51 protein-coding genes (2 of these 51 running past the window's edge) are annotated in these 57,671 nt (G+C 41.4%); 17 read left to right on the forward strand and 34 right to left on the reverse strand.

Annotated elements, in window-relative coordinates:
• Positions 1-216 carry the start of a monovalent cation:proton antiporter-2 (CPA2) family protein gene (locus tag ABZP26_RS11055; protein ID WP_368484944.1) on the reverse strand. The gene continues 1,758 nt to the left of window position 1, outside the view, so the window shows 216 of its 1,974 coding nt (coding positions 1-216); the start codon lies at positions 214-216; the stop codon falls past the left edge of the window.
• A 127-nt stretch (positions 217-343) separates the two neighbouring features.
• Here ABZP26_RS11055 and ABZP26_RS11060 point away from each other — a divergent pair, with 127 nt between their 5' ends.
• Positions 344-1,240: a GGDEF domain-containing protein gene (locus ABZP26_RS11060; protein ID WP_008467488.1), complete on the forward strand. Its 897-nt coding sequence runs from the start codon at positions 344-346 to the stop codon at positions 1,238-1,240.
• Between the two features lie 55 nt (positions 1,241-1,295).
• Here the strand turns inward: ABZP26_RS11060 and ABZP26_RS11065 are convergent, their stop codons facing one another.
• The 6 genes from ABZP26_RS11065 to lpxB form a co-directional block, all read right to left on the reverse strand.
• Positions 1,296-1,637 carry a hypothetical protein gene (locus tag ABZP26_RS11065; protein ID WP_008467489.1) on the reverse strand — a complete coding sequence of 114 codons (342 nt, stop codon included), beginning with the start codon at positions 1,635-1,637 and terminating at the stop codon, positions 1,296-1,298.
• Entirely contained in the window at positions 1,634-2,944 is a 1,311-nt protein-coding gene (tilS, locus tag ABZP26_RS11070; protein ID WP_368484945.1) for a tRNA lysidine(34) synthetase TilS, read from the reverse strand. Before tilS ends, ABZP26_RS11065 begins: the two co-directional genes overlap by 4 nt.
• A gap of 122 nt (positions 2,945-3,066) precedes the next feature.
• Positions 3,067-4,023, reverse strand: a complete 957-nt coding sequence (gene accA, locus ABZP26_RS11075) for an acetyl-CoA carboxylase carboxyl transferase subunit alpha (RefSeq protein ID WP_008467493.1) — start codon at positions 4,021-4,023, stop codon at positions 3,067-3,069.
• A 16-nt stretch (positions 4,024-4,039) separates the two neighbouring features.
• A complete protein-coding gene (gene dnaE / locus ABZP26_RS11080; protein ID WP_368484946.1) occupies positions 4,040-7,531 on the reverse strand; it encodes a DNA polymerase III subunit alpha in 3,492 nt (1,163 codons plus the stop codon).
• 2 nt (positions 7,532-7,533) lie between these two features.
• Positions 7,534-8,133, reverse strand: coding sequence for a ribonuclease HII (rnhB, locus tag ABZP26_RS11085; protein ID WP_335674625.1), 600 nt, complete (start codon positions 8,131-8,133; stop codon positions 7,534-7,536).
• Positions 8,123-9,280: a lipid-A-disaccharide synthase gene (gene lpxB / locus ABZP26_RS11090; RefSeq protein ID WP_138560609.1), complete on the reverse strand. Its 1,158-nt coding sequence runs from the start codon at positions 9,278-9,280 to the stop codon at positions 8,123-8,125. Before lpxB ends, rnhB begins: the two co-directional genes overlap by 11 nt.
• Positions 9,281-9,572: 292 nt before the next feature.
• On the opposite strand from lpxB, the gene ABZP26_RS11095 reads away from it, so the two are divergent.
• From ABZP26_RS11095 to cydC, 5 genes are read left to right on the forward strand one after another with little or no spacing between them, the layout of a single operon-like run.
• Positions 9,573-11,156, forward strand: a complete 1,584-nt coding sequence (locus tag ABZP26_RS11095) for a cytochrome ubiquinol oxidase subunit I (RefSeq protein ID WP_013465416.1) — start codon at positions 9,573-9,575, stop codon at positions 11,154-11,156.
• Positions 11,153-12,292: a cytochrome d ubiquinol oxidase subunit II gene (cydB, locus tag ABZP26_RS11100; RefSeq protein ID WP_368484947.1), complete on the forward strand. Its 1,140-nt coding sequence runs from the start codon at positions 11,153-11,155 to the stop codon at positions 12,290-12,292. The genes ABZP26_RS11095 and cydB overlap by 4 nt, the downstream gene beginning before the upstream one ends.
• Positions 12,293-12,304: 12 nt before the next feature.
• Positions 12,305-12,469: a cytochrome bd-I oxidase subunit CydX gene (gene cydX / locus ABZP26_RS11105; RefSeq protein WP_013465418.1), complete on the forward strand. Its 165-nt coding sequence runs from the start codon at positions 12,305-12,307 to the stop codon at positions 12,467-12,469.
• Positions 12,459-14,234 carry a thiol reductant ABC exporter subunit CydD gene (gene cydD, locus ABZP26_RS11110; protein ID WP_016899288.1) on the forward strand — a complete coding sequence of 592 codons (1,776 nt, stop codon included), beginning with the start codon at positions 12,459-12,461 and terminating at the stop codon, positions 14,232-14,234. The genes cydX and cydD overlap by 11 nt, the downstream gene beginning before the upstream one ends.
• Complete coding sequence (gene cydC / locus ABZP26_RS11115) at positions 14,227-15,963, forward strand: thiol reductant ABC exporter subunit CydC (RefSeq protein WP_016899287.1); 1,737 nt, start codon at positions 14,227-14,229, stop codon at positions 15,961-15,963. Before cydD ends, cydC begins: the two co-directional genes overlap by 8 nt.
• Here the strand turns inward: cydC and ABZP26_RS11120 are convergent.
• The 14 genes from ABZP26_RS11120 to rpsB form a co-directional block, all read right to left on the reverse strand.
• Complete coding sequence (locus ABZP26_RS11120; protein WP_013465421.1) at positions 15,960-16,367, reverse strand: septal ring lytic transglycosylase RlpA family protein; 408 nt, start codon at positions 16,365-16,367, stop codon at positions 15,960-15,962. The two genes, cydC and ABZP26_RS11120, sit on opposite strands and share 4 nt — an antisense overlap.
• Positions 16,368-16,545: 178 nt before the next feature.
• Positions 16,546-17,316, reverse strand: a complete 771-nt coding sequence (lpxA, locus tag ABZP26_RS11125; protein ID WP_013465422.1) for an acyl-ACP--UDP-N-acetylglucosamine O-acyltransferase — start codon at positions 17,314-17,316, stop codon at positions 16,546-16,548.
• A 2-nt stretch (positions 17,317-17,318) separates the two neighbouring features.
• Positions 17,319-17,771 carry a 3-hydroxyacyl-ACP dehydratase FabZ gene (fabZ, locus tag ABZP26_RS11130; RefSeq protein WP_008110974.1) on the reverse strand — a complete coding sequence of 151 codons (453 nt, stop codon included), beginning with the start codon at positions 17,769-17,771 and terminating at the stop codon, positions 17,319-17,321.
• A gap of 27 nt (positions 17,772-17,798) precedes the next feature.
• The gene (gene lpxD, locus ABZP26_RS11135; RefSeq protein ID WP_016899285.1) at positions 17,799-18,821 is read right to left on the reverse strand and encodes a UDP-3-O-(3-hydroxymyristoyl)glucosamine N-acyltransferase; all 1,023 of its coding nucleotides are present in this window, start codon (positions 18,819-18,821) and stop codon (positions 17,799-17,801) included.
• A gap of 7 nt (positions 18,822-18,828) precedes the next feature.
• Positions 18,829-19,347: an OmpH family outer membrane protein gene (locus ABZP26_RS11140; protein ID WP_008467513.1), complete on the reverse strand. Its 519-nt coding sequence runs from the start codon at positions 19,345-19,347 to the stop codon at positions 18,829-18,831.
• An 11-nt stretch (positions 19,348-19,358) separates the two neighbouring features.
• Positions 19,359-21,830, reverse strand: coding sequence for an outer membrane protein assembly factor BamA (bamA, locus tag ABZP26_RS11145; protein WP_013465425.1), 2,472 nt, complete (start codon positions 21,828-21,830; stop codon positions 19,359-19,361).
• A gap of 106 nt (positions 21,831-21,936) precedes the next feature.
• Positions 21,937-23,289 (reverse strand): sigma E protease regulator RseP, encoded by a 1,353-nt coding sequence (gene rseP, locus ABZP26_RS11150; RefSeq protein ID WP_016899283.1) that lies wholly within the window; start codon positions 23,287-23,289, stop codon positions 21,937-21,939.
• 1 nt (position 23,290) lies between these two features.
• Complete coding sequence (ispC, locus tag ABZP26_RS11155; protein ID WP_016899282.1) at positions 23,291-24,493, reverse strand: 1-deoxy-D-xylulose-5-phosphate reductoisomerase; 1,203 nt, start codon at positions 24,491-24,493, stop codon at positions 23,291-23,293.
• Positions 24,490-25,356, reverse strand: coding sequence for a phosphatidate cytidylyltransferase (locus tag ABZP26_RS11160; RefSeq protein ID WP_008110985.1), 867 nt, complete (start codon positions 25,354-25,356; stop codon positions 24,490-24,492). Before ABZP26_RS11160 ends, ispC begins: the two co-directional genes overlap by 4 nt.
• Before the next feature lie 21 nt (positions 25,357-25,377).
• A complete protein-coding gene (locus ABZP26_RS11165) occupies positions 25,378-26,157 on the reverse strand; it encodes an isoprenyl transferase (RefSeq protein WP_008110986.1) in 780 nt (259 codons plus the stop codon).
• 256 nt (positions 26,158-26,413) lie between these two features.
• Positions 26,414-26,971, reverse strand: coding sequence for a ribosome recycling factor (gene frr, locus ABZP26_RS11170; RefSeq protein WP_008467521.1), 558 nt, complete (start codon positions 26,969-26,971; stop codon positions 26,414-26,416).
• A gap of 14 nt (positions 26,972-26,985) precedes the next feature.
• Entirely contained in the window at positions 26,986-27,735 is a 750-nt protein-coding gene (gene pyrH / locus ABZP26_RS11175) for a UMP kinase (RefSeq protein WP_016899281.1), read from the reverse strand.
• 158 nt (positions 27,736-27,893) lie between these two features.
• Positions 27,894-28,745: a translation elongation factor Ts gene (gene tsf / locus ABZP26_RS11180; protein ID WP_013465429.1), complete on the reverse strand. Its 852-nt coding sequence runs from the start codon at positions 28,743-28,745 to the stop codon at positions 27,894-27,896.
• Positions 28,746-28,849: 104 nt separating this feature from the next.
• Complete coding sequence (gene rpsB, locus ABZP26_RS11185) at positions 28,850-29,578, reverse strand: 30S ribosomal protein S2 (protein ID WP_013465430.1); 729 nt, start codon at positions 29,576-29,578, stop codon at positions 28,850-28,852.
• Between the two features lie 272 nt (positions 29,579-29,850).
• On the opposite strand from rpsB, the gene map reads away from it, so the two are divergent.
• From map to ABZP26_RS11210, 5 genes are all read left to right on the forward strand, one after another.
• A complete protein-coding gene (gene map, locus ABZP26_RS11190) occupies positions 29,851-30,636 on the forward strand; it encodes a type I methionyl aminopeptidase (RefSeq protein WP_008467527.1) in 786 nt (261 codons plus the stop codon).
• A 167-nt stretch (positions 30,637-30,803) separates the two neighbouring features.
• Positions 30,804-33,422, forward strand: coding sequence for a [protein-PII] uridylyltransferase (glnD, locus tag ABZP26_RS11195; RefSeq protein WP_368484948.1), 2,619 nt, complete (start codon positions 30,804-30,806; stop codon positions 33,420-33,422).
• 9 nt (positions 33,423-33,431) lie between these two features.
• Entirely contained in the window at positions 33,432-34,259 is an 828-nt protein-coding gene (gene dapD, locus ABZP26_RS11200) for a 2,3,4,5-tetrahydropyridine-2,6-dicarboxylate N-succinyltransferase (RefSeq protein ID WP_008467531.1), read from the forward strand.
• A gap of 275 nt (positions 34,260-34,534) precedes the next feature.
• Positions 34,535-35,551, forward strand: coding sequence for a tetratricopeptide repeat protein (locus ABZP26_RS11205; RefSeq protein WP_368484949.1), 1,017 nt, complete (start codon positions 34,535-34,537; stop codon positions 35,549-35,551).
• Positions 35,552-35,781: 230 nt separating this feature from the next.
• A complete protein-coding gene (locus ABZP26_RS11210) occupies positions 35,782-37,812 on the forward strand; it encodes a BCCT family transporter (protein WP_368484950.1) in 2,031 nt (676 codons plus the stop codon).
• Positions 37,813-37,893: 81 nt separating this feature from the next.
• Here ABZP26_RS11210 and ABZP26_RS11215 read toward each other — a convergent pair whose 3' ends face one another.
• The 8 genes from ABZP26_RS11215 to pspA all read right to left on the reverse strand — a co-directional run bounded on the left by ABZP26_RS11215 (position 37,894) and on the right by pspA (position 44,491).
• Positions 37,894-38,238, reverse strand: coding sequence for a 4a-hydroxytetrahydrobiopterin dehydratase (locus ABZP26_RS11215; RefSeq protein WP_013465435.1), 345 nt, complete (start codon positions 38,236-38,238; stop codon positions 37,894-37,896).
• Between the two features lie 38 nt (positions 38,239-38,276).
• Entirely contained in the window at positions 38,277-39,074 is a 798-nt protein-coding gene (phhA, locus tag ABZP26_RS11220) for a phenylalanine 4-monooxygenase (protein ID WP_013465436.1), read from the reverse strand.
• Positions 39,075-39,312: 238 nt separating this feature from the next.
• Complete coding sequence (gene megL, locus ABZP26_RS11225) at positions 39,313-40,494, reverse strand: methionine gamma-lyase (protein WP_024601802.1); 1,182 nt, start codon at positions 40,492-40,494, stop codon at positions 39,313-39,315.
• A gap of 135 nt (positions 40,495-40,629) precedes the next feature.
• Positions 40,630-41,658, reverse strand: coding sequence for a TIGR01620 family protein (locus tag ABZP26_RS11230; RefSeq protein WP_024601801.1), 1,029 nt, complete (start codon positions 41,656-41,658; stop codon positions 40,630-40,632).
• Positions 41,655-43,073 (reverse strand): YcjX family protein, encoded by a 1,419-nt coding sequence (locus ABZP26_RS11235; RefSeq protein WP_024601800.1) that lies wholly within the window; start codon positions 43,071-43,073, stop codon positions 41,655-41,657. The genes ABZP26_RS11230 and ABZP26_RS11235 overlap by 4 nt, the downstream gene beginning before the upstream one ends.
• A gap of 63 nt (positions 43,074-43,136) precedes the next feature.
• Positions 43,137-43,535 carry an envelope stress response membrane protein PspC gene (pspC, locus tag ABZP26_RS11240; protein WP_013465440.1) on the reverse strand — a complete coding sequence of 133 codons (399 nt, stop codon included), beginning with the start codon at positions 43,533-43,535 and terminating at the stop codon, positions 43,137-43,139.
• Positions 43,532-43,765, reverse strand: a complete 234-nt coding sequence (gene pspB / locus ABZP26_RS11245) for an envelope stress response membrane protein PspB (protein ID WP_008111014.1) — start codon at positions 43,763-43,765, stop codon at positions 43,532-43,534. Before pspB ends, pspC begins: the two co-directional genes overlap by 4 nt.
• 66 nt (positions 43,766-43,831) lie before the next feature.
• Entirely contained in the window at positions 43,832-44,491 is a 660-nt protein-coding gene (pspA, locus tag ABZP26_RS11250) for a phage shock protein PspA (protein ID WP_016899278.1), read from the reverse strand.
• Positions 44,492-44,677: 186 nt separating this feature from the next.
• On the opposite strand from pspA, the gene pspF reads away from it, so the two are divergent.
• The 6 genes from pspF to ABZP26_RS11280 are packed head-to-tail and all read left to right on the forward strand — an operon-like array spanning position 44,678 to position 51,029.
• Positions 44,678-45,739, forward strand: a complete 1,062-nt coding sequence (pspF, locus tag ABZP26_RS11255; RefSeq protein WP_350644221.1) for a phage shock protein operon transcriptional activator — start codon at positions 44,678-44,680, stop codon at positions 45,737-45,739.
• 14 nt (positions 45,740-45,753) lie between these two features.
• A complete protein-coding gene (locus ABZP26_RS11260; RefSeq protein ID WP_013465443.1) occupies positions 45,754-47,361 on the forward strand; it encodes an ABC transporter substrate-binding protein in 1,608 nt (535 codons plus the stop codon).
• Positions 47,361-48,395 (forward strand): ABC transporter permease subunit, encoded by a 1,035-nt coding sequence (locus ABZP26_RS11265; RefSeq protein WP_008111022.1) that lies wholly within the window; start codon positions 47,361-47,363, stop codon positions 48,393-48,395. Before ABZP26_RS11260 ends, ABZP26_RS11265 begins: the two co-directional genes overlap by 1 nt.
• Positions 48,382-49,275 carry an ABC transporter permease subunit gene (locus tag ABZP26_RS11270; RefSeq protein ID WP_013465445.1) on the forward strand — a complete coding sequence of 298 codons (894 nt, stop codon included), beginning with the start codon at positions 48,382-48,384 and terminating at the stop codon, positions 49,273-49,275. Before ABZP26_RS11265 ends, ABZP26_RS11270 begins: the two co-directional genes overlap by 14 nt.
• Positions 49,276-50,268 carry an oligopeptide/dipeptide ABC transporter ATP-binding protein gene (locus ABZP26_RS11275; protein WP_008111028.1) on the forward strand — a complete coding sequence of 331 codons (993 nt, stop codon included), beginning with the start codon at positions 49,276-49,278 and terminating at the stop codon, positions 50,266-50,268. It abuts the gene before it with no gap.
• Complete coding sequence (locus ABZP26_RS11280) at positions 50,268-51,029, forward strand: ATP-binding cassette domain-containing protein (protein WP_013465446.1); 762 nt, start codon at positions 50,268-50,270, stop codon at positions 51,027-51,029. The genes ABZP26_RS11275 and ABZP26_RS11280 overlap by 1 nt, the downstream gene beginning before the upstream one ends.
• Positions 51,030-51,080: 51 nt before the next feature.
• Here ABZP26_RS11280 and ppiD read toward each other — a convergent pair whose 3' ends face one another.
• The 5 genes from ppiD to clpP form a co-directional block, all read right to left on the reverse strand.
• Entirely contained in the window at positions 51,081-52,982 is a 1,902-nt protein-coding gene (gene ppiD / locus ABZP26_RS11285; protein ID WP_028834040.1) for a peptidylprolyl isomerase, read from the reverse strand.
• A gap of 174 nt (positions 52,983-53,156) precedes the next feature.
• Complete coding sequence (locus ABZP26_RS11290; protein ID WP_255314649.1) at positions 53,157-53,513, reverse strand: HU family DNA-binding protein; 357 nt, start codon at positions 53,511-53,513, stop codon at positions 53,157-53,159.
• A gap of 126 nt (positions 53,514-53,639) precedes the next feature.
• Entirely contained in the window at positions 53,640-56,000 is a 2,361-nt protein-coding gene (gene lon, locus ABZP26_RS11295) for an endopeptidase La (RefSeq protein WP_013465448.1), read from the reverse strand.
• Between the two features lie 147 nt (positions 56,001-56,147).
• Positions 56,148-57,431, reverse strand: coding sequence for an ATP-dependent protease ATP-binding subunit ClpX (gene clpX, locus ABZP26_RS11300; RefSeq protein WP_016899275.1), 1,284 nt, complete (start codon positions 57,429-57,431; stop codon positions 56,148-56,150).
• Between the two features lie 131 nt (positions 57,432-57,562).
• Positions 57,563-57,671, reverse strand: partial view of an ATP-dependent Clp endopeptidase proteolytic subunit ClpP gene (gene clpP / locus ABZP26_RS11305; protein ID WP_013465450.1) — the final stretch only. The gene runs 509 nt beyond the window's last position; only the last 109 of its 618 coding nucleotides appear in the window; its start codon lies off the right edge, out of view; it ends in the stop codon at positions 57,563-57,565.

Here is a 57,671-nt window from a genome sequence, read left to right on the forward strand (position 1 = left end):
CTCCAGCCCTAAACTAAATAACAAAAACACAATACCCAGCTCAGCAATAAAGTCCATTTCATGGCTTTGTGCCATCCAACCAACGCCATGGCCACCAGCTAGTAAACCTACCGCTAAATAAGCTAATACAGGGGGAAGCCCTATTCGCTTAAATAGCCATACAAATAGAACCGCAGCAACTAAAAGTCCAAAAACCTGAGCATTAATATTTTGCAATGCAATCCTTATAAGCAATCAATGGAATGTAACTTAACTATAGCAACCGTATAAGTTTCAGCCAGAATGTAAATATGGCATATAACCTGCTTAGTTATAAAAAGTAATACTATAGGGGGAAGAAATAGTGGAAAACGTTCATATTTTGACACAACGTATCTCTGGTCGCGGCGAATTTTTGCCGTTCTCAGCAGAGCAATATAATAGCAATACACCGACAGCACTGCATGAGCTGGCAGCTAAACTGCAAACGAGCTTAGTTTTAGAAGATATTTTAGGAACGTTTGCAAATTTTGCAAAACAACTGCTTAATTTTTCTGGTGTGCATTTTAAAGCAACAAGTATTGATGTAAAAACACCCAATAGTGATGTTGAAAATCCAGCGTACTCGTTTGATTTAAAAGTTGAAAATGAGTACTTAGGCACATTAACTTATTATACAAAGTATCCGCTTAGTGCGGCTATTGAGAAAAAGCTACAACACTTTCATAGTGTACTAATTTATCCATTGCGCAATGCGCTTATGTATAACCGTGTATTAAGGTTAGCCACAAAAGATTCATTAACCGGATTAAACAACCGTAGTCAATTTAATGACATGTTGCTACAAAAGCTTGAAAATCATCGACGTAACGGTCATTCGTTTAGTTTAATGCTGCTTGATTTAGATAATTTTAAGCAAGTAAATGACAACTATGGTCATAAAATTGGCGATGACGTTTTAATCGAGTTTGCTGCGGTTTTATCTAGTAGTATTAGGGGGACTGATTCGGTATTTCGCTTTGGTGGCGATGAGTTTTCAATATTAATCGAAGACCCGGCTTTTACCACCAATAAAGTGGTGGCTGAACGTATTATGCGTTTAGTCAGAAACTCACCGATTATGTCTAAATACAACGTCACAGCCAGTATTGGTTTTACGCTGACTAATAGCGACGATTGCCAGAACGAGATATTTTCTCGCGCAGATAAAGGCTTATATAAAGCAAAAGCATCTGGGCGAAACTGCGCAAAAGCCTATTAAGTAATAAAAACATTATTTTTAAAAAGCCTAGCCTCCCCCGCTGGGCTTTTTTACGCTACTTTTTTAATATCACGTGCTTATAAATGAGCAACATGGCGCAAAAGCCAAAAAAGAAGCCACTGAGTAAATTAAGCAATGCGGCAATTGTCGCAAGCGGTGTAAAAAGCACTAACAGTAAGGGCATACTCACCCCTAAAATGAAAAATACGCCCCCTTTACCTAACCAATAGGCAAGTAAAATGGCGGCACATACCATACCGCCCAACACAGCGTAGCCTAATGTAATTATATTAAGGGTTAAAAATACATTCGCTAAAACCGCAATCAATAGCGTAATTAATATGCCAGTAGGTGCCTTATTTATAAGCGACAGCCCAACATGAGGTTGTTGACTCATGATTTATACTCCCAAATAACTCCATTCTCATCTTTATGGTTATCACTAACAAAATAACCAACCACTTGAACTAGCTCATCATTGTAAAAAATTAATGGAATATGAGCACGCAGCCAAGGGGCTACTTTTGCATCTTTAAACCAATGCTTAAGGGTATTACTGCCGGGCTTTTTGAGTGGTTTAATACGCGCACTATTACAGTTAAAACGAACACTGACTTGTTCATCAGGTTTAGGGGCGCGTATACCTATTCCCTGCAGGCATTGTAGTATTTGTCCGTCATTCAGCACTAGTTCGCGACTTGTTACGCGTTCAATATTAACGGCTAAAGGCGTCGGCTGCACAAAATAAAGATAACCTTGATGGCGGCGTATTTGTCCATCGCTTAGCTCAATTTTTATTTGCGCATCAGCTTGTGCATGAATAGCCTGACTCATTATTTGCATTAACTGTTTTTGCGAAGGCATGGTATGGGTAAATAAAGCCAGCCATGCACGCAGAAGATTCGCAATGCGAATAGCGCTGTAATGAGCCATGTTTTGTATATTAAGCGCCTGATATTGGTTAATACACTGTGCGAGATCTTGCTGGGTATATTCATCAAGCAGTGCTTGTTGCTGTTGTAATAATTCTATACTACGGGCTGTACACTGCTCAAACCCAGTAAAACGCTCTGCCAACTTGGGCACGATTTGTTGACGCAAAAAATTACGATCAAAGCATTCATTGGAGTTTGATTCATCAGTAATATGGCTAATATTAAATTGCTGCGCAAACGCTTCTATGTCGCTGCGTTTTACTCCAAGTAATGGCCTATAGCACTCACGGCCACTTTCAAGCACGCGAGTTTGCTGCATAGCGCCGAGCCCTTTTAAGCCTGAGCCGCGCTTTAAACGAAGTAAAAATGTCTCTACTTGGTCGTTTAAATGCTGGCCTAACAAAATGACACTATCACTTGGGCTGTGTTCATCAAGCGCTTGATAACGCGCTTCGCGAGCCTGCGCTTCAATACTGGTGCGCGATTTCGGCTCAATAATGACGTTTGCCGCCTTAAAATCAATTGAAAGCTGCTCACAGCGTGCTTGGCAAAATTGCTGCCAGTGATGGGCGTTATCACTTAAGCCATGATTGACATAAATTGCACTTAAATCTAATTGCGGGTACTGCTGTTTTAACCCATGCATAATATGCAATAGCACGACCGAGTCTACCCCACCAGATAAGGCTACTGTAAATGTGAATTGCCCATTTTCTAAGTAGTGATTAAGGGCTTTTTTTACCTGCAGATAAATAGGTGTTTTGTGCATTAATATACCCAATGAGTAAATTGCTAATAACCCGAACAATAAAGGCTCTACGTTACGGTATTTTAAAACAAAAAAAGCCGCATAGGCGGCTTTTTTCTATATTTAGCTACATTTAGCTATTTTTAACAATAACCAAACGACATTAAACGCTTGTAACGTTGATCAAGCATCTCTTCAAGCGATAACGCTTGTAAGTCTGCTAAATCGCGCTTAAGGCGTACTTTTAAGTTACGTGCCATCGCATCGTAATTACGGTGCGCGCCGCCTAGAGGCTCTTCAACTAAATTATTAATTAAATCTAGCTCTTTAACACGCTCTGCTGTTACACCCATTGCCTCTGCAGCCAATGGTGCTTTGTCAGCACTTTTCCATAAAATAGAGGCACAACCCTCTGGTGAAATAACCGAGTAAGTGCTGTATTGCAACATGTTTACTCTGTCGCCCACACCAATGGCTAATGCACCACCTGAACCACCTTCACCAATAACAGTACAAATTGTTGGTACTTTAAGTGCGGCCATTACTTTTAGGTTACGTGCAATTGCTTCAGACTGACCACGCTCTTCAGCGCCAACACCAGGGTATGCACCTGGGGTGTCGATAAAGGTCATGATTGGCATTTTAAAACGCTCTGCCATTTCCATTAAGCGCAATGCTTTACGGTAACCTTCAGGTTTTGGCATGCCAAAATTACGTTTGATTTTTTCAGCAGTACCACGGCCTTTTTGCTGACCGATCACCATTACTGGCTCACCATCTAAGCGGGCTACGCCGCCTAAAATGGCAGGGTCGTTAGCAAACGTGCGATCACCCGCAAATTCGTCAAATTCCGTAAAAATACGCTCGATGTAATCTCGAGTATAAGGACGCAACGGATGACGTGCTAACTGTGATACTTGCCAAGCGCCTAGTTCAGAGAAAATTTTCTCCTTCATTTGTGCGCTCTTTTCTTTAAGTTTGCTGACTTCCTCTTCTAATCCAAGGTCTAATTCGCCAGCGCGGCTTACATTTTGTAATTCTTCAATTTTTGCTTCTAATTCTGCAATTGGAAGCTCAAAATCAAGATAATTGAGGCTCATGCTCTAAACTACCTAATTAGTTAAATTCTAGTTCTACATTTTGCGCTGCCATCAGCGATAACTTATGAATTAAGTCGTCACTTGGCGTAACACACCATTCGATCCCTAGGGTTAATTGCACCAACGCATCGGGGCGTTGATAATATACCTTGATCGGACACGTTCCCATTTTGTATGGTTCGAGTACTTTTTGTAATTTATCGAAGAAACCAGCCTCGATCTGCACCATATTCAGCGTCATCTTAATCGCTTTTATACGCTTTTCACGCGCCTGAGCAATGGTGTTTATTTCTCTGGCGGTCATTGTAATACCACCAGAGAAGTTATCAAAGCTGACCTGTCCGGATATCACCAAAATATTGTTGATTTGCAACATATCTTGGTACATTTCAAACTGTTCTGGAAACAAGCGTACATCAATTCGGGCGCTTTTGTCATCTAAAGTTATCAGCCCCCAACGATTTCCTTTTTTATTAATTAAGGTTCTCGCTGCAATCACTAAACCTGCTCCGGTTGAGAGCACATCACGATTAGTTGGTTGTAAGTCGATGAGTCGGCCACTGGTATAATGCCCAAGCTCTCGTCGATACTGGTTTATAGGATGTCCGGTTAAATAAAGGCCTAGGGTGTCTTTTTCGCCATCAAGCCACTGATTATCCGTAAGCGGTGTTGCTTTTATAAACGCTTGCTCTACTTCATCAGGCTCTGTAGCAAGTAAACCAAATAAATCACTTTGCCCTAATAATTCAGCTTTGTTGTGCTGATCGGCTGCGCGCATCGCATCTTTTAAGCTGGCTAATAGTGTTGCTCGCCCAGGTTGATTTTTTTCAGGCCCTAGTTGGTCTAATGCGCCTGCATAAATTAATTTCTCGGTAACGCGTTTATTTAAGCGTTTTAAATCAACACGCGCACAAAAATCAAATAGGTCTTTAAATGGGCCGCCTTTTGCTCGCGCCTCTAATATGGCATCAACCGGCGCTTCACCCACACCTTTAATTGCCCCTATGCCGTAAACAATCTCACCTTGAAGGTTAACAGTAAACTTGTATTCACCGGCGTTTACATCGGGCGGTAACAAGGTGAGTTTCATGTTTTCACATTCATCCACCAGCGTGACTATTTTGTCGGTGTTATCCATATCAGCCGACATTACCGCAGCCATAAACTCGGCCGGATAATGCGTTTTCATCCACAGCGTTTGATACGATACTAGTGCATAAGCTGCTGAGTGAGATTTGTTAAAACCGTAACCCGCAAACTTTTCAACCAAGTCGAATATTTTTATCGCCAGCTCGCCATCGATGCCATTATTACGTGCGCCCTCTTCAAAGGTTGAACGCTGCTTTGCCATTTCTTCGGGCTTTTTCTTACCCATAGCACGACGTAACATATCGGCGCCGCCCAGTGTATAACCGGCCAGCACCTGCGCTATTTGCATAACTTGTTCTTGATACAAAATAATGCCGTATGTCGGCTCAAGAATCGGCTTTAAACTTTCGTGTTGGTATTGCGCATCGGGATATGAAATTTCTTCTCTACCGAGCTTTCGGTCGATGAAGTTATCTACCATGCCTGATTGCAGTGGACCTGGGCGGAACAAGGCCACTAAGGCTATCATATCTTCAAAGCAATCGGGCTTTAATCGGCGAACTAGGTCTTTCATGCCGCGTGATTCTAGCTGGAATACCGCGGTGGTTTCAGCGCGCAGCAGTAGCTCAATACTTTTTTTATCATCCAATGGAATGGTGTTGATATCGACCGGCTGTTTGCCTTCACGCTTTAAGCGCTCATTGGTCATATCCAGCGCCCACTGTAATATGGTGAGCGTACGTAAGCCTAAAAAGTCAAACTTAACTAAACCGGCGGTTTCTACATCATTTTTATCAAACTGGGTAACTGGAAACTTACCTTCGTCATCGCAATAGAGCGCCGCAAAATCGGTGATTGTGGTCGGCGATATTACAACCCCCCCGGCATGTTTACCGGCATTACGCGTACAGCCCTCAAGAATACGACACATGTCGATTAAATCTTTAACTTCTTCATCGCCGTCGTAGGCTTCTTGCAAACGGGGTTCTACGTCAAATGCTTTAGCCAGTGTCATCCCAGGGTCGCCCGGAATAAGCTTAGAAATACGATCGACAAACCCATACGGATGACCAAGTACACGGCCTACATCGCGTATTACCGCTTTTGCTGCCATAGTACCAAAGGTAATAATTTGCGATACCGCGTCACGGCCATACAAGGCCGATACATGATCAATTACTTCATCACGCCTATCCATGCAAAAGTCGACGTCAAAGTCGGGCATAGAAACACGTTCAGGGTTTAAGAATCGCTCGAAGAGTAGGTCAAATTCGAGCGGATCAAGGTCGGTAATTTTAAGGGCATAAGCCACTAATGAACCCGCACCTGAACCACGCCCTGGGCCTACTGGAATATTGTTATCTTTACTCCACTGAATAAACTCCATTACGATCAAGAAGTAACCAGGGAATCCCATTTGGTTAATTACATCAAGTTCTATTTTTAAACGTTCATCGTATTCGCCACGTTTTTCTTGACGTTCTTGCTCGTCAGGAAATAAAAACTGTAATCGTTCTTCAAGGCCGTCTTGTGACACTTTAACCAAAAACTCATCAATTTTTAGTGAGCCCGTCGGGTAATCTGGTAGGAAATACTCACCTAATTGCACGGTTACATTACAGCGCTTTGCAATTTCTACGGTATTTTGTAGCGCTTCTGGAATATCACTAAATAGCTCTGCCATTTGTTCTGGCGTTTTTAGGTATTGCTCTTGTGAAAAGCGCTTTGGTCGGCGTTTATCATCCAATGTGTAACCATCAAAAATAGCCACTCGAATTTCATGAGCTTCAAAGTTTTCAGGTTTTAAAAATACCACTTCATTGGTGGCCACTACTGGCAATTGCTCATTTGTTGCAAGCTCCACCGCCATGTGCAAATAATTTTCTTCTTGAGCACGGTTGGTACGAATAAGCTCAATATAAAAATGATCGCTAAAGTGCTGCTTATAAAAACTGACCACCGACTCAACAATAGCGGGGTTACCTTTTATTAAGGCTTTTCCTAAATCGCCATCTTTGGCGCCCGAGAGTATGATAAGCCCCTCTTTTAAATCAACTAACCACTCACGGTCAATGACAGGGCGATGAAAAACATGGCCACGTTGATAGGCTTTAGAGATCAATAAAGTAATATTTTTATAGCCAATGTTATCTTTGGCTAATAATGTTAATCGGCTTGGTTCGTCGGGGAATTCTGGGCTACGTACCCAAAAATCCGCACCAACAATCGGCTTAATACCCGCATTATGCGCTGCGCCATAAAAACGCACCAAACCACAAAAGTTCATTTGATCGGTAATTGCCAACGCTGGCATTTCAAGCTCTTGTGCTTTAGCGACGATTGGTTTGGTTTTTGCCAAACCATCAACCATCGAAAAGTCTGAGTGAACTCTTAGATGTACAAATTCAGGAGCCGCCATAATTACTCCTTACCCGAAAGCGCAAGCACACGCTGCACAGGTTTAAAGCTCTTGCGATGCTCATCTATCGCACCGTATTGTTCAAGCGCTGCAAAATGTGCCTTTGTGGGATACCCCTTATGCCCTGCAAAACCATATTGTGGGTAGCGTGCATCAAGTTCAATCATTTCATCATCCCGGGCAACTTTTGCTAAAATAGACGCGGCTGATATTTCAGCAACTAGGCTATCGCCTTTTACCACCGCTTGTGCGGGCATGGCTAATTTGGGTAAACGGTTACCATCAACAAATACAAATTCAGGCACTGTGCTAAGCGCTTCCACCGCGCGGCTCATAGCAAGCATGGTGGCCTGTAATATATTTAACTCATCTATTTCACTAGGGCTACAACGGCCAATGGCGTAACACAGTGCTTTTTCTTTTATTTCGATGGCTAATAATTGGCGCTTTTTATCGGTTAATTTTTTAGAGTCGGCAAGGCCAGTAATCGGTTTAGCGGGATTTAAAATAACAGCGGCTGTAACCACATCACCCACCAGCGGTCCACGACCAACTTCATCCACACCGGCTATTAAGGTTACATTGGGTCGTTCAATTTGCATCTATTAACTCCGCCACTGCATTTGCAGCTTGTTTACTTGCATCTAATCTAATTTTTTCATGTATGGCTAAAAAGCGTGCTTTTAATTCTTTATTATCGCTATTGAGCATAGGGGTAAGTGCTGCTGTTAAGTTAGCGACATTACACTCACTTTGTAAAAACTCTGGTACTAACTCTTCGTCTGCCAATAAATTGGGTAGCGAAAAATATTTAATATTAAAGGTAAATAAGGTTTTAAAAATCCAATAACTCATGGGTTTAATTTTATAACCAACCACCATTGGCTTTTTATATAACATGCCCTCAAGCGTTGCTGTACCTGATGCAAGCAATATAGCATCGGCGGCTTGCATAGCTAAATTTGATTGCCCATCCAGTAAGTTAACATTAAGTGAGGGCGCTGTGGCATTTAAAATAGCAATAAACTGCGCTTTGCGCTTTGCGTTCACCAGTGGCACCACGACTTTTAATGCAGGGTTCTGCGCTTGTAACTGCGCCGCTGTTTTTATGTAAGTTTCGCTTAACAAGCCCACTTCTGAGCCCCGGCTTCCGGGCAATAACGCTAACACCTTGTCATCAGCACTTAAGCCTAGTTGGCTGCGGGCTTGGCTATCGTCGTGCTCAAGTGCAATGTCGTCAGCTAATGTATGACCTACAAAAGTACACGGTACTTGGTGTTTGTCGTAAAATTCTTTTTCAAAAGGCAATAAAGCCAATACTAAGTTAGTTGCTGCACTTATAGTGTGAATACGTTTTTCACGCCACGCCCACACTGAAGGGCTTACGTATTGCACGGTTTTGATGCCTGCGTCTTTTAACGGTTTTTCTACACGTAAATTAAAATCCGGCGCATCAATGCCTATAAAAACATCAGGAGGGTTATCAATAAAGTGCTGTACTAACTGTTTGCGGATTTTTAGTAAACGCGGTAAACGGCCTAGGACTTCAACCAAGCCCATAACCGACAACTCATCCATATCAAACAGCGTTTTGCAGCCTTGAGCTTGCATTTTAGGGCCTGCAATACCTTCAAAAGTGGCATCTGGAAAGTGTATTTTAAGCGCTTTTATGAGCCCTTCACCTAAAATATCGCCCGACAGTTCACCTGCCACAATACCAATTCGTAGTTGTTTTTTATCTTTTTTCATTTGCTATTTTTTCACAAGTAAACCCGGCGTTCATGCCGATTAGTTTACCGTGTTTTAAGGCTAGGTTAAACGCTTAAAACACACCACTTTTTTCTAACTTACTCTTAATTGATCATTGCGTATTTTATAGACTGATGTAATGTCATAGTATATTAAAGTTTTCTAATATACATATTGACAAAAATTGTACAAACGCTAATAATGATGCAAACTTTCAGAAATTACTGAAAGTTTATTAAAACATTAACAATTGCTTTGTGCTGTCACTGCATCACAACCAAAGGAGCCAAAAATGATAGATGAAACCTTTGTGGATCTATCGCGATTACAGTTTGCTGTCACCGCTCTATTTCATTTTTTATTTGTGCCGTTAACAATCGGTATGACCTGGATTTTAGTTATCATGGAATCGGTTTATGTTATGACCGGTCGCGAAATTTATCGTGATATGACTAAGTTTTGGGGCAAGTTATTTGGTATTAACTTTGCTATTGGCGTGGCGACGGGCCTCACCATGGAATTTGAGTTTGGTACTAACTGGTCGTATTACTCGCATTATGTGGGTGATGTATTTGGTGCGCCACTGGCCATTGAAGGCTTAATGGCCTTCTTTTTAGAATCAACCTTTGTGGGAATGTTCTTTTTAGGTTGGGATAGGCTCTCTAAACGCCAGCATTTAGGGGTCACATTTTTAATGGCGCTGGGCACAAATATGTCTGCGCTGTGGATTTTAGTCGCTAATGCGTGGATGCAAAATCCAGTAGGGGCTGAGTTTAACTATCAAACCATGCGCATGGAAATGACTAGTTTTGCAGAGCTGGTATTTAACCCTGTAGCGCAAGTTAAATTTATTCATACTGTGTCTGCAGGTTATGTTGCTGCATCTATGTTTGTGCTTGGGATTAGTAGCTGGTACATATTAAAAGGACGTGATTTGGCATTTGCTAAACGGTCGTTCTCGGTGGCGTCTGGCTTTGGTTTAGCCTCTATTTTATGTGTTATTTTACTCGGTGATGAATCTGGCTACGAAGTCGGTGAAGTACAAAAAGTAAAACTCGCGACCATAGAAGCTGAATGGCATACAGAAGAAGCTCCAGCTGCCTTTACTGCAATAGGTTTCCCTGACTCAGAAGAGCAAGTCACTCATGCTGCAGTAAAAATTCCCTACGCATTAGGGATTATTGCAACACGCTCACTTGATGAGCAAGTGATTGGTATTTCTGATCTTGAGAAAAAACACGAAAAGCGTATTCGCAATGGCATGATTGCTTATGAATACCTAGAAAAACTTCGCGCAGGTGACGATACCCCTGCAAATATCGAAAAGTTTGATAACGTCAAAGATGATTTAGGCTATGGCTTATTACTTAAACGTTACACTCCTAATGTGGTAGATGCCAGCGAGGCACAAATACAACAAGCCGTTAAAGACTCCTTTCCTAAAGTGGGCCCTATGTTTTGGTCATTTAGGATTATGGTTGGCTGTGGCGTAATTATGCTTGGCGTGTTTATTCTCTCTTTTTATTACAACGCCCATCGTATTATTGAACAAAAACGTTGGTTGTTGTGGGCGGCGGTATTGAGCATTCCTCTGCCTTGGATTGCTATTGAATTTGGTTGGATTGTGGCTGAATATGGCCGCCAGCCATGGGCTATTTCTGAAGTATTACCGACCTTTTTAGCAACGTCATCGCTGACGGTAAATGATATTTTAATTAGCTTGACCGGTTTTATTGTTTTCTATACTGGATTGGCGATTGTTGAAGCATGGTTAATGATTAAATTTATTAAGCAAGGCCCAAGCTCCCTTCATACCGGTAAGTACCATTTTGAATTACCTGATCACAGCACGGCTGCTAAAGGAGAACTATCATGATTTTTGATTATGAAACATTAAAAATGCTCTGGTGGTTAATTATTGGTGTGCTGTTAATTGGTTTTGCCATTACCGATGGTATGGACATGGGCGTTGCCATGTTACTGCGTATTGTGGGCAAAACAGACAGTGAACGGCGTACCGTTATTAATACCATTGGTGCCCACTGGGATGGTAACCAAGTATGGTTTATTACTGCAGGCGGTGCTTTGTTCGCAGCGTGGCCTATGGTTTATGCGGCAGCGTTTTCTGGTTTTTACTTTGCCATGATGCTGGTGTTATTTGCATTATTTTTTAGGCCTCTTGGCTTTGATTATCGCTCTAAAGTTGACTCTAAACGCTGGCGTAATAACTGGGACTGGGGCTTGTTTGCCGGTAGTGTCATACCTGCGCTGGTATTTGGTGTCGCGTTTGGTAACTTGTTTTTGGGTGTACCGTTTAATATCGATAATTTATTAAGAGTCAGTTACCAAGGGTCGTTTTTTGCTTTACTTAATCCGTTTGCGCTCATTGCCGGCTTAGTTAGTATTACCATGTTAATTGCACACGCGGGAATGTGGCTACAACTGCGCACCGCAGATCAGGTCGCTGAGCGCTCAGGACAATACGGTCGCTACTCATTACTTGCCTTTATAGTGTTATTTGCGGCGGCTGGTGTGTGGGTTGCCAACCTAACGGGCTATCAAATTGTTTCTATGGGTGATACTCAAGGCCATGCAGATCCACTGGCAAAAGTAGTCACAACCGCCCAAGGCGCATGGCTTAATAACTACAGCGAACGCCCATGGACAATGACCTTCCCTATTTTGGCATTTGCAATGGCACTGTGTGCACTGCTGTTTTCTAAAGTAAATAAACCCGCTTTAGGCTTACTGGCAACCAGTGTGATGTTAATTGGAGTGATTATGACCGCGGGCGTTTCGTTATTCCCATTTATTATGCCCTCAAGCAACAACCCTGATATTAGCTTAACCATTTGGGATGCGGTATCAAGCCACAGAACACTCAATGTTATGTTTATTGCTGTGGTTATATTTGTGCCACTCATTTTAGCCTACACCACGTGGTGTTATGTAAAAATGTGGCGCAGAGTGACGGTTGATGAAATTGAAAACAACCCTCACGGCAGCTATTAAGGAGACTAAATTATGTGGTATTTCGCGTGGATTTTAGGTGTATTACTTGCCTGTACCTTAGGCGTAATAAATGTAATGTGGTATGAGTTTCATCAAAATAAAAACAGCATTGCTGATGATGAACAAGCCACCCATGATTTATTAAACGAGCATAATACAACTCATAATGACGACTAACCCCCGACCTAATCGCGCGCAGCAACAGTCTCTGCGCGCTTTTTTAAAGCAGCAAAGTAAGCCGGCAGCAATGTGGTTAAAGCTAAGCATTGCCCTAGGTACAGTTAATGCGATTTTAATGATTGCAGGCGCTTATTTACTTGCACAAACCATTCATGATGTGATGTTTGAAGGGCGTAATTTAGCCCAAGTAACCCACTTTTTATGGCCTTTAGCGGGTATTATTTTACTGCGCGCCATTTTTTTAGCGTTAAGTGAGCGCTTAAGCGCATTTGCAGCGCTTAAAATCAAATCGGCTATTCGCCAAACTTTACTCGATAAACTCACGCTACTTGGGCCAAGTTATATAGAGCAACACGGCCAAGGCGCTACGCTCAACACGCTGCACAATGGTGTAGAAGCTCTGCATGACTACTATGCAAAGTACTTACCAGGGGTTGCCTATAGTGCGCTTATTCCTCTGGCAATATTAGTGGTTATATTTCCGACCGATTATAAAGCGGGACTGATATTTTTATTAACCGCACCACTTATTCCGTTTTTTATGATTCTAGTTGGTCATAAGGCAGAAGCGCTTAACCAAAAGCGTTGGCAACAACTGGCGGTATTAGGCAACTACTTTTTTGACCGCATACAAGGGCTTACCCAACTAAAATTGTTTAATGCTACGCGCAAAGAGCTAAAGCAAATAGCCCAAATTTCAGATGATTTTAGGCATGCAACGCTAAGCGTGTTAAAAATTGCTTTTTTATCTTCTTTTGCACTGGAGTTTTTAGCCACAATTAGTGTGGCACTGGTAGCGGTTATTATTGGTTTTAGATTATTTTTTGGCACGCTCGATTTTGCAACCGGCTTTGTAGTATTGCTGCTAGCGCCTGAATTTTACTTACCGCTTCGCCAATTAGGCAGCCATTATCATGCGCGCTTACAAGGAATTAGTGCTGCTGCAGATATGCTAATCATTTTAAATGCACCACTGCCATCAAAAAATAATAACCACACAGCTCATATAAACATGGAGGGTAACAGCACTATCAGCGTCCATGATCTCAATTTTAGTTACCCTAATAGCAATGAGGGAATTAATAACATTAATTTAACCCTGCCAAGCACAGGACTAGTAGCCATTGTGGGAGCTAGCGGCTCAGGTAAGAGCACCCTACTTGATTGCATGCTTGGTTTTCACCCAGAAGTAATACAACACATATCCATTGACCAACAACCATTGACGACAGCCGATATAAGCCAATTACAACAAAACATTGCCTGGATCCCACAAAAGCCAACCTTATTTTTCGACACCATTGGCGCTAATATAAAGCTAGGTAACCCAGGCGTTTCAAATGCAGCACTTGAGCAGGCGGCGCAGCAAGCTGGTGCGCTGGAATTTATTAACGACTTACCTGATGGGTTTAACACCTTAATAGGTGAACAAGGCGAAGGGCTCTCTGGAGGGCAAAAGCAGCGTATTGCTTTAGCTCGTGCATTTTTAAAAAACGCCCCTATTTTAATGCTTGATGAGCCAACCGCTCATTTAGACAGTCAAACTGAACAGCTCATTCAAAACGCTATTGCTGAGTATGCAAAAGAACACTTAGTGATCACCATAGCGCACCGCTTAAATACAGTAAGAAATGCCAAACAACTTATCGTTATGGAAAACGGTGCCATCGCTCAGCAAGGCGACTTTATAACGCTCAGCCAGCAAGCTGGCGAATTTGCAAAGCTGCTGCAAACAGCGCAACATGGAGCGACTAATGACTAACTTTATTCGTTTACTTAAATTGTGCCGCCCTCATTATAAAGCGATGCTTCTAGGGACGTTTCTAGCGTCACTCACGGTGCTAGCTAATGTAGGCTTACTCGCTATTTCCGGCTGGTTTTTAGCTTCTATGGCTGCCGCAGGAATTGCAGGCGTCCATATGAACTACTTTACCCCAGCTGGCACCATTCGTTTTTTGGCGATTGTGCGCACCGCTTCACGTTACGCTGAACGCTTAGTTACTCACAACGCCACATTTTTATTGTTAAGTGAAATACGAGTAAATATGTTCGCCACACTCAGTAAACTTAATAATCTTGATTTGGCTATGAGCCGCAGTGCCGATTTAGTTAACCGCTTACAAAATGATGTAGACGCACTAGATAAATTTTATTTAAATGTGTTGCTGCCGATGTTGGTAGCCTTACTCACTGTGCCTATTATTATGCTGTTTATGTCTGCTTACAGCCCAAGTGTAGCCTTAATTTGCTTTACGGGTATCGTTGTTATTGGGGTGGTTATACCCGCTATATTGAGCAGACAATTAGATAAAAACAGCCACCAAGAAACATTACTCAGCGCCCAATTAAGAGCTGAGCTATCTGATACCTTAACGGGTCTTAGAGAACTAAATATTTACCAAGCTCGAAACCAACAACTCACTAAGTGTGATCAGTTAAGTAAGCAGTATAACCAGCAATTATTTATTCGTCATAAGGCTCTTGGCAATGCTGATGGTTTGAGCTTACTTATAGTGCAACTGGCTATGATCGCCAGCATTGTCACTATTGTGCCGCTGGTGTTTAGCGCCGAGATGGTAAATGTTGAATTGGCGATGTTGAGTTTGTTTGTACTGGCCAGTTTTGAAAGTGTATTGTTACTACCCAACGCGTTTATTGAACTACCTAATGTATTAAAAGCAGCTGAGCGACTATTTACCCTTGAAGATAAAGTACTGAATAAAAACGAGATACCTTCACAGGTTATTGATTCACATAATAAAAAATGGACACTTTCGCTAGATAAAATTAGCTACCACTATGGCCAAAAGCAGGCATTAAATAATGTGAGTTTTGAGCTACCTGCAAAGCATAAAGTGGCGATTGTTGGACGAAGCGGCAGTGGTAAAACAACCTTAGTGAATTTACTAAGCGGATTATGGCCTCTGCAACAAGGTGCAATTAGCTTACAAAACGAAAAAAGAACAATAAACCTGCATAATTTAAATAATGAAAGCCGTGCAAAAACATTAAATATTTTAGCGCAGCAACATCATATTTTTGATGGTACATTAAGCGATAATCTTGCCTATGCGGCACCTGATGCAACACCGCAACAAATGACAGCGGCGTTAAAACAAGCCGAGCTGGGTAACTGGTTTAGCGCGCTAAAAGAAGGCTTAAATACTTGTTTAGGCACAGGGGGACGCAGTGTCTCTCAAGGCCAGTCAAGACGCATTGCCTTGGCACAAGCGCTGCTGCAACAACCCGCCATTGTAGTGCTCGATGAACCCACTGAAGGGCTCGATAATATTTCTAAACAAGCCGTTATGAACAGTATTTTACAGCTAAAAGAGCATGCTAGTGTATTAACAATTACTCATGATCCAGCGTTGTTATCGCAAATGGATAGTGTCATCTGGTTAGACAGTGGACAAATCATCGCTCAAGGTTCACATCAACAATTGCTCAATGAACACCCTGACTATGTGGCGTTAACGACCCGCTTTTAGTCCTTAGCAGTATTACTTTTATCAATAACGGTGACCGTTACATCAATAACGCCGACTTTAGGGTCGGCTATTTTTTTAAACATCGCCTTAGATAAATCAATAATTCGACCCCGAATATAAGGCCCCCTGTCATTAATTCTGACCACTACAGACTTATTATTAGCAATATTGGTAACTTTCACTTTTGTACCAAATGGGAGTCTTAGGTGCGCAGCCGTTGCCGCCTGTTGGCTAAAACGTTCGCCATTAGCCGTGGTTCTGCCATGATATTTGTCTGCATAGAATGATGCTTTACCTCGCTCTGACATATCACTTTGTTGATTAATTATTTGCCTTGGCGCAGTACTACAAGCAGTTAACATAACCAATAGCATTGAAAGCAATACTAACTTTATCCGTTTCATTATTAATACTTTATAGGAAAATGTGTAGGGAGTGTAATAAGGTAAGCCTGAGTAGAGACTGAATTTAATAAACATAGCAACATGCACTTCATGGCTGAGTTATTAATCAAATATCAGCTAATAAAAAACCACCTTGATTACTCAAAGGTGGTTTTTTTATAAATTAAAATGCTCTTTATTAACGCACGATACCGCGCTCTGAGCTTTTAACAAAATCAATCATCAGCTGCACAGCAGGGTATTTTTCAGCGTCTTCTGAAAGCGATTCTATCGCTTCATCAACGCCTAGGCTCTTGCGATAAAACGCTTTGTACGCGCGGCGTACTGCCATTATCTCATCGCTTTCAAAACCACGGCGTTTCATACCTTCGGTATTGATTGCTGCAGGGCCTGCTGGCATCCCAATGGTGGTAACAAAAGGAGGTACGTCTTTATTTACACCAGAATACATACCAACAAATGCATGAGCACCAATTTTACAAAATTGATGCACACCTGAGTTACCCGCTAAAATAACCCAATCACCAACATGAACGTGACCCGCTACACTGGCATTATTTGCAAAAATAACGTTATCGCCAATCACCGCATCGTGTGCAACGTGAGTGTAAGCCATAAATAAGTTATTGCTACCTATTTTGGTAACACCTTCATCTTGGATTGTACCGCGATGAATAGTCGCACATTCACGAATAACATTATTGTCGCCAATAATTAAGCTTGTTGGTTCGTTGTTATATTTTTTGTCTTGGCAGGCTTCGCCCACAGAAGCAAACTGAAAAATATGGTTACCAGAGCCAATAGTAGCAGGCCCTTTAACAACAACGTGAGACTCAATAATACAGTCATCACCAATAACAACATCATTACCGATGTAACTGTATGGTCCAACTGACACATTGTTACCAAGTTTTGCACCCGGTTCGATTATTGCCGTAGCATGGATCACAATTAAAACTCTCTTCTAGCACACATGATTTCGGCGCTACACACTGTTTTGCCGTCAACTTTAGCTTCAGCCGCAAATTTCCATATGTTACGACGCTCTTTTAAAAACTTAACATGAAGATGCATGGTATCACCTGGCACAACCGGCTGCTTAAAACGAGCATTGTCTACGGCTGCAAATAGGTAAAGTTCGTTTTCACTACGATTTTCAACCGTTTTAAACCCTAATAGACCCGTTGCTTGTGCCATTGACTCTAATATTAGCACACCAGGAAAAATCGGCTGGTTTGGGAAATGGCCGGTGAAAATGGGTTCATTAATCGATACGTTTTTAATTGCATGTAACGATTCACCAGGGGTGAAATCTATAACGCGATCAATCAGTAGCATCGGGTAACGGTGCGGTAATAAACTTAAAATTTCTTGAATATCAAGGCTATTTAATTCGTTTGCCAAAATAGCATCCTTATTAGTGTTCAACGTTCATGACTTACTCAATGCTTCAAGCGCTTTTAGACGTGACTTCATGTCTGAAAGGTTACGCAAATGAGCAATTGATTTTCGCCATTCTTTGTTAGTCGTATGAGGCATACCGGATGAGTAAATACCCGGTTCGGTGATTGATTTAGTCACCATACTCATACCAGTAATTATAACACCATCACATACAGACATGTGACCGTTAATTGCGGTCATGCCGCCAATCTGGCAATTTTTACCTATGCTGACACTGCCTGCAAGTACAGTACAACCGGCAATTGCAGTGCCTGACTGAACTTCAACGTTGTGTGCTATTTGACACTGATTATCAATAATAACGTTACTGTGAATAATAGTATCATCGAGTGCACCACGATCTATGGTGGTGCTTGCACCAATTTCGACTTTATCGCCAATGATCACTGAGCCTAGTTGTGGAATTTTAAGCCACTGACCACGTTCATTCGCATAACCAAAACCGTCGCTGCCAATAACAGTATTCGCTTGAAATAAACAGTCTGCGCCAATCTCAACATCATGATAAACGCTCACACTTGACCATAGTTTGGTGCCTGAGCCTATTTTAACACGTTCACCAATAAAACTGTTCGGACCAATTTGTACGTTATCGCCAATCACAGCGTCAGCTTCAATTACAACATTCGCGCCTATGGCTGCGCTTTTACTGACTTGCGCACTGGCATGTATAACCGCACTTGGGTGTATACCACTAATGGCACTACGTGGCGTGGTATCCATTAACAGAGCGAGTTTGGCGTAATTCACATACGGATTGGCGACGATGATTTTGTTGCCTGAAAAATAAGGCGCATCCTCAGGACTCAGTATCACAGCACTGGCTTGTGTTGTTTCAAGCTGAGAGCGATATTTCTTGTTCGCTAAAAATGCAATATGCCCAGTCTGGGCATTTGCAAGTGTTGCTATTTTTTTAATTTCTAAAGCGCCATCACCTTGTAGCTCGGCGCTTAGAAGTTCCGCAATTTGCGAAAGCGTATAATTTTGCATAGATTAATTATTTCTTACTTACAGCGTCTACAACTTTTTCAGAAAGATCAGTTACTTCTTTAGGGTTAAAGTAAATTGTTGTGTCTTTTACTTTAACTTCGTCGAAGTCGCCTTTTTTAGCAATCTCTTGGATTGTTTCAATGATTAGAGTCTGAACTTTAGCCAACTCTTGATTTTGGCGTGATTTAATTTCTTGCTCTAGAGGACGACCTTTTTCAGCAAGATTTTTTTGCATACCTTGAATTTTATCACGTAATGCGTCTTTTTGGTCTTGACTCATTGTAGTGCTTTCACGCTTAAACTTTTCAGCTTCAAAGCGAATGTCACCTTGTAACTTTTCAAGCTCTTGACGACGCTCTGCAAACTCAGTTTGCAGAGACTGTTCAATTTTAGCCATTTGTGGAAGCTGCTTGTAGATTTCTTGCATATCTACAATACCCACTTTATGAGCAAAAGCGTTAACTGATGTACCCATCATAAGTGTAGCTAAAACGGCAACTGCTGTTGATTTGAATAATTTTTTCACAATAAACTCCTTTAGAAAGTGTTACTAATATTAAAACTGATGGTCTTGGTATCGTCATCTTCTTCTTTTTGCAACGGATACGCAAAGCTGATCAGCATCGGACCCATAGGTGAGATCCACTGTAATGATAAACCGGTTGCAACCCTAAAGCGCATTGGGTCTGAGTAGTCATCTAATTTTGCACGCTCATCAATACCTAAGTTTTGATAGCGATCAACACTGAATTCGGTATCCCATACATTGGCAGCGTCAACAAAGAAACTCGTTCGCACTGAGCTAGTATTCTCTTCATCTAAGAATGGAGTAGGTACAATAAGCTCCATACCTGCCACTGCTTTAGCATTACCACCAATACGACCTTGTGGTATTAGCACGTCAAACTCTGACGCCCCACCAATGTTACCTGTGGTTGTGCCATCACCTGATGGCGTACCTGGTATTGATTGCGGTATACGCGAAACAGCACGCGGTAAAATGGTATTTCTATCAAAGCCACGTAATTCCATTTCAGTGATACGGAAGTATTCTTGGAACGGTAAAGTTTGATCATAGCCGTTGGTAGAGCCATAACCATTACCATAACCTAATGCAGCACGCGTTGAGAAAACCCAACGATGATCGTTAGAAATCGGCCAGTAAAAACGCGAGTCATAATTTAATTTAAAGTACTGTAAATCAGAGTTTGGCGTTGTGGCTGTTAAGTTTAATGTTTGTCGTGAACCTGCCGTTGGGAATAAACCACGGTTAACTGTAACACGTGACCAACCAACACTTAGCTCGTACTTTGTAAATTCAAAGCCCGCATCTGGATTTTCTGGATCTAAGAAGGTTTCACGTAGTACACGTGTTTGCTCATATTCAGCAATATCAGATAGCTCTTCTTCTATCCAACGTGCGCCAAAATTAATACGGTTAATGGCATCAATTGGGAAACCAATGTTTGTCCCTAACCCATAACTTTTTGACTTATAGTCAATCAAGCTAAACTGGCTAGCATCGTAGTTACTGTAAAAGATACTGCTGCCCTGCGATACGCCATCCGGCGTAAAGTAAGGGTCGGTATACGATACACTGACACGCTCAGAACCGCGTGAAGTATTAATATTAAAGCCAATTTGGTTACCTGTGCCTAAAAAGTTAGACTCGGTTACACCAATATTAAACTGCAGACCTAAGTATGAGCCATAGGCAAGACCGGCATTGAAGCTGCCCGCAGATTGCTCTTTAACAGTAAAGTCAACGTCCACTTGGTCATCAACACCTGGAACTGGCACCACATTAAAATCAACGGTTTCCATATAAGGTAAACGTTGAATTTGTAGTTTAGAACGCTCTAGATTTTGATTAGACAACCATGCGCCTTCAAGCTGTGTCATTTCACGACGCAGTACTTCATCAGCCGTGTTTTGGTTACCACCTACAATAATTCGACGAACATACACACGCTTGCCTGGGTCAACCGACAGAGTCAATTGTACTTCTTGGTTCTCGTCATCAATTTCTGGAATCGTACGTACTTCAGCATTGGCGTAACCAAAACGCGCCAAGTAGCTTTTGATAAATTCTTCTGATGAGGTAACCACTGATCCGTTATAAAGCTCGCCTGTGCGCAGTGGAATAACACTTTTTATTAATTCTTCACGACCGAGTAAATCACCGATGAAATCAAAGCCTTTCACTTTGTATTTAACGCCTTCGGTAATATTTGCCGTTACATAAACAGACTCACGTTCAGGGCTAACTGATACTTGAGTTGAGTCAATATTAAAGCGTAAATAGCCACGGTCTAAATAAAAGCTGCGAATTTTCTCTAAATCGCCTTCAATGGTTTGTTTTTGATAGCGGTCGCTACCCATAAACTGCCACCATGGTAAGTCTTGCTGTGACTCAACTAGTTGCAATAACTCTTCGTTTGAGAAAAGCTCATTACCCACTAAGTTAATTTGACGAATGGAGGCTGCATCGCCCTCGTCAAACTCAAGTCTTAATTTAACGCGATTACGTGGTAATTTAGTGACACTGATATCCACTTTTGCATTGTATTTACCAATACTGTGAAAAAATTCAATCAGGCCTTTTTCGATATTATCGATTACCGTTTTATCAAGCGGCTCGCCTTGGCGAATATCTTGTTGATCGAGTGACTGATTTAACTGCTCATCTTTTATGTCTTTATTGCCTTCAAATTCAATAAAGCTAATGGTTGGACGTTCAGTTACTTTAAAAATAACGTTATTACCATCACGTAACGCTTTTATATTGTCAAAGTGACCAGAGCGATAAAGTGACTTAATTGTTTTTGAAATTGTATATTCATCAACATTGTCGCCCACGTTAATAGGAATATGCGTTAATGCAGCACCAAGTGCGACACGTTGCAATCCCTCAACTTTTAAATCTTCAACAATAAAGGAGTTTTGGCCTAGGGCTGCAAAGCTTGCACCCAATAAACTTGAAACTACCAAATGTTTTTTTATAGCCATTTTATTATCTTTATCCTTTACAACTGTATTACCGCTTAGCATCGAAAATTAAATATTTACGAGCTTTACAATCGTGTTCTAATTTGTCGTTACCACGCTTACATAACTACAAGCGCGATACATCATTGAACAAAGCGAAACATGTTAGAAAAATGAGTAGCAAGGCTCCCACTTTAAAACCAAACTCTTGTGTCTTTTCAGAGACTGGCTTTTTACGAAAAAGTTCAATTATGTAATACATTAAGTGCCCACCATCAAGCACTGGCAGAGGAAGTAAATTAAATACTCCCAAGTTAACGCTTATCAAAGCTAAAAAGCTTAAAAATGCGACTAATCCATAACTAACACTGGTGCCGGCGCCTACGGCTATGCCGACTGGCCCACTTAGGTTTTTAACCGACACTTGGCCTGTTATTAAGTTACCTATCATGTCAAAACTCAGCGTAATTAAACGCCATGTTTCTTTTGTGCCCAGCACAATACTATCTAGTGGCCCATAATGTCTAGTCTCTACAAAATCATCAGGCCACTGCTCTACAACGGGAGCAACACCCAAAAAGCCTTGCTCTATGCCATTACTGACGACCCGGCTCTTTGGAGTAACTGTTATTGTTTTTATACTATCTTGTCTTTTTACACTAAATTGTAAGGATTTGTTAGCCGATTGAGTAATAAGATTAACTAATTGCTGCCAACTGGTCATTGTTTCACCATTCACAGCTAAAATAACGTCGTTAACCTGTAAATTAGCCTGTTCAGCAGCTGAGTTTTTAGTAATAGCGGCAATAACCAAGGTTGCCTGAGGACGAAACGGTACAATACCTAACGAACTGAGCGGCGGTACATCTTGTTGATCAAGCTTCCAACCATCTAGGTTAAGTGTTTGCACTGTTTGCTGATAATTTTCGTTACGTAAGGTTACGGCAACGCTTTTATCACCTAAATGAGACATCAAAGAAAAGGTCGCATCTTGCCAATTACTTATGTCGTCATCACCAATTTTAATAATTTGCTGGGTTGGCATAATACCGGCTTGTTCAGCTCGGCTGCCTTCAACAACACTACCCACAACTGGTTTTATGGTTTGCACACCTACCATGTACATCACCGCTAAAGCAAAAATAGCGAACAAAAAGTTCGCCATCGGCCCTGCTGCCACAATGGCTATGCGGGCTTGAACTGATTTAGCATTAAACGATAAATGACGTTGATTGGCAGGCACTTCATCAACACGCTCGTCGAGCATTTTCACGTATCCGCCCAGCGGGATTGCCGCAATAACGTACTCAGTATTATATTTATCGTGCCATTTTAGTAAGGGTTTACCAAAACCAATTGAAAAGCGCAGTACCTTTACACCCGCTTTACGCGCAACCCAAAAATGACCATATTCATGAACGGTCACTAAAATGCCTAGTGCGAGTATAAACGAACCTAAATTCCAAAAAAAATCAAACATATCAATGCACCACTTTTGTTATAAACTGCGCAGCGCTGATGCGAGCTAAACGGTCACACTCTAAAATTTCATCGAGTGTTTTCGCATCAGTAAATTGTGCGGCGTCTAGCGTTTGCGCATTCACTTTATAAATATCCGTAAACCCAATCTGCCCCTGAAGAAACGCATTAACTGCAATCTCATTAGCCGCATTAACGGTGGTGGTGGCTCCTTGGCCTGCATCACAGGCTGCAATTGCAAGCTTTAAATTGGGGTAACGTGAGAAATCAGGTTTGGTAAACGAAAAATCACAAATATCAGAAAAATTTAACGGCTTGACACCCGCATCAATGCGCTCTGGATACGCAAGTGCATGCGCTATCGGGGTGCGCATATCAGGGTTACCCATTTGCGCTAAAATAGAGCCATCTTGGTATTGCACCATAGAATGGATAATACTTTGAGGATGAATCACCACATCAATATCGCTTGCATCACAGTTAAATAACCATTTAGCCTCAATAAACTCTAAGCCTTTGTTCATCATCGTAGCTGAGTCTACTGATATTTTTTGCCCCATAGACCAATTAGGATGAGCAACAGCTTCACTGACGCTAACGGTGTTAAGGGTATTGATATCGCGATTTAAAAACGGGCCACCTGAGCCAGTTAATAAAATTTTGCTAACCCCATGTTGCCCAAGCTTTGCTTGCCCTTGGGTATTTTGTAACGCACTAGGTAAACACTGAAAAATAGCATTATGCTCGCTGTCGATGGGTAATAGAGTTGCTTGATGCTTTTTAACTTTATCAATGAATAACTGACCCGACATCACCAGTGACTCTTTGTTGGCAAGCAATACTTTTTTGCCCGCTTCAACAGCGCTCAAAGTAGGTAGTAATCCGGCTGCACCGACAATCGCTGACATAACCGTATCAACATCACCATGAGCACAGAGCTCACTCATGGCTTTCTCGCCATGCATTACTTGCGTTTTACTCTCATGCTTTAAAAGCGCAGAAAGCTGCTTAGCCGCCGATTCAGATGCCATTACAGCATAACGAGGCTGGTGAGTTATACACAGTTCAGCCATTTTTTTTGCATTTTGTCCTGCGGTCAATGCAAAAACTTTAAATTGCTGTTGGTTTCTTGCAACAACATCTAACGTGCTAAGACCTATCGACCCCGTCGCACCCAAAATAACCAGTTGTTGCACAGCACTCATAAGCTAAGCGTCCAAGCAAAGCAAATAACAAACATCGGTGCTGCCGCAGTTAAACTATCAATACGGTCTAAAATACCACCGTGTCCTGGTAAGCAACTGCCGCTATCTTTAAGTCCCGCTTCGCGCTTAAACATACTCTCAAGTAAATCACCTACCGCAGAAAACAAGGCAATAAACGCTGTCATAACTGCATAAATAGGCCATACAGAGGTATCAACGTTAGTGTAATAACAAAAAGCCAGTACAAATAACACCGCAGCAACCACGCCACCTGCGAGGCCTTCTATGGTTTTATTTGGACTAACTTTAGGCATTAACTTATGTTTACCAAAACTTTTACCTGTAAAGTAAGCGCCTATATCGGCACTCCATACAATGCCTAATACAACTAAAATGAGCATAGAGCCATAGTGAGTAGATTCCGTATATTGCGCACTACGCAGTGTGTTAAGTGCAAGCCATAGCGGTACTAAGGTCAACAAACCAGCAATGCCGCGCATCACAAGCCCTTCATTCCAGCCTTTAGCCATCGCGGGATAACGCCACACTAAATAACTTGCAACTAACCACCATGAAAACGATAAGGTAAATAGGTAATTAGCATCGCCAACAAGCTGACCATCTTGCCATAGGGTTTCTATAGGCCAATGTAAATTAAGTAAACCAAGTAATACAGCCACTAATAATACAAACGCACCGCGTTTTAGCTTATCGCATAGCCCCATAAAGGCAGACCATTCCCACGCGCCCATTAATACAATAGCACCCGCAAAATAACTAAATAACGTTAGTGGGGTGTAAAAAACCAAAGCCAGTGCTAATGGCGCTAGCACTAGTGAGGTTAAAATACGTTGTTTTAACAAAATGATGACCCTTAATCTATTCTAGGTTTGAGCGAGTAATTGTTTTATTTGTTCGCCCGTGCAACCAAAACGTCGCTCTCTGGCAACGTAACATGCAATGGCCTCTGCAAAAGCAGCTTCATTAAAATCAGGCCAAAGTGTATTGGTGAAATAAAGTTCAGCGTAGGCTGCCTGCCAAAGTAAAAAGTTACTAATTCTGACATCGCCACCGGTACGGATCAATAAATCAGGCTGAGCTTGATCTGCCATACTCATATGCTGTGCAATATGTTCTTCTGTAATATCTGCTGGGTCAATTTCTCCATTCGCTACTTGTAAAGCAACTTGCTTAGCAGCGTGAGTCATATCCCAGCGACCACCGTAATTTGCCGCAACATTTAAGTGCAGCCCGGTATTGTTCGCTGTTAGTTCTTGAGCTGTATGTACTTTAGCGCGCAAGCTTTCAGAGAATCGAGATAAATCTCCAATGATGGTTAGTTTTACGTTATTTTTATGCAGCTTTTTAACTTCTTTACTCAGTACAAATAAAAAAAGCTCCATAAGTGTATTTACTTCGTCTTCAGGGCGGCGCCAGTTTTCACTACTAAAAGCAAATAAGGTTAACGATTGTATTCCTAATTTAGTACAAAACTGCACGGATTGACGAACTGCATCCACGCCTTTTTTATGCCCATATACACGAGGTCTATTTCTAGCTTGTGCCCAACGCCCGTTCCCATCCATGATGATGGCAACATGTTTAGGTAAACATTGCTGTGAAATTGTATCAGCGTCTAGAACCATAAATTTTGTGTATTCCATAAAAAAACGCCGCCTAGTATACCCCAGACGGCGTTTCAAAACTAATAATTTTAACCTGTACCCGTGATAATAAATCTACATAAAGCAAATAATTATACAGCTAACAACCCTGTATTTACTGATAATCGAGCCAATAGCAAAGAGTAAACACAATCTGTTACTCTTTAAAATCACACAATTAAAGTTAAGTGCGAAGGCATATAAACAACGACTTAGTTACTTTAGTAAAGCTGTTAATCCGAGCCTAGATTAGCAATTAGATTTCCATCAACTCAGCTTCTTTCGCTGTTAGTTGCGTATCCATTTCTTTGATAAACTTATCAGTGATTTTTTGGATAGCATCTTCAGCTTGGCGCGCTTCATCTTCAGAGATGTCTTTATCTTTTAATAAGTTTTTAATATCGCCATTTGCATCACGACGAATGTTACGAATAGCAACACGACCGCCTTCTACTTCACCACGTACGATTTTAATTAAATCTTTACGACGTTCTTCAGTCAATGGAGGAAGTGGTACACGGATCACTGTACCTGCAGACATTGGATTTAAACCAAGGTCAGATGCCATAATCGCTTTTTCAACAGCTTGCGCTAATGACTTATCAAATACACCAATAGCCAATGTACGTGAGTCTTCAATTGTTACATTTGCAACTTGGTTTAACGGTGTTGGTGCGCCGTAGTACGACACCATGATGCCGTCTAAAATTGCAGGATGAGCACGGCCAGTACGAATTTTAGATAATTGACTACCAAGTGCTGCTACACTTTTTTGCATGCGCGCTTGCGCATCTTTTTGAATATCGTTAATCACGGTTTAATCCTAATCTAGTTACTAACTTCATCTGAGGCTTGTGAAGAAATAAGGGTTCCTTCTTCTTCACCCATTATTACGCGTTTTAATGCGCCTGATTTATTCATATTAAATACGCTCAATGGCATATTATGGTCGCGAGCTAATGTAAATGCCGCTAAATCCATTACTTTTAGTTCTTTATCAATAATTTCATTGTAGCTTAAGTGACGGTAAAGTGTCGCATCTGGGTTTTTAACCGGATCATCGCTAAATACACCATCTACTTTGGTTGCTTTAATTACTGTGTCAGCTTCAATTTCAATGCCACGTAAACACGCTGCAGAGTCAGTTGTGAAGAACGGGTTACCCGTACCGGCTGCAAAAATAACAACGCGACCTGTTTTTAATAAGCTAATGGCTTCTGCCCAGTTATATGCATCACATACGCCATTTAAAGGAATGGCTGACATTAAACGGCAATTTACAAATGCACGGTGCAACGCATCACGCATTGCAAGGCCATTCATGACGGTTGCAAGCATACCCATGTGGTCGCCAACAACGCGATTCATACCCGCTTCGGCTAGTGAGCCACCACGTAAAAAGTTACCGCCACCAATAACTAAACCCACTTCTACGTCGAGTTCTACGAGCTCTTTAATTTCTTGTGCCATACGATCTAAAACTTTAGGGTCGATGCCGAAGCCTTCGTCTCCCATTAAAGCTTCACCACTTAATTTGAGAAGAACACGTCTAAAAATAGGTTTGCGATTGATAGTCATACTTTTGGGGCCAACTTTTATTGAATTATGGATAAAAAATAACCGCGCTTATGTTAAACATAAAAGCGCGGTTATTTTAAAGAATTTCTAAGCGTGACGCAAAAGCAAATAGTACTTTAATTGCATGTATTTTCCTTTGGCATCACAAATAGCTAATCTTACTTAGCTTTAGCAGCTGCAATTTGAGCAGCAACTTCAGCAGCAAAATCTTCTTCTTTCTTCTCGATACCTGCACCAACTTCCATACGTACAAAGCCAGTAACTGTTGCGTTTTTCTCTTTAAGAATTTCGCCAACAGACTTTTTAGGTTCCATGATGAAAGCTTGACCAGTAAGAGAAACCTCACCAGTGAATTTTTTCATACGACCAACAACCATCTTCTCAGCGATTTCAGCAGGCTTGCCTTCATTCATCGCGATGTCGATTTGTACTTGCTTTTCTTTTTCAACAACATCAGCAGGTACATCATCTGGCGTTAGGTAGTCTGGGTTTGAAGCAGCAACGTGCATTGCAACGTGCTTAAGTGTTTCTTCATCAGCAACACCTGCAACAACAACACCAATACGCTCGCCGTGACGGTACTCAACTAGTTGCTCACCAGTGATGTACTGAAGACGACGTACATTGATGTTTTCACCAATTTTAGTTACTAGCTCAACACGATCTTCTTCAAACTTAGCTTGTAAGTCTTCGATAGATGAAGTGTCAGCGATAGCAGCATCTGCAACTTTATTAGCAAATGCTAAGAAGCTTGCATCTTTAGCTACGAAGTCAGTTTGACAGTTAACTTCTACAAGTACTGCAACACCCGCGTTTTGCTTGATGATGATAGTACCTTCAGCAGCGATGTTACCTGCTTTTTTAGCAGCCTTTGCAGCACCGCTCTTACGCATGTTTTCAATCGCTAACTCGATGTCACCATCAGTCTCAGTTAACGCTTTTTTACAATCCATCATGCCAGCGCCAGTACGCTCGCGTAATTCTTTAACTAGGGCAGTAGTTACAGCCATTAGTAAATCCTCAAATCTGAAATCAGGTTTAGATAAGCGGGTTACCCGCTCCACAAGAATAGCAAGTCTTCACCTTTAAAAGATGAAGACTTGATGACAGCTAATTACTCAGCTTCTACGAAGTCATCTTTTTCAGCTTGAGCAACGATGTTACTCTCACGGCCTTCAGTGATCGCAGCTGCAACAGCACTAGTGTAAAGGTTGATTGCACGGATAGCATCATCGTTACCAGGTACGATGTAATCAACACCGTCTGGGTTAGAGTTAGTATCAACGATTGCAACAACTGGGATACCTAGGTTGTTAGCTTCACGGATAGCAATGTGCTCGTGGTCAGCATCGATTACAAAGATAGCGTCTGGAAGGCCACCCATGTTTTTAATACCACCAAGGCTTTTTTCAAGCTTGTCCATTTCACGAGTAAGCATTAACGCTTCTTTCTTAGTTAACTTCTCGAAAGTACCGTCTTGGCTTTGAGCTTCAAGGTCTTTAAGACGCTTGATTGATTGACGAACTGTTTTCCAGTTAGTCAACATGCCGCCTAACCAACGGTGGTTAACGAAGAATTGATCGCTTTGTAAAGCAGCTTCTTTTACTGCTTCGCTTGCTGCGCGCTTAGTACCAACGAAAAGAACTTTACCTTTGTTTGCAGCAGCACCAGATAAAAACTTAAGTGCAGTGTTGAACATTGGTACAGTTTGCTCAAGGTTGATGATATGTACACGGTTACGTGCGCCGAAGATGAAAGGTTTCATCTTAGGGTTCCAGTAACGTGCTTGGTGACCAAAGTGAACACCAGCTTGAAGCATATCGCGCATTGAAACGTTTGCCATTTTGTAAATCCTCTAAGTTGTTTAGGGTTAGGCCTCCACATATCCCATAGCACCAACACCGCAGTTAAATGAAACTGAAATGCACCCAAGTGTATGTGACGATACGTGTGTGTGTTAAAATAAAATTGTGTTTGCCTTAAATACAAAAAATCATTTAAGAATTTATTTGTAAAAAGACGGCGCGCTTTATACCATATTAAAATTAAATACTCAACGTCTCGTGCAAAAATTGTGCGACGATAATCATCTAAAAACGCAACTTTGGAGCCTCAATGAGCGCTGTGATTAAGACCCCTGAAGAAATCGAGAAAATGCGTGTAGCCGGCCGTTTGGCTGCTGATGTGCTAGAAATGATCGAACCACATGTGGTACCAGGTATCACCACCGATGAGCTAAATACAATTTGTCATGATTATATTGTTAATGTGCAAGATGCCGTTCCTGCTCCTCTTAATTATCATGGTTTTCCAAAATCAATTTGTACCTCGGTAAATCATGTAATTTGTCACGGAATTCCGAACGACAAAGCATTAAAAGACGGTGACAGTGTCAATATTGACATTACTGTTATTAAAGATGGTTACCATGGTGATACTTCAAAAATGTTCCATGTTGGCACACCTAACATTCAAGGCAAACGCCTTGCAGAAGTGACCCAAGAAAGCCTTTACCTTGCAATTAAAATGGTAAAACCGGGTGTTCGCCTTGGTGATATTGGTGCAGCTATTCAAAAATATGCAGAGAGCTTTAATTACTCTATCGTACGTGAATACTGCGGGCACGGTATTGGCAGTGAATTTCATGAAGAACCACAGGTAATGCATTACGGAAAACCAGGTACAGGCGAAACATTAAAAGCCGGTATGTGTTTAACAATCGAGCCCATGGTCAATGCAGGCAAACGCCAATGTAAATTACTAAAAGACGACTGGACTGTGGTAACAAAAGACCGTAGTTTATCAGCTCAGTGGGAACATACCTTACTGGTAACTGAAAATGGTGTTGAAATTTTAACACTACGATCAGATGATACTATCGATAGAATCATCGAGCACTAATAGTAGTGTGTGCTTAATCATAGTAATAACAGGCTTTAGCCTGCGTACAGATTAAGTGGTTTGCTGCAAAGGGAAATAACATGATTTATTCCCTTTGCAGCAAACACAGTATAAAAATAACTTAATCCAAGACTTATAATGCAGTCCATATATAGGAGCCAGCCTAAGTGGCATTACCTAACAAAGTAAAAAAGTTGCTCAATGATGCTCAGCAACTTAGCGAATACCGCGATTGCTCCGCCTATTTTTATAAATGGTTGCATAATGAATTCTCAAAACAACCCGTTGGTAATCTAATAAACGCCCGTGCAGAATTTATAGACCGGTTACTGATTAAACTCTTTCATGTTTTCGATTTAGCCCACGAGCCAGATCTCGCTTTAATTGCTGTAGGAGGTTATGGTCGCGGTGAACTTCATCCCTACTCCGACATTGACTTTTTACTGCTTGTTACCCAGCAACCCAATGACGATATTTGCGAAAAAATTGGCCAGTTTGTCACTATGCTGTGGGATCTTAATTTAGAAATAGGTCACAGTGTACGCACCATTGAACAAGCCATAGAGCAAAAACGTGAAGATGTTACCTTTGCCACCAGCCTACTAGAAAGCCGATTAATTTTCGGCAACCATATTGAATTCGAAAAGCTCAAAAGTCACCTCATCGAAAGGCCTGTATGGGGCTCTGGAGAGTTCTTTGTTGCAAAAGTACAAGAGCAAAATTTACGCCACAAAAAATGTCATGGTACGGCTTATAATCTAGAGCCTAATATAAAAGAAAATCCAGGCGGGCTGCGCGATTTACAAACCATTATTTGGGTTGCTAAAAAACACTTTAGAGCCGAAACCCTGCAAGAGCTGATAAATCACGGCTACCTAACTCACGAAGAATACCAAGAACTGTTAGAGTGCCTTGAAAATTTATGGAACATTCGCTTTGCTTTGCATTTAGCCGCGGGTCGCTCAGAAAACCGTTTATTGTTTGATCACCAACCGCAAGCGGCTGAAATTTTGGGTTTTGGTAGTGATGGAAAAGCCTCTGTTGAGCGCATGATGAAACGCTTGTTCAGAATAATGAGCCGGGTGCGTGAACTTAATCAAATGCTACTTTCGTACTTTGAGCAAAGTATTTCACCAGACAGCAGCCAAGCCACTGTTGAAGAACTTGATCGTAATTTTGAACGCGTGGGCCATCAAATTCGGGTAAAAAGTCCGTCAGTATTTTTTAGGCGTGACCAACTTTTTGTATTATTTGAGCACATTGCTGATCACCCAGAAATTACCCATATATACCCAAGCACTATTCGAACTATCCGCCAAGTACGTCGTCGCTTATTAGGTGACTTACAAGATTATGCCGCGTGCCGCGAAGCTTTTTTACGTATTATAAAGCACCCTAACGGCATGGGCCGTGCATTTACGCTAATGCATAAGCACGGCATGATTGCCGCTTACCTTCCGCAGTGGCGCAATATTTTTGGCCAAATGCAGTTTGATTTGTTTCATGCCTATACCGTAGATGAACATACCCATAAATTAATTAATAATATTTACCAATACTTCGATAAAACCAGCATTAGTGACTTTCCAATTTGCAGTGAAATAGTTACGCGCATGGATAAACCCGAATTACTGTATTTGGCTGGTATTTTTCATGATATTGCTAAGGGGCGAGGAGGAGATCATTCAGAGCTGGGCGCTGTTGATGCCATAGCGTTTTCAAAGCTGCATGGTTTTGCCTCTTCAGATGGTAAACTCATAGCGTGGTTGGTAAGCAATCACTTACTTATGTCGGTAACTGCGCAACGTAAAGATATTAACGACCCCGATGTAATAAAAGATTTTGCATCGCGAGTAAAAACCGAACGCCAACTCGATTACCTCTATTGTTTAACCGTGGCTGATATTCGAGCCACCAATGACAACCTATGGAATGACTGGAAAAACACGCTGCTGCGCGAGCTTTATTTGCACACACAGCGCGCCTTGCGCCTTGGGCTTGAAAACCCAATGGATCAACGCGACCAAATTCGTGATAAAAAGCACCAAGCTAAGCAACGCCTGCTTAATTTGCATTATCACGAGGAGCAAATTGACTTAATTTGGAGCCGTTTTAAAGCAAATTACTTTACCGCTTTTAGTGAGCAACAAATTTCTTGGCATACTGAGCACTTACTCAAGTGCACTGATTTAAGCCAGCCCAGTGTTATCGTTTCTAATAAAGCGATGCATGGCGGTACCCAAGTGTTTGCTTATAGCCCCTATTCAGGCGCGCTCTTTGCTCGACTGGTTAGTGTTATTGGCTCTAAAAAAGCGCAAATTCAGCACGCCCAAGTACTGACCACCAAAGATGGCTACGTACTGTTCAACTTTGTTATATTAGAAGTTAACGGCGATCCGATTGCCAGTAGCCGCGCACAATCGATTAAACGCGGATTAGAGCAAGCGATTCATGATCCACGTAAAAAAATACGCTTCAAAAAGAGCCGATCACAGCGTTTTAAAGACTTTAATATTAAACCTAAAATTGTACTGCGCCCGCACCCTCGTAAGGATCGTAGCTTAATAGAAATTCAAGCGGTTGATATACCTGGACTATTAACTAAAATAGCCGAGGTTTTTCAAGCTTACTTACTCCACATACATGCCGCACGAATTACCACGGTAGGCGAACGTGCAGAGGATTTCTTTGTGGTATCAAATAACGAATATCAAGCGCTGACTGATGAAGAGCAAGCAAAAATTCATCAGGCATTACGTAAAAAACTCAACGCCGAAATTGAATAAGAGGACACTATGTCAGATTTAAAAACCATGATTGAAAATGCGTGGGATAACCGCGACAGCATTAGCCCTGCTACGGTATCAAGCGATGTTAAACAAGCGATTATAGATGCGCTTGAGCTATTAGATAGCGGCGCTGCTCGCGTTGCAGAGAAAATTTCAGGCGAATGGGTTGTTCACCAGTGGCTTAAAAAAGCAGTACTACTTTCATTTAGAATTCGTGAAAATCAGCCAATGAACGACGGCGTAAACCAATTTTACGACAAAGTACCGCTTAAATTTAGCGACTACACGCCGGAGCAATTTCAGCAAGGCGGCATGCGCGTCGTACCCAACGCCGTTGCTCGTAAAGGCAGCTTTGTAGGTAAAAATGTCGTATTAATGCCATCGTACGTAAACATAGGTGCATTTGTTGACGATGGCACCATGGTTGATACATGGGCGACTGTGGGCTCATGTGCTCAAATTGGCAAGAACGTTCACTTATCTGGCGGCGTAGGCATAGGCGGCGTTTTAGAGCCGCTACAAGCCAATCCTACCATCATTGAAGACAACTGTTTTATTGGCGCACGTTCAGAAATTGTTGAAGGCGTAATTGTTGAAGAAGGCGCCGTTATTTCAATGGGTGTTTACATTAGCCAAAGTACCCGTATTTACGACCGTGAAACCGGTGAAATTCACTATGGCCGCGTACCTGCCGGCGCGGTTGTGGTTCCAGGTGCACTGCCTTCAAAAGATGGCAGCCATAGCTTGTATGCGGCTATTATTGTGAAAAAAGTAGACAAACAAACTCGCGAAAAAGTGGGCATTAATGCCCTACTGCGCTCGATTGATGATTAAGAGCAGCTGTAAGTTTTTAGCTGTTAGCGCTAAGCAGGTTGATGTTAAACGTAGGTTGGGTTGAATAAAACGAAACCCAACGACACATTAAGTTAATGTGTATTCGCTAAAATTTAATTACATACAGAAAAAGCCCTAAGCTTGTATAGCTTTAGGGCTTTTTTAGTGATTTTAAAATACTTTCTCACAAACCTGTCCCCTTTAATTGCGTTGCTTTGTTAGATGCCAACAACTATAGTGAATTAACGCATAGTTCGATTGTCGAGGTTAAGTTGTTGCGGCTTTTTGTAATAAGTTGGTTGATATTATTATGTTCAAAACACGTCTTTGCTAATGACTTCAATACCTTTGAAAAAAAATTAGACGAAGCCGAAGATTATCTTACTGTTAATCCAGCTCAATCTATTACTATTTTAGAAAACCTCACAGGGTTACAACTCATGCCGCCAGAATTATTTATCCGCTGGCACCTTATCTATGCCCGTACAGCAGTACCTACAAGTCACTATGACGAGCTTTATACATCGATTGACGCAATATTTCAGCATCATCAAACTGATTATTTCAAACAAAAACTGACCACCATTATGAGTGCCTTGGGAATATGGCTTCGCCATGCAGAATATTTAGACGATGCCCAGTACTCATTTAAATGTGCTTACAAATATGCGCAAAACGATCGTCAACGCTTAACACTCACCAACAGTATGGCATTGGTTGCTCGCTCGCAAGATGACTTTGCAAAAGCGCGTGCTTTATACCTCGACAGTCATAAGATCACCACACAATTACAGCTTCCCAATGTAACCGCACTGATAGAAAGTAACTTAGGTTATTTAGCCCTGGATGAGGGCAATATACCCGAAGCTGAGCGCTATTTTAGAAGTGCATTAAGAAATAACCAAAACATTGATAAACGCGCGGGGCAAATCTCAACCGGGCTTAATTTATTAATGGTTTTTTTGATTCAAGAGCAGCAAATTAATTTTGAGCGACTCTATAGCCCAACGGCCACATTAACCCATGCCTTTCCCAATGAAGCGAAACAAGCATTACTTTTTTGGCTTGAAATAGGCTACAAAAATTTGACCGGTGGTTTTATAAGCCAAAAAGACAAACAACAGTTACAAACAGCGTATGAGCAATTAGAAAGCGATAAAATGAAACAACTGGTCGCGCGCTATTTAGCCAACAAACTAGATGTAGCTGTAGCCTTACCCGCTCCTATTGTCGCTAAGGACTTTACCAGCCCTTGGTTTGAGCTGGTAAAGCAATGTGATTGGAAACGCTAAGACTCGATTTAGTCCTTAGCCTATATAAAGCTATACCCCTCTAAAATAAATACTTTAATACTCTCACATCAACTTTCTCTTACTTTCTTTTTTAAAACCAAGCTGCTGTAAATATTAACTTTAATTTAAAAAAATGACATTTTTAAGCTGCAAAATTAGCCAACCCTAGTGAATTTATAATAAGGTAGTCAGGCATACTTGAAAGTTAGCAATTAATATTAAGGATTAATATGACAAAAACTGCTTTACGCTCAACCATTTTGCTACCTGTATTTTTGCCCGCCGTATTTATTATTCTACTTTTGGTGATTGGTACAAGTAGTAACCCTGAACTCGCAGGTCAGGCATTTAGTGTTGCCCTTACGTGGATAACAGAAACCTTTGGCTGGTTTTATATGTTGTCTGTCGCTATTTTCTTGGTATTTATTGTCTCAGTCGCGGCTTCTAGCTGGGGGAATATAAAATTAGGCCCCGATCATGCACAGCCACAATACAGCTTTGGTGAATGGTTTGCCATGCTCTTTTCTGCCGGTTATGGCGTGGCACTGCTTTACTTTGGTGTTGCTGAACCTGTGCTGCATTACGCATCCCCGCCATCGGGGGCGGCTGAAACCGTTGATGCCGCCAAGCAGGCAATGCAAATTGCCTTTTTCCATTGGGGATTTCATATTTGGGCTATCTATGGAATTGTTGGTTTAGTGCTTGCTTATTTTGCATTTCGCCATGGCTTACCACTGTCTATTCGCTCTGCCTTGTATCCACTTATTGGCGATAAAATTTATGGCCCAATCGGCCATACTGTGGATGTATTTGCCATATTAGGTACTTTATTTGGTATTGCCACTACACTAGGGCTTTCGGTTACCCAAATAAATGCTGGCCTACATTACTTATGGCCAAACATCCCTATTAATACCACAGTGCAAATTACCGCGATTGCCGTAATTACTGCCGCTGCTACGCTCTCAGTAGTGGCCGGTATGGATAAAGGGGTCAAGCGATTATCAATTGTGAATATGACCTTAGCGGTTTCACTAATGACTTTTGTGTTTTTCATTGGCCCAACTATTCACATCTTAGAATCATTTTTACAAAATACCGGCAGCTACCTAAGCGGTATTGTTGAGCGTACTTTTAATTTACAAGCTTATAGTCGCAGTGATTGGATTGGTAACTGGACTTTATTTATATTTGGCTGGACGATTGCGTGGGCACCGTTTGTGGGTATGTTCATCGCAAAAATTAGCCGTGGTAGAACCATCCGACAATTTGTTGTTGGGGTAATGTTAGTTCCCACTATTTTTACCTTTTTATGGTTTTCAGTCTTTGGTGATACCGCACTTAACTTAATTATGAATGAGGGGTTTGATACGCTTATTGGCGATGTACAAGCAAATCATGCCGTCGCATTATTTCAATTATTTGAAGTGTTACCACTGTCATTTTTCATTTCACTGCTCACTGTCATTTTGATCATAACTTTTTTTGTTACATCATCTGATTCAGGCTCTTTAGTCATTGATTCACTCGCCTCTGGAGGAAGCATTAATACGCCGGCTTGGCAACGCGTGTTTTGGGCGGTACTTGAAGGTGCTGTGGCGGCTGTTTTATTAGTGGCAGGCGGACTAAGTGCGCTGCAAACCATGACCATAGCCAGTGCCTTACCCTTTGCTATTATTATGCTAATTGCCACGGCGGGGCTTTGGCGAGCTCTAAAAATTGAAGGCCATCGAGACACTAGCTTGCAAGCACATACTCTTAATAGCCGCAACATTAACTTGTCTCACTGGAAACGCCGTTTAGCGGCTATGGTCAATTACCCTAATAAAGAAAAAGTACATACTTTTATTGGTAGCGTGGTAGTTGAGGCAATGAAAGCCGTACAAGCAGAATTGAAATCTAGACAATGGCATGCAGTGGTGGAATTTGATACGGATTTAGGCCGCGCTCATTTAACGGTACTGCGCCATGAACATGTGGATTTTGTTTATGATATTCGCCTTACCGAGCATCCTATGCCAAGCTTTGCTTACTCAGAGCTAAAGCCTGATAACAACGATGCTGAAAAGTATTATAAGGCCGACGTGTTTTTACGTCGCGGTGGTCTGTCATACAATGTTTATGGCTACACTGAAGATGATATTGTGAAAGATATTCTTGATCAGTTTGAGAACTACTTACACTTTCTAGGTAATAGCCCAGGCGAACTTCCTTGGGATATGGCCGAACATGATGACATGTTAAATACCGATAAAGCTTAACGGATACAGCCAGTATTGGTAAAACGGTAATTAAAAATAAAAAAGGCACTGTAAAGTGCCTTTTTATTTACTCAAATATAATTACAGCGCGTTAAATACATCGTCTGTTTTAGCGGCACAAATAAAATCGTTTTTATGCAAACCTTTAATTGAATGGCTCCACCAAGTAACAGTTACTTTACCCCATTCGGTTAATAGACCAGGGTGATGGCCTTCATCTTCAGCCATATCGCCAACTTTATTAGTAAATGCAATGGCCTGCTTAAAGTTTTTAAACTTATAAACGCGCTCTAATTGCATAATACCGTCGCGTACTTCCGGCACCCAATCAGGGATTTTTTTAATTAATTCAGCCAATTCTGCATCTGATACTTTTGGAGCATCTGCATGACAGGCTTCACATTTTTGTTCACTTAATGAAGACATTTTAAATCCTTAATTCTAGTGTTACTTTTATTAAAAAACTAACTAGCTAATTTTTCTTTTGGGGGAAATTTCGGCTCGTGTAAACCAAGCGCCTTAGCTTGCTCAACTAAAGTCATTATATCCATTTGCGATATTTCAAACAGATCATGAATCGAATTAATGGTGTAGTACAGCGGCTGCATAATATCAATACGGTATGGCGTGCGCAGCACATCTAGCACATTCATTGGATTAATTTCTGGTGTATCAGAGTACACGTATTGGGTTTCTCCTGGGCTTGATAAAATACCGCCACCGTAAATACGTAATCCTTTTTCAGTTTGCATCAAACCAAATTCGACCGTAAACCAATACATGCGCGCTAAATAAACGCGGTCTTTTTTCTCTGCCGCGTAACCTAGTTGCCCGTATTTATGCGTAAATTCAGCAAAGTCAGGATTTGTTAGCATGGCACAGTGGCCGAATATTTCATGAAAAATATCGGGCTCTTGTAAATAATCAAATTCTTCACGGCTACGAATAAACGTAGCAACAGGAAACTGCTTGTTGGCCAGTAGTCTAAAAAACTCATCAAAGTCGATAAGTGCAGGTACAGGTGCTACTTGCCAACCTGTTGTTGCCAATAGCACTTCGTTTAGCTCACTTAGCTGTGGAATACGATCATGCGGTAGATTAATTTTTTTTAACCCTTCCATGTACTCGTCACAGGCTTTGCCTTCAATGCACGCAAGTTGGCGTGCTACAAGCTCAGACCAAATTTTATTTTCTTCATCGCTCCAATGTATAACGCCATTTTCATCTGGTGTTTTAGAGGTGTAATTACTTGCTTTAGCCATAAATACCTTCTTTGGGTTTAAACCCTAAATCGGTGTCAAAATAATAGCCACGTGCTCGGCTATTCGATGTAGTCATACTATGCAAAAGTGAACAAAAGTTTAATAGCTTGACTCAGATCAATACTTTCGCAGAACGCGCATATCGTAAACTTATAATTACATCAGAGCAAAGATAAAAACACACCCTATAGTTAACAGTACTTACAGATCGAAATCACTGTAAACAATAAATTACACGTTACGATATTTTAGTAAATGCTTGGTTGAGATCGTTAATAATATCATTAACATCTTCAAGCCCAACAGATAAGCGAATTAAACCATCACTAATTCCGGCTGCTAATCTTTCTTCGGGTGTGTAAGGCGAATGGGTCATCGATGCAGGGTGTTGAATAAGTGTTTCGGCATCGCCTAAGCTAACCGCTAAAGTACATAGCTTCATGCTATCAATAAACTGCTCACCGTCGGTTAAACTCCCTTTAATTTCAAAAGCAATAACACCGCCAGCAGCTTTCATTTGCTTACCAATAAACCGATGACCTGGGTGCGACTTCAGTCCAGGATAGTACACTTTACTCACTTGAGGGTGAGCCTCTAAATATTCAGCAATCGTTTGCGCACTCTGGCAATGACGCTCTACCCGTATAGCTAATGTTTTTAAACCTCGGTTAATTAACCATGCATCGTGTGGGCTAATCGTCGCGCCTATATCTTTTAACACCGTCATTTTAATATGTGTAATGTGCTCAAGGGATCCACACACAATACCTGCGACTACATCGCCGTGACCATTTAAATACTTGGTAGCACTGTGCATAATAATATCGATGCCGTATTGTTTAGGTGACTGTAGCAGCGGCGTTAAAAAGGTATTGTCGACCACACTTATTAAATTATGCCGTTTTGCTACATCACCAATAAGTGCTAAATCAATAACGGCCATCGTTGGGTTTATCGGGGTTTCTGCAAATATCATTTTTGAGTTTGGCTTTATTGCAGCACGTAACTCATCTTCATTGGTCATATCCACAAAGGTGACTTCAATGCCCCAACGCGGCAACATATGCGCAAAAAAAGCAAAGGTGCAACCATAAAGCGCACTTGATGCAACTAAGTGATCGCCTTGTGATAAAAAGCTCAGTACTGAAGCCGATACCGCTCCCATACCTGTAGCCGTTGCCGCTGCAGCCTCACAGCCCTCTAATTGCGCCACTTTTTGTTCAAGTTCAGTGGTGGTAGGGTTACCCAAACGCGTATAAATATAACCGGGCTCATCGCCAGCAAACCGTGCAGCACCTTGGGCGGCATTTTCAAAATGAAATGTCGATGTTTGGTATAATGGCGAGGTTAATGCGCCATGGGGATCATTGGCTTTTTGTGGACCATGGATACATTGGGTGTGTGGATGATGCTTGCTCATTATGTGCTCTCGTTTTTATTATGTGTGTCAATTACATAAATAAAACGCACCGCACTTTAAATCACAAGCATGCCGGATGCTCAGATGGCTATTTGTGCAAACTTTACTCAAAAAGCTGTACACAAATATTGCCAACTATTTACTCTCGGCTCTCTTAGTGCGACTCATAATTTTACTCGCAACCCCTTGAACAGTGCCTTTTAACAAGCTGCGTTTATTTTCAAGACGCGGTAAGGGTCGGCTTAATTCCATGGCTTTATAGCCTATACGTGCTGTAAATATACCCGCACTGACGCCTTGCGCGGCTCGCCCTGAAAGTTTGCCTAATAGCTCAGCACTAAGTGCCGTGGCCGCTAAATCAGATACAAGCTCTGCACTGCCTACAAACATGACTTGTTTTAACAGCATTCGATAGAGTTTAATGCGACTGGCGTAACCAAAACCAATGCCATAAATTTTACCTATTTGTTCAATTAATTTTGTACCGCGCCATAACACCGCCATCATATCCACCAGCGCAAGAGGGCTTAATGCGACTAATAAGGCTGACTCTGTTGCAAAGCGGTTTATAAGCTTTTTAGCTTGGGTGTCTTGCGTTACCAGTAGGCTATTAGCGTAAAGTGTCATTATTTCTTTATCACTATGGTGCGTAGCAACTTGGTTTTTAAAGTTTTCAAAATTGTCTAACTGCTGGTGCTTGTTCAATTTTTCAAGCCAAGGGAGTGCACCACCCACTTGCTCACTGTTTAATAACCTATCGGCTTCATGGCGATGCAGCTGATTACGCTTTAAACTGCGCAACATCCGATACTCTCGCCATAACAATCTTGTTATTAATAACACACCGCTTACCACAGCGGTTAAATAAACACTGCCCAAAATAAGCGATTGCTGATAAGCAAGCACAATAGAAAACCCAAACTCTAGCAGTACTAAAATAATAAAGCTGAGCGCAAACAAGCCTTTGAGCGTTTGCCATTTTGACTTTTTATACACCGGCTCTAAATCAACTTCAGGCTCAAGCGCATCATCCTCAAGCTCAGAGGTGTAATCACTTTGTCCGTGTTCAATAATTTTAGCGGGTGTTAACGCAGGCTCGTTTTGCTCAATATTTTGTGCATTAATACGACGCCCTGCTTGAAACTGTTGCGTTGACTCACTCATGTTAATTTGTCTCCTAGCAGGTACTGCATCACATGATCTAATCGAATATGTTTAAGTTGTTTGTCGGGGCTTGGCATCGGCGAAAATGACAAAAATTCAAACCCTTGCGCTGGCCACTCACTTTTATTAAGCATTCGACTTGGCGGCTCTGGTGGTAAATAAGTCAGCCACTCATGCTCATTTAAAGGTTTACCGTAAACGCAATCAAGAGTTTGACCTTTATCAACCACTTGGCGAGGTTGGGTTGCGGTAATTGATGACATAGCCATAGTTTCAATTTGTACACCGTCAAACTTTAAATGATTACTTTGCTCTTTGACCAGCGAGTCTAGTAACAAGGCTAACGCTTTATGATGCTTAGCACTGATGTGATCTGACTTATTAGCAGCAAACAATATTTTATCAATATTCGGTTTGAATAAACGTTTAAAAAAGCCAGACTCCCCATAACTAAAATGTGCCAACAATTGATTAATAACACGGCTTTGCTCATGCAAAGTTTCATGGCCTTCATTTAATGCACTGAGTACATCAACCAACACAATTTGGCGGTCAAAGTGACGAAAATGCTCATTATAAAATGGCTTAACGACTTCTTTCACGTAAGCATTAAAACGTTTAATTAAATGCGCTAAATTAGAACCCGCCACCACATCGTCTTTCATCATTTCAGGGTTTATTGGAAAAAATAACAATAACGGCGCACCTTGCAAGTCGCCCGGCATTAACATTCGCCCGGGTTGTAGCATCGCAAGTTTGGTGTCTTTTTTTAGCCCTACCAGCATGCGTTGATAACGTTGTGCAATGTTAGCAAGCTCACTTTCATCCACAGGGGCATGTAAATCAAGTTGCTCTACGGCGTGTAAAAAATCGCCTGAGGTAGCGCTGCGAGGAGACTGATTTAATAATGGGTATTGCTGTTCACACCACGCAGTATAGCTTTGTTCAAGCATAGGTAAATCGAGCAGCCATTCGCCTGGATAGTCAATAATATCAAGGTATAACGTTGATTGCGGTGAAAAATGACCTCGCAGACCCGCATTACTTTGGTATTTAATCGCCAAGCGCAGAGTATTTATTCGCTCTGTAGACGCCGGCCAGGCAGGGTTACCTTCCATTGGCAGTAAGGCACTCATTGCACGGTTATAATCAAAGGTGGGCACGTTTAATGCCTCTTGCGGCACAATTTTAGTGGCAATATGACGATGCTCGCGCATCACATCAAAAAAAGGTAAGTTGTTGTCATTCGCCTGAGAGGTTAAGTGCTTAACTAACGCACTTATAAACGCGGTTTTACCACTGCCGCTCAACCCAGTTACAGCAAGCTTAACATGTTGGTCTAAACTACGGTGCAGGGCTTTTTGTGCTTTGCCTTTAAAAGTTTTAAAGGTCTTTTTTGCAAATGATTGGCTCATAAAGTGTTTTGCACCCTATCTGCCGTAATTGTTCACGTTACAAACAAGGTGCTTATCAATCCTTTAAAGTTTATTAATTTCACGACTGACTGTAAATTCGCTTGAGGTAACGTAACGTTCCATCTCTTGTAAGCGAACATCAACACGTGTTAAACGCTCTTTTAAGTCTTGTAATGCACGACGAGGTGGCTCGCCCTTTTGCCATACTTTAAACTTAACTTCTAGTGGGTCATCACTGTAAGTTGAATGCGTTTTATGTGTTGCAGCAGGTTTTTTATCTAAAATAAACCATGCTGCAATGTACGCTACCACAAATAATGGGCCACCGGTTAGTAGTACCGCACTAACAAATATAATGCGAACTAACCATAACTCCATATTAAAGTAGTCACTTAAACCGGCACATACGCCAGCTATTTTGCCGCGTTGTGGGTCTCTGAATAATTCGCGTTTAGTGTTCATACTTTTTGTCTCCACTGAGGTGACTCTTGATCAAGCAACGCTTCTAATGTTTCTACTCTATCAGCCATTTTTTCAGCTTTTTGTGCAAGCTCCAATAATTGGCGATGCTCATGCTCACTCAACCCTTGGCTTACTTGCTTTTTGCTACGGTAGTGTAAAATTAACCACAGTGGCGCAACAAAAATCATAAATAAGATAAAGGGGGCAACTAGTATCTCTGGATCAAACATAATCCTCTCCTGATAATCCGTATTCTATGTTGATGTCAGGGGCACGTGGCCCCTGATATTATCGTTTTATTTATTTGCGAGTTTCTTTTTAAGTTCAGCTAACTCGTCATCAATCTTTTCATTCTTTTGTAAGTCTGCAATTTCATCAGCTAACGTTTGTTTACCTAAATCATAAGACTCTATTTGAGATTCTAGCCCATCAATTTTGGTTTCGTAACGTTCAAAGCGATTAAGTGCATCCTCTACTTTAGAACTATCAAGCGCTTTTTTAACTTCAAGGCGCGACTCAGCCGAGCGTTGACGTAAAATAATCGCTTTTTGACGTGCCTTAGCATCTGCTAGCTTTTCTTGTAGCGTAGTTACCTCTTGTTGTAGCTTCTCAATATGAGACTCTACATGGTCAAGTTCACTTTCTACCGCAGCAACTGCGTCGGCTGATTTTTGCTTTTCAAGTAATGCTGAGCGTGCTAGATCGTCACGATCTTTGCTCAGTGCCAGTTCGGCTTTGTCTTGCCAATCGTTTACTTGGGCTTTTAGTGTATCTACGCGACGTACTAATTCTTTTTTCTCAGCGAGTGTTTTTGCTGATGTAGAGCGTACCTCTACCAGTGTATCTTCCATCTCTTGGATAATAAGACGAACCATTTTTTCAGGGTCTTCTGCTTTATCTAAAATGGCATTGATATTAGAATTAACAATGTCTGCAAAACGTGAAAAAATTCCCATAACATATACCTCTATTATTTAATCTAAATGTGTCTGCTTTTATTAGTATCAATATGCTTGCCAACTTTTTTAATTTTAAAATAGCAATAAATTTCAACTAGTTAAATGTAAATTACAAATTGCTTTTGTTATCAATCATAATGAAATACACTAACTGTTAGTAAAAATGACTAAGAGTTAGGAAATATGAGTCAATATCGCCAACAGGATAATTTGCTCGGCCAATCAGACAGCTTTTTATCGGTTCTTGATCAGGTATCGCAGCTAGCAAACCTAGATAAACCCGTACTTATTATTGGTGAACGTGGTACCGGTAAAGAGCTTATTGCAGCACGTTTACACTTTTTATCCAAGCGCTGGGATCAAAGTTACGTCAAACTCAACTGTGCGGCATTAAACGAAAATCTACTCGAAAGTGAATTATTTGGCCATGAAAGTGGTGCATTTACTGGCGCAAGTAAACGCCATGAAGGCCGATTTGAGCGGGCTAATAGCGGCACCTTATTTTTAGATGAGTTGGCAAATACTTCTGCCCTAGTGCAAGAAAAGCTATTAAGGGTAATAGAGTATGGTGAGTTTGAGCGTGTTGGCGGCAAACAAACGGTTAAAGTAGATACGCGCTTAGTCTGTGCGACCAATGAAGACTTACCCCATTTAGCGCAGCAAGGTGAATTTAGAAGCGATTTACTCGATAGGCTCGCATTTGATGTGATCACTCTACCACCACTGCGCGAACGCCAAGACGATATTATGTTACTGGCTGAGCAATTTGCAATGAATATGGCACGCGACTTAGAGTGGGAGTTATTTAGTGGCTTTACTCGCAATGCACAAGAAAGTTTACTCAGTTATGAGTGGCCGGGTAATGTGCGTGAGCTTAAAAATGTGGTGGAGCGAAGTCTGTATCGCCACGGCAATGAACACATCCCTGTGCATAAAATTATTTTAGACCCATTCGAAAGCCGCTTTAGACCTAAAGCACGTATTAAACATACACAAGCCCCTGTTGCTGTGCAAAATGAAGTTGTTAACACCAAGCCCACAGAAGCGCCTGTAACACCGAGTTTGAGTAACGCAGAACCTGAGTTTCCTTGTGACTTAAAAACACTCTCTAATGAATTTGAGATCACATTAATAAAAAAAGCATTAGAACATAGCCAATTTAATCAAAAGAAGACTGCAGAAGTACTTGGTTTAACGTATCATCAATTACGTGGTTATTTGAAAAAATACAATTTGCTGGAATAGTAGAGGTTGTGCGGGTGCATAAATTATTACTTGCTTTATTATCATTGAGTTTAGTAGGTTGCATTGATAGTAAAGAAGAAATCTTAGAAGAAAAAAACCAAGGCCTCGTTTATTGCGCTGAGGCAAATCCTGTGTCGTTCAATCCTCAAGTCACAACCACAGGATCAACCATCGATATTATTGCTAACCAGTTGTACGACCGGTTAATTAGTATTGACCCTGTAACTGCTGAATTTAAAAGCGAACTAGCCACCGACTGGAAAATTAGCAAAGACGGTAAGTCTGTCACTTTTACTCTGCGCAAAGGGGTTAAATTTCATACCACCGCGTATTTTACTCCAACACGCGAATTTAACGCTGATGATGTCATTTTCACTTTCAGTCGTTTATTTGATGTATACAACCCCTATCACTTTGTCGGTGATGCGAATTACCCCTACTTTCAAAGTGTGGGTATTGACCAACTTATTCGTAAAATTGTCAGGGTGTCTGATCACCAAGTTCGGTTTGAATTATTTAACGCAGAAAGCAGTTTTTTAGCGAATATGGCGACCGATTTCGCCGTGGTGCTCTCTAAAGAATATGCCATGGCGCTCAAAGCCAACAACCAAGAAAACCTATTTGATCAATATCCAGTTGGCACCGGTCCTTATATTTACAAAGAATACCGACGAGACCATTTAGTACGCTTTTATAAAAACGCTGACTATTGGAAACACGAGGTGGCACTTGAGCAGTTGGTGTACGACATTACCCCTAATGGCACCACGCGTATTGCTAAAATTCTTACCAAAGAGTGTGACGTAACTGCGCATCCTAGCAGTGCACAGTTAAGTATTTTAGCTCAGCGAGATGATATTAACGTTGAAAGGGAAACCAACTTAAACATAGGTTATTGGGCATTTAATACCGAACGCCCTCCGTTTGATAACTTAAAAGTACGCCAAGCCTTAGTGCATGCCATTGATATAGAAAAAATAATGCAGGCAGTTTACTACGGTAATGGACTTCGTGCGCGGTCAATACTACCACCCACGTCGTGGGCGTTTGAACCACAAAAGAACATGCCAATTTTCGACCCACAACTGGCAAAAAAACTATTAACTGAAGCGGGTTATGAAAAAGGGTTTGATATGAGCATTTGGGCTATGCCTGTCAGCCGTATTTATAACCCCAATGCACGAAAAATGGCAGAGCTGATGCAAAGCGATTTACGCAAAATTGGCGTTAACGTTAATATTGTCGAGTATGAGTGGAACACCTTTATTCAACGCATAGGCGAGCACCGTCACGACAGTGTATTATTAGGTTGGGCAGCAGATACGCCTGATCCTGATAACTTTTTTAGCCCGTTACTTAGCTGCACAGCGACCTTCAGTGGCAAAAACCCAGCGAACTGGTGTAATCCTGAATTTGATTTACTGTTAACTAAAGCTCTCGATACGACCGATTTAAATTTACGTAAACAATATTACGACGCTGCACAAAGTATGATCATCGAACAATTACCCTTATACCCAATAGCCCACGGCATGCGTTTTCAGGCAAGTAGTGCTGATGTTGAGGGGATCACACTCGGGCCATTTGGCGCTATTTCATTGGCTAACGCGAGGAAGAAGTAATGTTATTCGATTATATTTTACGCCGCCTCGGATTGTTATTTTTCATGGTGTTATTACTGAGTATTTTTACTTTTTCGCTGAGCTACTTATTCCCTGGCGATCCACTGAGTAACTTAAGTGGCATACCAGACACTAATTTTACTCAAAATGCACAGCTAGAAGAAAAGTACCTGTTTAACAGTAACTACTTTATGCAGTACATTGCCTTTGTCGGGCGAATAGTACAAGGCGATTGGGGCGTGTCGTTTGCCTCAGGAGATAGTGTTTTTGCTCACGTGGTTGATTTAATTCCAGCGACCTTAGAGCTGAGTATTTATGCGTTAGTCATCTCGGTTGTGGTTGGCGTGCCTGTCGGGATTTTAGCATCGGCTTATCATAAACAATGGCCTGATAAATTAATTAGCTCAACAGCTATGGTTGGCTATTCTATGCCTATTTTTTGGCTCGCGTTATTACTAATTATGGTTTTTTCGCTCAAACTTGGTTGGTTTCCTATGTCGGGGCGAGTGAGCTTATTGTATGAAATACCTGCCAGTACGGGGTTTATCTTACTGGATATTTTACTTGCTGATTTTCCCTACAATGGCATGGCAATGCTTGATGCACTGCATCACCTAACGTTACCTACCATTGTACTGGCTATGTATCCGACCACTGTATTGGTGCGCTTTACTCGCGAGTCAATGTTAAAAGTAATGGATCAAAACTTTATCAAAACAGCTCGCGCCAAAGGCCTTAACCGTGGGCAGCTTATTATTCATCACGCCCTGAGAAATGCATTACTGCCAGTCATAAAGCAAATAGGTTTGCAATTTAGCACCTTGATCACCCTTGCTATGATCACCGAGGTTATTTTTTCATGGCCGGGGATTGGCCGTTGGTTAATAGACAGTATTTATCAACGTGACTACCCTGCCATACAAGGGGGGTTAATGGCCGTTTCTTTTTTCATTATTATTGCCACAATTATAGCTGAACTAACATACACCCTACTCGATCCTCTGTCTCGGAACCAAGCGCATGGCAAAGTTTAATTTATTTTCAGAAGATTCAAATAAATCGCCATTAGCGAGACTATGGCGAAAATTTAAAAATAACCATCCTGCTTTGGTGGGTTTATGGGTGTTTATTGCCTTTAGTATATTAGCTGCAACAGCGCCGTTTCTTGCGCCCTATGGAGTAAATCAACAGCACAGTAATGCACTACTGCTGCCACCTTCATGGAATGAAATGGGCGATGTGCGGTTTATTTTAGGCACCGATGACTTAGGCCGAGATGTGCTTTCACGCTTGATGAATGGTGCGACTTATACTTTTGGTTTGTCGGTCGTGGCTGCCCTAATTACCACCATAATTGGTGTGTTAGTCGGTACATTTGCTGGTATAAGCAAAGGCATACGCTCTAGCTTTTTGAACCATTTACTTGATGTAACCTTATCTATCCCCTCATTATTATTGGCCATTATTATTATTGCCATACTCGGCCCAGGGTTAATGAATACCGTTTGGGCAATTATTTTAGCGCTGTTACCACAGTTTATTCATTCTATTAGAAACCTGATCGTTGATGAGCTAGGTAAAGATTATGTCACAGCGTATCGGCTAGATGGGGCCTCTAAGTGGCATATTTTATCGCGTGGTATTTTTCCTAATGTGTATGAATATATTGTGGTTATTTTTACTATGGCACTTTCTACTGCTATTTTAGACATTGCTGCGCTAGGGTTTTTAAAACTTGGCGCACAGCCGCCGACCACTGAATGGGGTGCTATTTTGGCCGAAAACTTAGGACTTATTTATTTAGCGCCATGGACGGTGGCTCTTCCGGGTGTACTGCTATTTTTAGCCGTTCTTTCAACAAACTTGGTGGGCGATGGACTTCGCAAAGTTTTACAAGCGCGTAAGGCCGATTAAATGCATTTACTAGATATTCGAAACTTAACCATAGAGCTGCAAACGTCTGAAACCGCTATTCGCGCTGTTGACCGGGTAAGTTTTAGTTTAAAAGAAGGTGAAGTACACGCCTTAGTGGGAGAATCAGGCTCAGGAAAAAGCTTAATTGCAAAAGCCATTGTAGGCGTACTTAACGAACGCTGGGTTATAACCGCCGATAGAATGCATTGGCGCGGTGTTGATTTAATGCGCCTCACACCAGAGCAGCGCCGTAAAACCGTCAGCCAAGACATTGCAATGATTTACCAAGATCCAAGTCGCTGCCTTGACCCTACTGCAAAAATATTTAACCAAATCGCTGAAACACTGCCTGAAGTGGCCGCCAAAGGGTTTTTCTTAAAACGCAACCGAGAGCGTAAAGATCGTGTAAAAGCACTGATACACAAAGTGGGCATTAAAAATCATGAAGCCGTGCTTGATAGCTACCCTCATGAACTCTCTGAAGGCGTTTGTCAAAAAGTCATGATAGCCATGGCCATTGCGCGTACACCTAAATTGCTCATTGCTGATGAGCCAACAACCGCACTAGAAAGTACCACTCGTGCGCAGGTATTTCGATTATTAAAAAGTTTGAATCAGCTAAAGAATATGTCTATTTTGATGATTTCCCATGAGCTAGAAGAAATAGTAAATTGGTCACATGGTATTCATGTTTTGTATTGCGGACAAATGGTTGAAGCGGGTCCAACGCACCGTATTTTTAGCCAACCGCGTCATCCTTATACGCAGGCTCTATTAAAAAGCTTACCTGATTATGAGCACGGCTTAGCCCATAAAGAACCTTTTTATGCATTAAAAGGCACCATACCTACACTACAACATTTACCGATTGGTTGTCGTTTAGGACCGCGTTGCCCGCAAGCACAAAAAGAGTGTGTGGTTGCCCCTAAACTCTCTAAACACCACGGCCATAGTTACGCATGTCACTTTCCATTGATCAAGGAAGTAAAATAATGCAACCTTTGTTAAAAGTTCAAGCCTTATCAAAAGCCTTTAACATGCGTGCAGGCTTATTTAGCCGTAAAAAATTTGATGTACTAAAAAACATCTCATTTAGTATTGGTAAAGGTGAAACGATTGCCATTATTGGTGAAACCGGCTCAGGAAAAAGCACCCTCGCTAAGTTGTTAGTCGGCGCATACAGTGCAGACAGCGGACAAATATTATTAGAAAATAACACCATTGAAAACAACGGCCAGCGCGATGCTCAGTGCCGTTACATCCGAATGATTTTTCAAGATTCGGCCACCTCATTAAACCCGGCATTAACCATTGCAGAAATGCTCGACGATTGCCTAAAATTTAATACCGATTTTGATAAAGATCAGCGCAGTGAAAAAATTGGCAGTACTTTACTTAAGGTCGGTTTGCTGGTTGATCATCAACAATACTATCCGCATATGTTTAGTATTGGGCAATTACAGCGTATAGCGCTCGCTCGCGCACTTATTTTAGATCCCAAGGTTGTTGTACTCGATGAGGCACTTTCGTCGCTTGACCCCTCTGTGAGGGCGCAAATAGTTAACTTATTACTTAAATTACAGCTCGAAACCGGTTTAACCTATATTTTGATCACCCATCACTTAAGTTTAGTGCGTCATATTAGCGACCAATTAGTCGTTCTCAATAAAGGTGAAATTGTTGAATACGGTCCCACAGAAGCTATTTTTCAAAGCCCGCAGTCAAAGGTTACTCAACGCTTATTAAGCTGTTAATACAAAAACAAAAAAGGCGCCAATTGGCGCCTTTTATAGTTTAGCTATTATTTATTCCGCAGGTTGCGCTGCTTTTGGTACATTTAGTTCCGCTTGTTGCTTAAGCGACTCAATGAATACCGTATAGTTTTTCTGTGCTTGGGCCATGGTGATGTTTTGCTTCATTTGTGGCTCAATGCTGTCACTCACTGGTGCATCCGTGACTGAGTTAAGCGCAACAATAGCAGCATCACCATTGTTTAAGTTAACTACATCATAAACTGCGCCATCTCGTGGGTGCGCCATTTTAAATACTTGGGTAACAATAGCAGGCGAAACAGCAAAGCTTTCACGAGTAAGTTGCGACTCTTGACGAACGCTTAGTGACTGCTCAGCAGCAACATCGTTTAAGCTCTTACCGTCTTTGATTTGTGCAAATAAGGTACGTGCTTTTTCTTTAGCAAGATCCGACGCTTTTTCGTTTACTAAGCGTGTTTTAATTTGCTCGCTTACTTCGCTCAATGCTTTGGTTGCAGCCGGTTGATGCTCGTTAACACGAACCACAATCACGTGCTCATTACCTAGTTCGATTACTTCTGAGTTTACTTTATCTTCTAGTAATTCAACTGATGATAATGCGGTTATAACCGCAGGATTATTAAGCGGCTCAGGAAGCGCACTCAGTGCTAATAGCGGTGTAGATTGTACTTCAACACCCGCCACTTCAGCAGCATCGTCTAAGCGGTCAGAAATCTCAAATGCTAACGCACCCATTTCTGTTTGCTTCTCGTAAAACGCATCCACTTTTTCAGCTTGTTCAAGTTCAGCACGTAAATCGGCTTTCACGGCATCGTAAGGTTTAACTTGCTGCGATTGAATGTCTGTAAGTTTAATGATGTGATAACCAAATTCAGAGGCTACTACATCAGAGTAATCACCTTTGTTTTGCAGTGCAAAAGCAGCATCTTCAAATGCAGGCTCCATGACATCACGTTCAATCCACTCTAGGTCACCACCCATTTCGGCGCTAACAATATCATCTGACGATGATTCAGCTAATTGTGCAAAATCAGCACCCGCATTAAGCTGTGCTAATAAAGACTCAGCTTTCGCTTTTGCCGCATCGTCATCTTCACTGTTATCAATTAAGATATGTGATACACGACGTTTTTCAGGCTCAACATATTGCGCTTTACTCTGCTCATAATATGCTTTTACGTCGTCTTCGCTTACCGATGCAACATCGATATCATCTGCATCTAACTCAATGTAATTAACTGAAATAAGCTCTGGCGATAAAAATTGCCCTGCATTTAATTCGTAATAATCTGCCACTTCTTGATCAGTAACGTCAACATCAGCCTGCATTGCTTGTTTATCAATGACTAAATAATCAATGCTGCGAGTTTGTTGTTGCAGTGCAATGGCTGATTTAAGCTCGTTTTGCAATGCAAAGTCAGTTCCTGCAACCGCTGACACTAACTGGCTACGTGTCATATCATCACGAAGGTACTCTCGAAATGAATCAGGTTGGAAGTTCATTTGACGAATCACTTGTAAGTAACGGTCGTTATTAAATTGATCGCCAATTTTAAAATAAGGAAGCTCTAAAATTGTTTGACGAATACTTTCATCACTCACACGCAGACCCAGCTCAGTCGCTAACTGGCTTTGTAATTCTTGTTGTACTAAACGGTCAATCACGCCTTGACGTATTTGAGCCATATAAGTTGGATCGGCTGCTATTTGGGTAAAATATTCACCAAATTGTTGTTCTAAGCGGCTACGTTCATTTTGAAACGCACGGCTAAATTCTGTTTGGCTAATTTTAATTCCATTTACTTCAGCAACGGGTTGTTCTGTGGTTTGACCTAAGTAACTACCGATCCCAGCTAAGGCAAAAGATAAAATCACCGCGCCTAAAATGACTTTGGCTACCGGCCCTTGCGAACCTTCTCTGATTTTCTCAAGCATTTGTTTATCTCTTTTCTGACCAAGGTCTTTTCTACCTTGTCATATGTAAAAAAAGCGTATCTTACCAGATACGCTTTTTCACTTGAAGTAACTGGCGGTGAAGTAACTTAATTCATCAATTAGAATAATTAAGCGTATTGTTCACTCGCCATAACTAATTTGTTTACACAGTGATTAGTTTACTGCGTCTTTAAGCGCTTTACCGGCTTTAAAAGCTGGGATGTTAGCAGCAGCAATTTGAATCGTTTCACCAGTTTGTGGGTTACGACCTGCACGAGCAGCACGCTCACGTACAGAGAAAGTACCAAAACCAACAAGTGCAACTGAGTCGCCATCTTTTAGCGCGCCAGATACAGATTCGATGAATGAATCTAGTGCACGACCTGCAGCCGCTTTAGAAATGTCAGCATCAGCTGCGATTTGATCGATTAATTGAGATTTATTCACAATATCATCCTCTTTCATTGTTGTTATCAAGAGCGATTGTTTTTTTAAACTAACATCACTGTTTTGAAATTTTTGAGCATTTATTTAAAGCTCATATGATTATATTTTTCTTAAGCCTAGGCCCTGCAAGGGCTAGGCTTGAAAACCAGTGCTTAACTTATCATACCGTTTAGATTTGAAAAGCCCCTAAAAGCACTTTTTTTGGCTTTTTTACTGCTTTTTCGGTGTTTCGACTGAAAAACTATCAACTGGATGCACTAAAGCGAGCTTTAATACCTCATCAATCCATGTAACTGGGTGAATATCAAGACCCGCCAATACATTGTCAGGTATCTCTTTTAAGTCACGTTCGTTAATTTTTGGAATGATGACCGTTTTAATCCCACCACGGTGAGCCGCTAATAATTTCTCTTTTAAACCACCAATAGGCAATACTTCACCACGTAAGGTAATTTCACCTGTCATAGCTACATCAGAGCGCACCGCATTACCGGTTAAGCTTGAAACCAAACATGTTACCATTGCAATACCGGCACTTGGACCATCTTTAGGTGTTGCGCCCTCAGGTACGTGTACGTGAATATCGCGTTTTTCATAAAAGTCGCTATTAATACGCAGCTCATCAGCACGATTACGCACAACGGTCATTGCCGCTTGAATCGACTCTTGCATTACATCGCCTAACGAGCCGGTGTAAGTCAATTTGCCTTTACCTGGTACTGCAGCACATTCAATCGTGAGTAAGTCACCGCCTACTTCTGTCCATGCAAGGCCTGTAACTTGACCAATACGGTCGCCGTCTTCTGCTTTACCGTAATCAAAGCGTTGCACACCTAAGTATTCTTCAAGGTTATCTGCATCAATTGTCACTGTTTTAGTGTCTTTTTCGATTAAGATATTTTTAACCGCTTTACGGCATAGCTTAGATACTTCACGCTCTAAATTACGCACGCCCGCTTCACGGGTGTAATAACGGATAATACCAATGATGGCACTGTCGGCGATTTCAACTTCTTTAGCTTTTAGACCATTACGCTTAATTTGCTTAGGAATTAAGTGCTCTTTAGCAATATTTAGCTTTTCGTCTTCGGTGTAACCCGATAATCGAATCACTTCCATACGGTCTAATAAAGGACCTGGAATATTAAAGCTATTTGAGGTTGCAACAAACATTACATCAGATAAGTCGTAATCAACTTCTAAGTAATGGTCCGCAAAATGACTGTTTTGTTCAGGATCCAATACTTCTAACAATGCTGATGCAGGGTCACCGCGCATATCTGCTGACATTTTGTCAATTTCATCTAACAAGAATAATGGGTTTTTAACGCCCACTTTAGTCATGTTTTGAATTAACTTACCAGGCATAGAGCCAATGTAAGTACGACGATGCCCACGAATCTCAGCCTCATCGCGTACGCCACCCAGTGCCATACGAACGTACTTACGACCCGTTGAACGCGCAATAGACTGCCCAAGTGATGTTTTACCTACACCTGGCGGTCCAACTAAACATAAGATTGGCCCTTTAAGTTTATTTGTGCGCTGTTGTACTGCGAGATACTCAATAATGCGCTCTTTGACTTTATCAAGGCCGTGGTGGTCGCTATCTAATATTTTTTGCGCGCCGGCTAAGTCTTTTTTCACCTTGGAGCGTTTTTTCCACGGTACATTAATTAACGTATCTATGTATGAGCGAACAACACTGGCTTCTGCCGACATTGGCGACATCATCTTAAGCTTATTTAACTCAGCTGTGGCTTTTTCTTTCGCTTCTGATGGCATGCCAGACTCTTCAATGCGCTTTTTCAACGCTTCAAATTCATCCGGTACGTCATCAATTTCACCCAACTCTTTTTGAATCGCTTTCATTTGCTCATTGAGGTAATACTCACGCTGCGATTTTTCCATTTGCTTTTTAACGCGGGTGCGAATTTTCTTCTCAACTTGCAATAAGTCTATTTCACCTTCCATCAGCGCCATTAAGTACTCTAAACGTTCTGTAACGCTAGATATTTCAAGTACTTTTTGTTTTTCAGGCACTTTCAATGGCATATGTGCAGCCATGGTATCAGCAAGGCGCGCAGGCTCATCAATACCCGATACCGAGGTCATGACTTCTGGTGGAATTTTTTTATTTAATTTTACATAGCCTTCAAACTGGCTCAATGCACTGCGAATAAAGATATCTTGTTCTTGTTCGTTCACTGAATCCGATTCAATAAACTGTGCATTGGCAACGAAAAAGTCTTCGTTATCAACAAACTCTTCGATATTCGCACGTTGTGTGCCTTCAACTAATACTTTTACTGTACCATCGGGTAGCTTTAATAATTGAAGTACAGTCGCAATTGTCCCAACACGATAAATATCGTCTTTCTCAGGCTCATCTACAGTTGCATCTTTTTGTGCAACTAAGAAAATTTGTTTGTCTTTATCCATTGCCGCTTCAAGGCATTTTATTGATTTTTCACGGCCTACAAAAAGCGGGATCACCATGTGTGGATACACCACCACATCGCGCAGTGCTAGCACAGGGATTTCGACTCGATCGTTTCTCTCAAGCGTCATTGTATTTTCTCTTTGCACTTCATTTATTTAAAGATTACTCAAGTATATGGGGATAACCTAATTAAAGTTCAACAATTTTTGTTAACTCGATTAAATTAATTATAAAAAAAGGAGCCATTGGCTCCCTTTTTATAATTCGCTCAGAATTTAATCTGCCGCAGCGTGTTCTTGATGACTGCTATCATAAATTAAGATAGGATCAGACTCGCCTTTAATAACGGTTTCATCAACAACCACTTTGCTAACGTTATCAATTGAAGGCAGCTCATACATAGTATCAAGCAATACACCTTCTACGATTGAACGTAAGCCACGCGCACCGGTTTTACGTTCCATTGCTTTATGAGCAATAGCACGCAGTGCATCATCACGAAACTCAAGCTCAACATCTTCCATACCAAACAATACTGAAAACTGTTTAGTAATGGCGTTTTTAGGCTCACTTAGAATTTGTACCAGCGCGGCTTCATCAAGTTCTGTCAGTGTTGCAACCACAGGTAAACGTCCAATAAACTCTGGAATTAAACCATATTTTACTAAATCTTCTGGCTCAACATCTTTAAATGTTTCACTCAAAGAACGGCTCGCCGCCGACTCTTTAACGTCAACACCAAAACCAATACCGGTGTTTTTATGGCTACGCTGCTCAATAACTTTATCAAGACCAGCAAATGCACCACCACAAATAAACAGTATTTTAGAGGTGTCTACTTGCAGGAACTCTTGCTGTGGATGTTTACGTCCACCTTGTGGAGGAACAGAAGCCACTGTACCTTCAATCAGTTTAAGTAAGGCTTGTTGTACACCTTCACCTGATACATCACGTGTGATTGATGGGTTATCTGATTTACGAGAAATTTTGTCAATTTCATCAATGTAAACAATACCACGTTGTGCTTTTTCTACGTCGTAGTCACATTTTTGTAAAAGCTTTTGAATAATGTTTTCAACATCTTCACCTACATAACCGGCTTCGGTTAGTGTGGTGGCATCGGCCATAGTAAACGGCACATCAAGTAAACGAGCTAACGTTTCAGCTAATAATGTTTTACCACTCCCGGTTGGGCCAATTAATAAAATATTACTTTTACCTAGTTCAACGTCTTGTTTAGTTGATTGATTGCGTAAACGCTTGTAGTGATTGTAAACCGCTACAGACAATACTTTCTTCGCATGGTCTTGACCAATAACGTAGTCGTCTAAGTGGTTACGAATTTCTTTTGGCACAGGTAATTTGTCAGCGGCATCATGCTTAGGCGCGATGTCTTTAATTTCTTCCCTGATAATATCATTACACAGCTCTACACATTCATCACAAACGTATACTGAAGGTCCTGCAATTAACTTTCGAACTTCATGCTGGCTTTTGCCACAAAAAGAGCAGTATAACAATTTATTACTTTTGTCGCCGTCTGTAGGAGTGTCAGACATTCAGCTACCTCATTTTATTACGTTGGCCACCAAAGTCTTGGTGGCTATTTTAATACGCTTTAACTATACCAAAATTTAGTGTTTTTCGCATAGTAACTCTCATTAGCAAGCATCACTGCTTGCAGGCATACTTACTTGCTACCGCGATTAGTAAATACTGAGTCAACAATACCGTAATCTACAGCTTGGCTTGCACTCATAAAATTGTCACGGTCTGTATCGCGTGAAACAACGTCAAGC

The sequence above is a fragment of the Pseudoalteromonas sp. SD03 genome (genome assembly GCF_040937955.1).
In the GTDB taxonomy this organism is placed as follows: Bacteria; Pseudomonadota; Gammaproteobacteria; order Enterobacterales; family Alteromonadaceae; genus Pseudoalteromonas; species Pseudoalteromonas tetraodonis.

Excerpts from the sequence above, each read along its gene's own strand:
- ABZP26_RS11065 (WP_008467489.1), bottom strand. The coding sequence starts at position 1,637 with ATGAGTCAACAACCTCATGTTGGGCTGTCGCTTATAAATAAGGCACCT.
- tilS (WP_368484945.1), bottom strand. The coding sequence starts at position 2,944 with ATGCACAAAACACCTATTTATCTGCAGGTAAAAAAAGCCCTTAATCAC.
- accA (WP_008467493.1), bottom strand. The coding sequence starts at position 4,023 with ATGAGCCTCAATTATCTTGATTTTGAGCTTCCAATTGCAGAATTAGAA.
- dnaE (WP_368484946.1), bottom strand. The coding sequence starts at position 7,531 with ATGGCGGCTCCTGAATTTGTACATCTAAGAGTTCACTCAGACTTTTCG.
- rnhB (WP_335674625.1), bottom strand. The coding sequence starts at position 8,133 with ATGCAAATTGAACGACCCAATGTAACCTTAATAGCCGGTGTGGATGAA.
- lpxB (WP_138560609.1), bottom strand. The coding sequence starts at position 9,280 with ATGAAAAAAGATAAAAAACAACTACGAATTGGTATTGTGGCAGGTGAA.
- ABZP26_RS11095 (WP_013465416.1), top strand. The coding sequence starts at position 9,573 with ATGATAGATGAAACCTTTGTGGATCTATCGCGATTACAGTTTGCTGTC.
- cydB (WP_368484947.1), top strand. The coding sequence starts at position 11,153 with ATGATTTTTGATTATGAAACATTAAAAATGCTCTGGTGGTTAATTATT.
- cydX (WP_013465418.1), top strand. The coding sequence starts at position 12,305 with ATGTGGTATTTCGCGTGGATTTTAGGTGTATTACTTGCCTGTACCTTA.
- cydD (WP_016899288.1), top strand. The coding sequence starts at position 12,459 with ATGACGACTAACCCCCGACCTAATCGCGCGCAGCAACAGTCTCTGCGC.
- cydC (WP_016899287.1), top strand. The coding sequence starts at position 14,227 with ATGACTAACTTTATTCGTTTACTTAAATTGTGCCGCCCTCATTATAAA.
- ABZP26_RS11120 (WP_013465421.1), bottom strand. The coding sequence starts at position 16,367 with ATGAAACGGATAAAGTTAGTATTGCTTTCAATGCTATTGGTTATGTTA.
- lpxD (WP_016899285.1), bottom strand. The coding sequence starts at position 18,821 with ATGCAAAATTATACGCTTTCGCAAATTGCGGAACTTCTAAGCGCCGAG.
- bamA (WP_013465425.1), bottom strand. The coding sequence starts at position 21,830 with ATGGCTATAAAAAAACATTTGGTAGTTTCAAGTTTATTGGGTGCAAGC.
- rseP (WP_016899283.1), bottom strand. The coding sequence starts at position 23,289 with ATGTTTGATTTTTTTTGGAATTTAGGTTCGTTTATACTCGCACTAGGC.
- ispC (WP_016899282.1), bottom strand. The coding sequence starts at position 24,493 with ATGAGTGCTGTGCAACAACTGGTTATTTTGGGTGCGACGGGGTCGATA.
- ABZP26_RS11165 (WP_008110986.1), bottom strand. The coding sequence starts at position 26,157 with ATGGAATACACAAAATTTATGGTTCTAGACGCTGATACAATTTCACAG.
- pyrH (WP_016899281.1), bottom strand. The coding sequence starts at position 27,735 with ATGACTATCAATCGCAAACCTATTTTTAGACGTGTTCTTCTCAAATTA.
- tsf (WP_013465429.1), bottom strand. The coding sequence starts at position 28,745 with ATGGCTGTAACTACTGCCCTAGTTAAAGAATTACGCGAGCGTACTGGC.
- rpsB (WP_013465430.1), bottom strand. The coding sequence starts at position 29,578 with ATGGCAAACGTTTCAATGCGCGATATGCTTCAAGCTGGTGTTCACTTT.
- map (WP_008467527.1), top strand. The coding sequence starts at position 29,851 with ATGAGCGCTGTGATTAAGACCCCTGAAGAAATCGAGAAAATGCGTGTA.
- dapD (WP_008467531.1), top strand. The coding sequence starts at position 33,432 with ATGTCAGATTTAAAAACCATGATTGAAAATGCGTGGGATAACCGCGAC.
- ABZP26_RS11210 (WP_368484950.1), top strand. The coding sequence starts at position 35,782 with ATGACAAAAACTGCTTTACGCTCAACCATTTTGCTACCTGTATTTTTG.
- ABZP26_RS11215 (WP_013465435.1), bottom strand. The coding sequence starts at position 38,238 with ATGTCTTCATTAAGTGAACAAAAATGTGAAGCCTGTCATGCAGATGCT.
- phhA (WP_013465436.1), bottom strand. The coding sequence starts at position 39,074 with ATGGCTAAAGCAAGTAATTACACCTCTAAAACACCAGATGAAAATGGC.
- megL (WP_024601802.1), bottom strand. The coding sequence starts at position 40,494 with ATGAGCAAGCATCATCCACACACCCAATGTATCCATGGTCCACAAAAA.
- ABZP26_RS11230 (WP_024601801.1), bottom strand. The coding sequence starts at position 41,658 with ATGAGTGAGTCAACGCAACAGTTTCAAGCAGGGCGTCGTATTAATGCA.
- ABZP26_RS11235 (WP_024601800.1), bottom strand. The coding sequence starts at position 43,073 with ATGAGCCAATCATTTGCAAAAAAGACCTTTAAAACTTTTAAAGGCAAA.
- pspC (WP_013465440.1), bottom strand. The coding sequence starts at position 43,535 with ATGAACACTAAACGCGAATTATTCAGAGACCCACAACGCGGCAAAATA.
- pspB (WP_008111014.1), bottom strand. The coding sequence starts at position 43,765 with ATGTTTGATCCAGAGATACTAGTTGCCCCCTTTATCTTATTTATGATT.
- pspA (WP_016899278.1), bottom strand. The coding sequence starts at position 44,491 with ATGGGAATTTTTTCACGTTTTGCAGACATTGTTAATTCTAATATCAAT.
- pspF (WP_350644221.1), top strand. The coding sequence starts at position 44,678 with ATGAGTCAATATCGCCAACAGGATAATTTGCTCGGCCAATCAGACAGC.
- ABZP26_RS11265 (WP_008111022.1), top strand. The coding sequence starts at position 47,361 with ATGTTATTCGATTATATTTTACGCCGCCTCGGATTGTTATTTTTCATG.
- ABZP26_RS11270 (WP_013465445.1), top strand. The coding sequence starts at position 48,382 with ATGGCAAAGTTTAATTTATTTTCAGAAGATTCAAATAAATCGCCATTA.
- ABZP26_RS11275 (WP_008111028.1), top strand. The coding sequence starts at position 49,276 with ATGCATTTACTAGATATTCGAAACTTAACCATAGAGCTGCAAACGTCT.
- ABZP26_RS11280 (WP_013465446.1), top strand. The coding sequence starts at position 50,268 with ATGCAACCTTTGTTAAAAGTTCAAGCCTTATCAAAAGCCTTTAACATG.
- ppiD (WP_028834040.1), bottom strand. The coding sequence starts at position 52,982 with ATGCTTGAGAAAATCAGAGAAGGTTCGCAAGGGCCGGTAGCCAAAGTC.
- lon (WP_013465448.1), bottom strand. The coding sequence starts at position 56,000 with ATGACGCTTGAGAGAAACGATCGAGTCGAAATCCCTGTGCTAGCACTG.
- clpX (WP_016899275.1), bottom strand. The coding sequence starts at position 57,431 with ATGTCTGACACTCCTACAGACGGCGACAAAAGTAATAAATTGTTATAC.